This window comes from Tolypothrix campylonemoides VB511288_2 (genome assembly GCF_045999855.1).
Taxonomy (GTDB): Bacteria; Cyanobacteriota; Cyanobacteriia; order Cyanobacteriales; family Nostocaceae; genus Scytonema; species Scytonema bouteillei_A.
The window spans coordinates 57,672-115,342 of sequence record NZ_JBFPMW010000011.1 but is presented as its reverse complement, the minus strand read 5'-3'; the positions used below and the strand labels follow the sequence as shown (position 1 = coordinate 115,342).

At 42.1% G+C, this 57,671-nt stretch carries 46 protein-coding genes (1 of these 46 only partly in view); 30 read left to right on the top strand and 16 right to left on the bottom strand.

Annotated features, from left to right (window positions below; translation table 11 throughout):
- Positions 1-103: 103 nt before the first annotated feature.
- Complete coding sequence (locus AB0756_RS27985) at positions 104-301, top strand: hypothetical protein (protein ID WP_137986264.1); 198 nt, start codon at positions 104-106, stop codon at positions 299-301.
- A 136-nt stretch (positions 302-437) separates the two neighbouring features.
- Here AB0756_RS27985 and AB0756_RS27980 read toward each other — a convergent pair whose 3' ends face one another.
- Positions 438-2,363, bottom strand: coding sequence for an iron uptake porin (locus tag AB0756_RS27980; RefSeq protein WP_038072525.1), 1,926 nt, complete (start codon positions 2,361-2,363; stop codon positions 438-440).
- Positions 2,364-2,607: 244 nt separating this feature from the next.
- On the opposite strand from AB0756_RS27980, the gene AB0756_RS27975 reads away from it, so the two are divergent.
- Positions 2,608-2,739 (top strand): hypothetical protein, encoded by a 132-nt coding sequence (locus AB0756_RS27975; protein WP_272899735.1) that lies wholly within the window; start codon positions 2,608-2,610, stop codon positions 2,737-2,739.
- A gap of 136 nt (positions 2,740-2,875) precedes the next feature.
- Here the strand turns inward: AB0756_RS27975 and aspS are convergent, their stop codons facing one another.
- On the bottom strand, positions 2,876-4,174 hold the full coding sequence (aspS, locus tag AB0756_RS27970; protein ID WP_038072527.1) for an aspartate--tRNA(Asn) ligase: 1,299 nt from the start codon (positions 4,172-4,174) through the stop codon (positions 2,876-2,878).
- 378 nt (positions 4,175-4,552) lie between these two features.
- Between aspS and AB0756_RS27965 the strand changes: the two genes are divergently transcribed.
- The 6 genes from AB0756_RS27965 to AB0756_RS27940 all read left to right on the top strand — a co-directional run bounded on the left by AB0756_RS27965 (position 4,553) and on the right by AB0756_RS27940 (position 13,980).
- Positions 4,553-5,506, top strand: a complete 954-nt coding sequence (locus AB0756_RS27965) for an ABC transporter ATP-binding protein (RefSeq protein WP_038072529.1) — start codon at positions 4,553-4,555, stop codon at positions 5,504-5,506.
- Positions 5,507-5,544: 38 nt separating this feature from the next.
- Positions 5,545-6,342, top strand: a complete 798-nt coding sequence (locus tag AB0756_RS27960) for an ABC transporter permease (protein ID WP_038072531.1) — start codon at positions 5,545-5,547, stop codon at positions 6,340-6,342.
- Positions 6,343-6,348: 6 nt separating this feature from the next.
- Complete coding sequence (locus AB0756_RS27955; protein WP_050045676.1) at positions 6,349-7,146, top strand: ABC transporter permease; 798 nt, start codon at positions 6,349-6,351, stop codon at positions 7,144-7,146.
- Between the two features lie 619 nt (positions 7,147-7,765).
- On the top strand, positions 7,766-8,233 hold the full coding sequence (locus tag AB0756_RS27950) for a DUF3574 domain-containing protein (protein WP_038072532.1): 468 nt from the start codon (positions 7,766-7,768) through the stop codon (positions 8,231-8,233).
- Between the two features lie 223 nt (positions 8,234-8,456).
- A complete protein-coding gene (locus AB0756_RS27945) occupies positions 8,457-10,877 on the top strand; it encodes a glycoside hydrolase family 31 protein (protein ID WP_038072534.1) in 2,421 nt (806 codons plus the stop codon).
- 331 nt (positions 10,878-11,208) lie between these two features.
- A complete protein-coding gene (locus tag AB0756_RS27940; RefSeq protein WP_038072536.1) occupies positions 11,209-13,980 on the top strand; it encodes an MHYT domain-containing protein in 2,772 nt (923 codons plus the stop codon).
- 94 nt (positions 13,981-14,074) lie between these two features.
- Here AB0756_RS27940 and AB0756_RS27935 read toward each other — a convergent pair whose 3' ends face one another.
- Positions 14,075-14,719 (bottom strand): L,D-transpeptidase family protein, encoded by a 645-nt coding sequence (locus AB0756_RS27935; protein ID WP_038072538.1) that lies wholly within the window; start codon positions 14,717-14,719, stop codon positions 14,075-14,077.
- 299 nt (positions 14,720-15,018) lie between these two features.
- On the opposite strand from AB0756_RS27935, the gene AB0756_RS27930 reads away from it, so the two are divergent.
- From AB0756_RS27930 to AB0756_RS27905, 6 genes are all read left to right on the top strand, one after another.
- On the top strand, positions 15,019-15,870 hold the full coding sequence (locus AB0756_RS27930) for an AraC family transcriptional regulator (protein ID WP_038072540.1): 852 nt from the start codon (positions 15,019-15,021) through the stop codon (positions 15,868-15,870).
- A 104-nt stretch (positions 15,871-15,974) separates the two neighbouring features.
- Entirely contained in the window at positions 15,975-17,033 is a 1,059-nt protein-coding gene (locus AB0756_RS27925) for an alpha/beta hydrolase (protein WP_237265865.1), read from the top strand.
- A gap of 58 nt (positions 17,034-17,091) precedes the next feature.
- On the top strand, positions 17,092-17,637 hold the full coding sequence (locus AB0756_RS27920) for a nuclear transport factor 2 family protein (protein WP_050045677.1): 546 nt from the start codon (positions 17,092-17,094) through the stop codon (positions 17,635-17,637).
- A gap of 78 nt (positions 17,638-17,715) precedes the next feature.
- Entirely contained in the window at positions 17,716-18,828 is a 1,113-nt protein-coding gene (locus tag AB0756_RS27915) for an aldo/keto reductase (protein ID WP_038072542.1), read from the top strand.
- Positions 18,829-18,867: 39 nt separating this feature from the next.
- Complete coding sequence (locus tag AB0756_RS27910; protein ID WP_050045678.1) at positions 18,868-19,440, top strand: nuclear transport factor 2 family protein; 573 nt, start codon at positions 18,868-18,870, stop codon at positions 19,438-19,440.
- A 4-nt stretch (positions 19,441-19,444) separates the two neighbouring features.
- Positions 19,445-19,894: a hypothetical protein gene (locus AB0756_RS27905; protein WP_038072544.1), complete on the top strand. Its 450-nt coding sequence runs from the start codon at positions 19,445-19,447 to the stop codon at positions 19,892-19,894.
- A gap of 44 nt (positions 19,895-19,938) precedes the next feature.
- Here AB0756_RS27905 and AB0756_RS27900 read toward each other — a convergent pair whose 3' ends face one another.
- Positions 19,939-20,700 (bottom strand): hypothetical protein, encoded by a 762-nt coding sequence (locus AB0756_RS27900; protein ID WP_038072546.1) that lies wholly within the window; start codon positions 20,698-20,700, stop codon positions 19,939-19,941.
- A gap of 461 nt (positions 20,701-21,161) precedes the next feature.
- On the opposite strand from AB0756_RS27900, the gene AB0756_RS27895 reads away from it, so the two are divergent.
- Positions 21,162-22,955 (top strand): FAD-dependent oxidoreductase, encoded by a 1,794-nt coding sequence (locus tag AB0756_RS27895; protein ID WP_038072548.1) that lies wholly within the window; start codon positions 21,162-21,164, stop codon positions 22,953-22,955.
- 107 nt (positions 22,956-23,062) lie between these two features.
- Positions 23,063-23,287 carry a heterocyst-inhibiting protein PatX gene (gene patX / locus AB0756_RS27890; protein WP_408019873.1) on the top strand — a complete coding sequence of 75 codons (225 nt, stop codon included), beginning with the start codon at positions 23,063-23,065 and terminating at the stop codon, positions 23,285-23,287.
- A 531-nt stretch (positions 23,288-23,818) separates the two neighbouring features.
- Here patX and AB0756_RS27885 read toward each other — a convergent pair.
- The gene (locus tag AB0756_RS27885) at positions 23,819-24,877 is read right to left on the bottom strand and encodes a class I SAM-dependent methyltransferase (protein WP_038072550.1); all 1,059 of its coding nucleotides are present in this window, start codon (positions 24,875-24,877) and stop codon (positions 23,819-23,821) included.
- 278 nt (positions 24,878-25,155) lie between these two features.
- Here AB0756_RS27885 and AB0756_RS27880 point away from each other — a divergent pair, with 278 nt between their 5' ends.
- On the top strand, positions 25,156-25,356 hold the full coding sequence (locus AB0756_RS27880; protein ID WP_038072606.1) for a hypothetical protein: 201 nt from the start codon (positions 25,156-25,158) through the stop codon (positions 25,354-25,356).
- A 203-nt stretch (positions 25,357-25,559) separates the two neighbouring features.
- On the opposite strand, the gene glnA is transcribed toward AB0756_RS27880, so the two are convergent.
- Positions 25,560-26,975 (bottom strand): type I glutamate--ammonia ligase, encoded by a 1,416-nt coding sequence (gene glnA, locus AB0756_RS27875; RefSeq protein ID WP_038072552.1) that lies wholly within the window; start codon positions 26,973-26,975, stop codon positions 25,560-25,562.
- 461 nt (positions 26,976-27,436) lie between these two features.
- Between glnA and apcB the strand changes: the two genes are divergently transcribed.
- The 5 genes from apcB (at position 27,437) to AB0756_RS27850 (ending at position 33,334) form a co-directional block, all read left to right on the top strand.
- Positions 27,437-27,946 (top strand): allophycocyanin subunit beta, encoded by a 510-nt coding sequence (apcB, locus tag AB0756_RS27870; RefSeq protein WP_038072608.1) that lies wholly within the window; start codon positions 27,437-27,439, stop codon positions 27,944-27,946.
- Positions 27,947-28,042: 96 nt separating this feature from the next.
- Positions 28,043-28,876 (top strand): TlyA family RNA methyltransferase, encoded by an 834-nt coding sequence (locus AB0756_RS27865; RefSeq protein ID WP_038072610.1) that lies wholly within the window; start codon positions 28,043-28,045, stop codon positions 28,874-28,876.
- Between the two features lie 131 nt (positions 28,877-29,007).
- Positions 29,008-29,220, top strand: coding sequence for a hypothetical protein (locus tag AB0756_RS27860; protein ID WP_038072556.1), 213 nt, complete (start codon positions 29,008-29,010; stop codon positions 29,218-29,220).
- Positions 29,221-29,408: 188 nt separating this feature from the next.
- Complete coding sequence (locus AB0756_RS27855; protein ID WP_050045679.1) at positions 29,409-31,895, top strand: PAS domain-containing hybrid sensor histidine kinase/response regulator; 2,487 nt, start codon at positions 29,409-29,411, stop codon at positions 31,893-31,895.
- A gap of 92 nt (positions 31,896-31,987) precedes the next feature.
- Entirely contained in the window at positions 31,988-33,334 is a 1,347-nt protein-coding gene (locus AB0756_RS27850) for a cytochrome P450 (RefSeq protein WP_038072558.1), read from the top strand.
- Positions 33,335-33,371: 37 nt separating this feature from the next.
- Here the strand turns inward: AB0756_RS27850 and AB0756_RS27845 are convergent, their stop codons facing one another.
- Together AB0756_RS27845 and AB0756_RS27840 are read right to left on the bottom strand one after the other, a co-directional pair.
- A complete protein-coding gene (locus AB0756_RS27845; protein ID WP_038072560.1) occupies positions 33,372-34,730 on the bottom strand; it encodes a GTP-binding protein in 1,359 nt (452 codons plus the stop codon).
- 321 nt (positions 34,731-35,051) lie between these two features.
- Positions 35,052-35,414 carry a hypothetical protein gene (locus AB0756_RS27840; protein ID WP_038072613.1) on the bottom strand — a complete coding sequence of 121 codons (363 nt, stop codon included), beginning with the start codon at positions 35,412-35,414 and terminating at the stop codon, positions 35,052-35,054.
- 262 nt (positions 35,415-35,676) lie between these two features.
- Between AB0756_RS27840 and AB0756_RS27835 the strand changes: the two genes are divergently transcribed.
- Positions 35,677-36,051, top strand: coding sequence for a hypothetical protein (locus AB0756_RS27835; protein WP_038072562.1), 375 nt, complete (start codon positions 35,677-35,679; stop codon positions 36,049-36,051).
- Between the two features lie 289 nt (positions 36,052-36,340).
- Here AB0756_RS27835 and AB0756_RS27830 read toward each other — a convergent pair whose 3' ends face one another.
- From AB0756_RS27830 to AB0756_RS27820, 3 genes are all read right to left on the bottom strand, one after another.
- Entirely contained in the window at positions 36,341-36,532 is a 192-nt protein-coding gene (locus AB0756_RS27830; RefSeq protein ID WP_072040740.1) for a hypothetical protein, read from the bottom strand.
- 118 nt (positions 36,533-36,650) lie between these two features.
- Complete coding sequence (locus AB0756_RS27825; RefSeq protein WP_038072564.1) at positions 36,651-37,730, bottom strand: glycosyltransferase family 4 protein; 1,080 nt, start codon at positions 37,728-37,730, stop codon at positions 36,651-36,653.
- A 423-nt stretch (positions 37,731-38,153) separates the two neighbouring features.
- Complete coding sequence (locus AB0756_RS27820) at positions 38,154-39,149, bottom strand: metal ABC transporter substrate-binding protein (RefSeq protein ID WP_038072565.1); 996 nt, start codon at positions 39,147-39,149, stop codon at positions 38,154-38,156.
- Positions 39,150-39,238: 89 nt separating this feature from the next.
- On the opposite strand from AB0756_RS27820, the gene AB0756_RS27815 reads away from it, so the two are divergent.
- Together AB0756_RS27815 and AB0756_RS27810 are read left to right on the top strand one after the other, a co-directional pair.
- Entirely contained in the window at positions 39,239-40,099 is an 861-nt protein-coding gene (locus AB0756_RS27815; RefSeq protein WP_082051688.1) for a metal ABC transporter ATP-binding protein, read from the top strand.
- 81 nt (positions 40,100-40,180) lie between these two features.
- Positions 40,181-41,044 (top strand): metal ABC transporter permease, encoded by an 864-nt coding sequence (locus tag AB0756_RS27810; protein WP_038072567.1) that lies wholly within the window; start codon positions 40,181-40,183, stop codon positions 41,042-41,044.
- 106 nt (positions 41,045-41,150) lie between these two features.
- Here AB0756_RS27810 and AB0756_RS27805 read toward each other — a convergent pair whose 3' ends face one another.
- From AB0756_RS27805 to AB0756_RS27790, 4 genes are all read right to left on the bottom strand, one after another.
- Complete coding sequence (locus AB0756_RS27805; protein ID WP_050045680.1) at positions 41,151-41,885, bottom strand: choice-of-anchor E domain-containing protein; 735 nt, start codon at positions 41,883-41,885, stop codon at positions 41,151-41,153.
- A 161-nt stretch (positions 41,886-42,046) separates the two neighbouring features.
- Positions 42,047-46,843, bottom strand: a complete 4,797-nt coding sequence (locus tag AB0756_RS27800) for a WD40 domain-containing protein (protein WP_038075166.1) — start codon at positions 46,841-46,843, stop codon at positions 42,047-42,049.
- Positions 46,840-48,210, bottom strand: a complete 1,371-nt coding sequence (locus tag AB0756_RS27795) for an ATP-binding protein (protein WP_038075169.1) — start codon at positions 48,208-48,210, stop codon at positions 46,840-46,842. The genes AB0756_RS27800 and AB0756_RS27795 overlap by 4 nt, the downstream gene beginning before the upstream one ends.
- A gap of 182 nt (positions 48,211-48,392) precedes the next feature.
- Positions 48,393-49,286 (bottom strand): bile acid:sodium symporter family protein, encoded by an 894-nt coding sequence (locus AB0756_RS27790; RefSeq protein WP_038075172.1) that lies wholly within the window; start codon positions 49,284-49,286, stop codon positions 48,393-48,395.
- 133 nt (positions 49,287-49,419) lie between these two features.
- Here AB0756_RS27790 and AB0756_RS27785 point away from each other — a divergent pair, with 133 nt between their 5' ends.
- From AB0756_RS27785 to AB0756_RS27765, 5 genes are all read left to right on the top strand, one after another.
- Positions 49,420-50,214 (top strand): HAD family hydrolase, encoded by a 795-nt coding sequence (locus AB0756_RS27785; protein WP_038075175.1) that lies wholly within the window; start codon positions 49,420-49,422, stop codon positions 50,212-50,214.
- An 87-nt stretch (positions 50,215-50,301) separates the two neighbouring features.
- The gene (locus AB0756_RS27780) at positions 50,302-51,501 is read left to right on the top strand and encodes a DNA double-strand break repair nuclease NurA (protein ID WP_050045681.1); all 1,200 of its coding nucleotides are present in this window, start codon (positions 50,302-50,304) and stop codon (positions 51,499-51,501) included.
- 30 nt (positions 51,502-51,531) lie between these two features.
- Positions 51,532-52,143, top strand: coding sequence for a Uma2 family endonuclease (locus AB0756_RS27775; protein ID WP_038075177.1), 612 nt, complete (start codon positions 51,532-51,534; stop codon positions 52,141-52,143).
- 492 nt (positions 52,144-52,635) lie between these two features.
- The gene (locus AB0756_RS27770; protein WP_237265866.1) at positions 52,636-55,368 is read left to right on the top strand and encodes a PAS domain S-box protein; all 2,733 of its coding nucleotides are present in this window, start codon (positions 52,636-52,638) and stop codon (positions 55,366-55,368) included.
- 36 nt (positions 55,369-55,404) lie between these two features.
- Positions 55,405-56,193: an FHA domain-containing protein gene (locus tag AB0756_RS27765; protein ID WP_038075185.1), complete on the top strand. Its 789-nt coding sequence runs from the start codon at positions 55,405-55,407 to the stop codon at positions 56,191-56,193.
- A 111-nt stretch (positions 56,194-56,304) separates the two neighbouring features.
- Here AB0756_RS27765 and AB0756_RS27760 read toward each other — a convergent pair whose 3' ends face one another.
- On the bottom strand, positions 56,305-57,671 hold the 3' portion of the coding sequence (locus tag AB0756_RS27760; RefSeq protein ID WP_038075269.1) for an FAD/NAD(P)-binding protein. It continues 784 nt past the right edge of the window; the window shows 1,367 of its 2,151 coding nt (coding positions 785-2,151); the start codon falls outside the window, past its right edge; its stop codon occupies positions 56,305-56,307.

The following is a 57,671-nucleotide window of genomic DNA, read 5'->3' as shown; positions in this document are numbered from 1 at the left end:
ACTTAGACCTCTGGGTATTGTACCTAGGATTGATGCATGGTAAAACGAAATTTGACGATCCTATAAATAAGATTTGCATTAAATGCTTTTGAGTGAAACAAAAATGGTTAGACGGCACAGTCGGCAAGCATTGGCTCAACAAAACACTATCCTAGCTGCAAAAAACTTTTTGGTAGAAATGGAAAATGGTGCAACACTAGAGCAATTAGAGTTTATCGCTAGTGCTGCGGGTGACATTGCTCTTTTCTGGCATTTAATTGGCAATCCTGATGAAATTCCTTTATATGAAGTAGGGGGTTAGCCAGAGTATATTCTCATTATCGTGCTAAAAGTAGATATCTTATCCTCATTTTTTCTGTTGGACTTTAACATATAACTTTTTTTGTTTGTACGCTGTAAAGACGCGCTTTGGCGCGTCTTTACATATTGGCTTAAGGCTAAAATGTCAAAGTGGTACGAAGTACGCCGACTGTTGTTGTGTCGTTTCTGCTATCACCTTCTGGATTAAAGAGAACAAAAGCACCAGGGGTAATGCTGATATTGTTATTGACTTTGAGACGGTAATATGCCTCTAAATGGTAGGGAACGGCACGATCTACACCTGCATCGGCCAGTCGAGCATCACCATCGGCAGAGGTACGATAAAGTGGCTGTCCAAAAATAATGCCTGCATTATTCCCTTTTCCAAATAAATCGCTAAAGTGAAGCCCAGCCATCCAACTTGTGAAAGTGGTAGAAGCATCCACACGACCAGAAGAATCATCCACAAATATAGCTGCACCATATCCAGAAAAAGCAACTTTTGGGGAAACCCGCCACGTGACTGTACCACCAACAGAGTTCAATTGAACTGGTATTCCTAAAGGAACATTAGCTAAGGCACCAATATCACTACTCGTCAATCCCGTACCCAAGATATTGATTTCGTGATAACTGTGGGCATAGTTTAGAGCAAAATCGAGGGAATTGCTCGGTCTAAAGGTTAACTGTGTTGACACAACCGAACTACCACCAAATACACCTGCACCTAAAGGCGTGTTAGAAACCCCAGGCTGTATATCCGCACCTGAACTTACAATGTTGGCATTTGCACTACCATACAAAGCCCTTAAATCCAACTGCTTTGAGATATTAAAAATGAATCCTGCTGCTGATGCCAAACCCGAACCAGAAGTACCGCCGGAGACACGTACTACAGGGTTTAAACCTGCAAAGCGAGAAATAGACTCTTGCCCTTCACCGTAAAAAGGCGTAACTGCAGGAAAGGCATCGGATACTTCTGCTGCAGGACCAGCAAACAAAGTTAATTGATTGGCAACAGGAAAGATGTAAAGCAGTTTGTAAAGCTCAATATCGTTCGCACCGGTGGAGGTTAATGTCTTAACATCAAAACCGGGAAATTGGGGTTCAAAACTTACACGTGCGCTGCTAGCATTGAGTAGATTTGAAGCCAAACCTAAAGATTGTTGAAGGCTACCATTACCGGTTACACCACCTAAAAAGTTATGCGCTTGCAAACCAGTAATCAATAAGTCTTTGCCAGTGAAGCTGGTATTGAGGTTTAACCGCACTCTGTTCGTCAAAATAATATTGGGGTCATCTCGACCGGGAGCACCCCCTGTAGCACCAATCCCTGCAATAATAGCCTCTCCATTGAGTTTGGTTGTTATGGAAAACTGATTGGCTTCCAATTCAGCGGCACGAGCTTCTACAGCATCTACCCGACCTCGCAGTGTTGCTAATTCCGCAGTAAATTCTTCTTGCAATCTCTGCAAAGTCACTAAATCTTCTTTTCTTACCAAATCAGCAGTTGCTGTCGCAATCAGTTCATTGACTCGGTCCAAACAAGCATTTAAACCAGCCGCAAATTCATAACGAGTCAAAGCACGGTTACCCCGATAAGTGCCATTTGGATAACCGGCAATACAACCATAACGCTCTACGAGAGATTGTAATGCTTGAAAAGCCCAGTCTGTAGTCTTTACATCAGACAGTTGCGATACAGATGTAACTTGTGCCGAACTTTCTCCTTGTGAAGATTTTGAGACAGGTAAAACTGGAGATGTAGGAGCAATGGTCTGCCCTAAATCTCTATTTTCTGACTGTTGTTTGATAACGGGTAAGTCTTGTTGTTGGGATACAATAAATTCTGCTTGGGTTACATTGGGTACAATATTCCCATCAAAAAACTCGCTTGCGTTCTGAGTACTACTAATGTTAAAATTTGCTAAGTTCTCCGGATCTATTAACGCCTGTTCGTCGTCTGCTATTTTATAATTAACACTAGCTTGTACGGGCAATATTTTAGCAAACAGACACAAGAAAGTGGCTCCGCCACCGCAGGCTAGCAGATATTTCTTCATGGTAACTCCTCACAACATAGCGACAACTTAACTGTAATTATTACAAACTACAACTTAAGTAAACTCTTTGAAGATTTTACAACAGAAAGTTACTAAGGTTACTGCATTTTTCTGATGACTTGCACAAAATTTTGTTCAAAATACTTTATATTAAGAATATGTGTTGCTTGGGTAAGCCTTAATCAAGCTACTATTAAGACCGTTCCGTTTGGTTTTTTTCAAGTATTGCCTAAACCTCGAAAATATGCTTTCCAAAGAGAGCACTCTAATTTGGAAAAAACACCAAGAGATTGAGATCGGTTCTATACAAACGATCGCCCGCCTTTGCGGACTTCATATCAAGTTCATGCAGGCAGACGATCGCTTGTGTAGCTGAGGCAGCACGTTACCTAAAGCGCCTCTACAGTTTAATATGCAAATTAGATATGGAACGCAGCACCTTAGCAACATAATGTGTTCGCTGTAAGGCGAGATCGTTAAACAGTTTGGTTTTTCTTGCCCGCTTACTTATTTCAGGGTGAAATCCGATATCTATCTCTTGGATAAAGAGTTGCTTGTTTTACACTAGGAAGACTCAAGATTCGTGAAGTGAGTCTTTCTAAACCAATAGCCAATCCACCATGAGGCGGCATTCCCATATCAAACATCTGTAAATGATTTTCAAAAGATATGGGATCGATCGCACGCTGGCGAAGTGCTTGTTCTAAATCCTCACGTTTATGCAGTCTTTGCCCTCCAGTTGTAATTTCAATACCCTCAAAAAGAAGGTCAAAGCTTTGAGACGCTCCGTTGTTACCTCTAGGGTAAGTGTAAAATGGACGGGCTGATAGTGGAAAGCCAATCACAAAAAGAGCGTTTATACCAGTTTCAGCTTCTGCAAGCTGACAAAGTTGGCGTTCAGCCTCTGGATCTAGGTCGTCTGTTAAGTCAGTGCGATTGTAAAATTGATTGAGTCGCTCAAGACACTCTTGAAATTCCCAAATAGGGACTTTCGTCATTTTCGGCAAAAGCTGAGAGCGATATCTTTTGATGATATCCCCGTAATTCTCATTAAGCATTTCAAAAATGTAAGTCAAGAGTTCTTTCTCCAACTGAATAACCTCTTCGGGTTGCTCGATGAAGCCTAGTTCAAGGTCTAGAGAGTAATATTCTGTGAGATGACGGCTACTCGCGTGGGGTTCCGCACGGTAAACATGACCCGTTTCAAAAACTCTTTCCAATCCAGCTACCCCTTGCTCTTTATAAAACTGGGGACTTTGAGCAAGGTAAGCAGAACGTTCAAAATATTTAATTTCAAATAAATTCGTCCCTCCTTCTGTTCCACCAGACACTATTTTGGAGGTGACAATTTCAGTGAAGTGCTTTTCCCATAGAAATTGACGAAAATAATGCAGAATTGCTGCTTGTATCCTAAAAATATCGCCAACGCTGTGATTGCGAAGTGATAGAGGACGATAAGCCAAAATTGTGTCAATGCCAATTTCAGAAATGTCCTCCGAAGAATTAAAGGGAAGACAATGAGAGACTCGATTGAAAACAAAAACTTCAGTGACTTCTATCTCAAAACCCCTGGAAGAACGAGAATCGGGTTTGACCCAACCCTTAATTTCAACTGGTTGATCGAGTTTTAAAGAGAGCGATCGCGTATATGCTGAATCTGCAACACACTGAATCTCTCCGCTACAGTCTTTGAGAATAATAAAAGTTGTTTTCGCCAGTTCTCGAAGACGGTATATCCATCCCCGAATGAAAACCTGTTCTGAAACTGATGGGTTAAGAGAATCGATCGGTACCCGTTCCTTATTTACCATATGCTATAGTCCGCAAAAAACTACAAATGACCATCAAATGAGGTTTGTATTGTTTAATTGCTGGAACCATAACAACGGCGGTACCATCCAGCTTCCACAAACTTAACTTTTTTGCTTCTCAGCACAAGAATGTGGCACTTAATTGCTGCAGTGTCGTTGCAGTGACGTTTCGCGCTACTAATGCCTATCTCAACAGTTTTTCACTTCTATTGGATTTCCTGTTCGAGCGAACCTCTCAGACGGGTCTTTCGTCTTCTACGAGTTTAATGAATTTTAGCAAATTTTTTGCTAAGTGCTGCTATTCATAATTCCGAAATCACGTTAAATCTTGTTGTATTACAATTGTAGCACAAAGCCGCCGGAAGAGGTTTATCGTAGATGGCAGCCTTAGAATTAGAAAATTTACGCAAAACGTTTACCCTGACTCCCGGTTGGGGACTCAACAAAGTCCGTAAGGAAATTGTCGCAGTAGATAATATCAGTTTAAGCGTTCCTACAGGTCAAGCGATCGCTTTCATCGGTCCCAATGGTGCGGGAAAATCCACCACTATCAAAATGCTAACGGGTATTTTACACCCTACGTCTGGAACTGCAAGATTGTTAGGTCTCAATCCCTGGCGCAATCGTCGCGAACTTGCTTATCAGATAGGAGTTGTCTTTGGACAGCGATCGCAATTATGGTATCACCTTCCGCCCCGTGACACTCTCGAGTTATTAGCCCGGATCTATAATATAGACCGCCACGAGTACATAAAGCGCCGGGACATACTCGTTCAACGTTTTGACCTCTCACCATTTTGGAACATTCCAGTACGCAAACTATCATTAGGTCAGAGGATGCGAGCGGAAGTTGCAGCCAGCTTACTCCACTCACCGCGATTGTTGTTTCTTGACGAACCAACTATTGGTCTTGACGTTATTGCCCGCCAGGAATTGCGGGATTTGATCCGTGAGTGGAATCGCAATGAAGGTTTAACTGTATTCCTCACCAGTCACGATACGGGTGATATTGAACGAGTCGCGCAACGAGTTGTTGTAATCAATCACGGGCGAGTCGTACTCGATGATGAAGTGACAGCTATGCGCCGTCAGTATCTTGAATCGAAAATTCTCAGTGTAAGGTTTCATCACTCGATTCCCGATCTAACCATACCGGGTGTCTCCTTCATGCAAAAAAGTGAGTATGCTCTCAAGCTAGAGGTTAACACCCGCATCACTCCAATCGAAGCAGTGATGAGCCAAATTCTGCAAGCAGGTTCTGTAGCCGATATTGCTATTGAAGACCCTCCTTTAGAAGAAGCGATCGCGCACATTTACTCTCAAAAATTTTAGATCTGAATGGGTCTAATTGATACACGCAAACTTGTAAAATGAACAGCCTGAATAAATATATATGGATTGGCTTAACAGCCGCTCGTTCCAACCTTGCTTACATAGGAGAAGTAGCATCTAGAGGGCTTTTTCTCTTTGTAATACTCTATATTTTCCTGCAACTTTGGCGCGTTACTTATACAGAAACAAATGCCGAACAATTGGGAGGGTTAACGCTCTCTCAAATGATATGGTATTTGGGTATTACTGAGTCTATTGTGCTTTCAAATCCGCCAATTGCTCAAGAAGTAGACCACGATGTCAGAACAGGAGCGCTAGCAATACAACTGATACGTCCCGTATCTTACCCCTTATATAGATTGTGGACAACTTTAGGCGAGCGAATAGTCCGCTTCAGTTTGAATATGGCAGTAACAGTAGGGCTTGTGTTGTTATTTGTCGGATTCATCCCCATAAGTTTGACAGGTTTATTTTTGTTTCTACTAGCACTGCCACTAGCATTTGTGTTGGATTTCTTAGGAACCTTTTCAGTTGGCTTAGCAGCTTTTTGGCTGGAAAATACTTCAGGGTTAATGCTGATTTACAGCCGAATTATGATGATTTTAGGTGGAATGCTTCTTCCTCTAGATTTATTACCCGAGCAATGGCAACCTTTATTAAAAGCTCTGCCCTTTGCCAGTATTTTATACGGTCCGGCTCGTTTGTTTGTCAATCCCGACCTCACTTTTGCCAGTGAACTATTACTCAAACAAGGTATCGCAATAGGTGTGTTGGGTTTATTAGTGACTTGCGTGTATCGTACAGCAGTCAAACGCATTCATGCCAATGGAGGGTAAGGGAAAATGTTATCAAATTTACTTTCTTACTTACAATTAGCAGCAGCATATGTTCGCCTTAACTTAAATGCTCACTTGGAATATCGTGGGGCATTTATCACCCAAGTGGTAGCAATGATTTTAAATAACACCATATGGATAATATTTTGGTGCTTGTTCTTCACACGCTTTCCGGTGCTGCGAGGTTGGACAATACAGGATGTTATAACTCTTTGGGCAATGTCATCAGCAGGTTTTGGTTTAGCTCATGCTATCTACGGTAATGCTTGGTTACTCACCAATTTAATTGTCCAAGGGCAGTTAGATGTGTGGATGTCATATCCCCGTACTCTTTTGCCGCATTTGCTTTTGGGTCAGATGAATGCTACATCTTGGGGAGATTTGTTATTTGGGTATGGAATTTATGTATTCTTTGTCAAGCCAGATATCATACATTTTCTGATGTTTGCTGTCTTGACAGTTTCAGCAGCCGCATTGTTTGTAGGTTTTAGCGTTCTGACAGGAAGCTTGAGTTTTTACTTAGGTAATTCTGAAGGGCTGACCCAGCAATGGAGAAATTCTTTGATTACCTTCAGTACATACCCACCGACTCTATTCGAGGGTTGGGTTAAAGTACTACTATATACATTAATTCCTGCTGGTTTTGTTAGCTATTTACCTGTTACCGCTTTGCAGGAGGTATCTCTGGTACAGGCTTTGCTAGCAGTTGTTGGCTCTACTGTAGTCTTGTTAATAGGAATAGGTGTATTTTATTGCGGATTGCGTCGCTACTCTTCTGGAAATCTGTTGAATATGCGTGGTTAGAGATTGCCAAAAACTAAACTATCTATTTTGTGGGATGGGTGGAGTATCCATCCCTTGTTTTGAATCGTCGAGCTACCTTCGATATCTTATTTAGCGTTGCTCATACTACTTGTCGCAATTGATAATTTACTCGGCAAAATCAGTTCAAAACATTACGAAATTTACTATTTTTCTTTGTATATTAATATAGTTGGCCGAGATAGAATATTATTTTATATCTATAAAATATTGGTTTAATTGTTTGTGCCAATACTAATGTTAAAATTGAGAATTTAAAAAGTATGATTGCTAAAAAATGTAGACATAAGATCGCTAAAACTTAAGCATTAACTGCATATTCTATTTTATCTAAGTAGGTAGGCACAATTAAACCGAACTATATAAACTTATGTAAAGTGTCACAAATGCTTTAAAGATTAAGCTTTTAAATGATTTACATTTCTTAATGTAGTTGTGTTTTTTAGCGCCCACCTACTTAATTAGTCAATATAGAAATCTCAATTGTCAGAAAAAATCCTGAAAGAATACGTTATGTTTATTTCGCTTCTTGACTGGATATTGTTAATCAAGCGAGTCTCCTCCGGAGACTCTAAGCGGACGTTTATATATAGATAACGTTATGAAATTCAAAATATCCTACAACACATATGGATTTATTTTAGGCATTGGACTCATTTTTAACTGTGCATTAGCAATAAGTATATATCAGAAATCTTCTGACATAGAAACTTACATAAATAGCTTTTGTAAGAATCAGTTGAATGGAAAAAGTTTTACGAGAACCGAGCTATTGTTTGGTTTATCAAAATCAGACGGCTCAAGGGTGAACGAAAAAGAATTTCAGTTTTTCATAGACAATGAAGTTACACCTCTTTTTCCTGATGGGCTAACCTTGTTAACTGGTAAGGGTCAATTCAAGAATTCGCGTAAAATAGTTGTCAAAGAAGGGTCGAAGCTTTTAATATTACTTTATCCTTTTAACAGTGACAGTAACCGAAAAATTCAACAAATTCGACAGGCATATGTAAAAAATTTTCAACAAGAGTCTGTGTTGCGTGTTGATGAACTATCATGCGTATCTTTCTAATAAATCAATCGATCGCAAGATTTTGATATTGTTACCTTCGTTCACGTTGAAAATGATGGGTATGGCAAGCAAAAGTTAGCAGAGTTTATTGCTGAAGCTTGTACTAAATTTGTGGAGTTAACAGCAGCATTATAAAAATTCTGCCATCAGTAGGTTTATGCCCATAGGTTGAGTGTACTAAAGTGGCAATTGTTTTTAGATATACATCTACCTTGGAGGGTGCATGCCCCAGTACTTTGGAAAATTGCCGACAACTGACCAACCTTGGACTACTATTGGTAGGGTACAATCTGTCAACAAGAGCGATGCTGCAAAGCAGCCGCTTCGCGAACGCGTTATTCACCTAGAGTGTGGTGAAGCCCGTGTTAGTATTAGCGTACTCGCATCCAACTTGCTACGAGTGCGGATGTCCCCAACTGGTGAATTTCAACCCCGTCGTCCTTGGGCGGTAACACTGGACGACACAGAATGGACAAATGTACCTTTCGAGGTAAACGTAACAGATAGTGTTGTAGAAATTGAAACCGAGCAAATACGCGTGAGCGTACAGAGAGAAAAATGCCGTATAACCTGCTTTGATAAAGAAGGACGTCCCTTTGCTCAAGATACAGAGATGGCAATGGGTTGGCGATTGGGAGCAGTCGCCGCATGGAAACACATAGAAGCAGAAGAACACTTTTACGGATTTGGCGAACGCACTGGATTGCTGGATAAACTGAGCGAAGTCAAAACCAATTGGACGGTTGATGCTTTAGACTACAGTACCCAAACTGATGAAATGTATCAGGCAATACCGTTTTTTATAGCCTTGCGTCCCCAACTTGCATACGGTATTTTCTTCAACACCACTTTTTGGAGTCAGTTTGATATTGGTGCAGAAGCACCGGGTACCTTAAAAATGGAAACTCGTGGGAGCGAGTTAGATTACTACATTATTTACGGTCCTGAACCTGCAGACATTCTTCGCACTTACACCCAGTTAACAGGTAGAATGGCACTACCACCAAAATGGTCACTTGGGTATCACCAATGTCGTTGGAGTTACGAGTCAGAAACTATAGTACGGGAACTAGCGCAAGAATTTCGATCGCGTCAAATTCCCTGTGATGTCATCCATCTTGACATTGATTACATGCGGGGTTACCGCGTGTTTACCTGGAGTCCCAACCGCTTTTCCGATCCTGCAAAACTGATTGGTGACTTGGGACAAAACGGTTTTAAAACCGTGACCATTATAGATCCAGGAGTGAAATACGAGCCAGAAGCCAATTACCACGTGTTTGACCAAGGGATAAAACACGACTATTTTGTCAGAAAAGTGGATGGACAGTTGTTCCACGGCTATGTTTGGCCTGAAAAATCCGTGTTTCCTGACTTTTTGCGTTCTGATGTGCGTCATTGGTGGGGAGATTTGCAAAAAAGCCTGACTGATGCAGGCGTTGCGGGAATATGGAATGATATGAACGAACCAGCCATTGACGATCGCCCTTTTGGGGATGGTGGAAATAAAATTTGGTTTCCTCTAGATGCACCTCAAGGAGGGGATAAGGAAGACAAGGGAGACAAGGGGGAAGGTTCTACCGTGTCTCCCTTGTCTACTTTGCTCTCACATAGAGCTACTCACGCTGAAGTACATAATTTGTATGGTTTGTCAATGGCGAGAGCGAGTGCAGAAGGTTTGCAACGGTTGCGTCCCAATGAGCGTTCTTTTGTGCTGACTCGTTCTGGTTTTGCAGGAGTGCAGCGATGGTCATCGGTGTGGATGGGTGATAATCAGTCGTTGTGGGATCATTTAGAAATGTCCCTACCAATGCTGTGTAATATGGGGCTGTCTGGAGTAGCTTTTGTAGGATGCGATATTGGTGGATTTGCAGGTAATGCCACAGCAGAAATGTTTGCTCGGTGGATGCAGGTAGGAATGCTCTACCCCTTCATGCGAGGTCACTCAGCTATGAGTACAGCACGCCACGAGCCGTGGGTGTTTGGAGAACGTACCGAGAAAATTTGTAGAGAATACATCAATCTACGTTATCAACTGCTACCCTACCTTTATACCCTCTTTTGGGAAGCAGCAACCACAGGGACTCCTATTTTAAGACCGTTACTCTACCATTACCCCAACGATCCCAAAACTTATACCCTTTACGACCAGGTTTTACTCGGTTCTCATTTGATGGCTGCACCTGTTTACCGTCCTGGAGTAGAGCACCGTTCCGTATATTTGCCTGAAGGAACTTGGTATGATTGGTGGACGGGAGAGAGCTATCACGGTCCGGTTCACATCCTCGCTCATGCACCATTAGAAACAATGCCTCTTTATGTCCGCGCCGGGGCAATTATTCCCATGCAGCCCGTGATGCAGTATGTCGATGAGCGACCGCTAAACCAATTGCGATTGCGTATTTGGCATGGTGCTAGTGAGTTTACCCTTTATGAAGATGACGGACATACATTTGAGTTTCAAAAAGGAGCTTTTGCAACGACAAATTACCGTGTTTTTGCTAATGCAGAACACACAATTTTAGAAATTGAAGAACGACAAGGAGAATGGATACCACCATCCCGTGAAGTCATTGTTGAACTTGTTGGAGTGGGTAAACAACAATTTCAAGATGATGGAAAACCGCGTACTTTGAAATTTTAATAGTTAGTAAGGGCGCAAGGCTTTGCGCCCCTATACTGATAATTTCTCTGCCAGTTGCATAAGTTCTGTTTGACAAAAAAAGAATTTATGTAAAAATAACATATGTGATAATAATAATACATTGTATTAGAATCGATCTCAAATTTATTTCTAAGCTGCGTCTACTTTGAAATCCATAGTTTTTACCTTAGAGAAAAACTCAAGTTTTCGATCTGGGTTGGGTTTTTCTGTTTGCTATAGCCTCAAATCTTGCTCTACCTGAAGCAAACAGATTGAGAGTTTCATGCATCTATTTTTAAAAAACATTTAAAAACACCTAGGAGATGCAACGATGTTAAGTAGCACCTATGACCAAGGTTTAGTGGCGCTATCGATAGTGCTGGCAGTACTTTCATCCTATACAGCCTTAGACCTAGCCGGAAGAGTGAGTGCAGTGGAGAAAAGGGTAAGGCTGGCTTGGTTGATTGGTGGTGCAATTACGATGGGTATTGGGATCTGGTCAATGCACTTTGTTGCCATGCTAGCCTTTAGTTTACCAATACCTATCGTCTATGATGTGGGAATTGTTGTATTCTCAATAACGCCCGCGATCGCGACTTCAGCAGGTGCGCTTTTTCTTGCAAGTCGTCGGTTTATGAGTATGAAGCGATTGCTCACTGGCGGTGTATTAATGGGTTTAGGAATTGCATCTATGCATTATATTGGTATGGCAGCGATGCGGATGGATGCCTCTACTCACTACGATATCCTATTGTTTGTGCTGTCAGTTGCGATCGCGATCGGCGCGTCAATAGCAGCGTTGTATATTGCCTTTCAATTCCGCATACAAACGAGTAAAACAGGAAGATCGTCTCGGATTTTCAGTGCGATCGTTATGGGGGCTGCTATCTCCGGGATGCACTATACAGGAATGGCGGCAGTTTCTTTCACACCAACAAAAGTTGTGAGTTCAGTCTTAGCAAACCGGGTTGTGCAATCTTCTCTCACTTGGCTTGCGATCGGCATTGGCATGGCTACACTCGTTGTCTTAAGTGTTACACTGCTGACATCATTTGCGGATCGACGCATAACATCTCAAACAACTCTTCTGAAACAACAAGAAGTTGAAGCGCAACGATTGCAACAATTTACAGAAATGACTCTACGCATTCGGCGTTCTCTGAAGTTGGAAGATGTTCTCAATACTGCTGTGAGTGAAGTGCAGCAAGTATTAGGTGCCGATCGCGCTATTATCCGTCGGTTGAATCGTGATTGGAGCGGTACCATTATTGCTGAATCCGTTGCTCAAGGTTGGATTTCTACTTTGGGTCATACAATGGACGATTCTTTTTGGGAACGTTATCTCGAATCTTATAATAATGGTCGAGTTTGGGTTATTGATAATATTTACCAAGTGGGTTTTGCTGAGGAGCATCTGGCGATTTTAAAGCACTTTCAGATTAAAGCTTATATAGCTGCACCTATCCTACAAAACGATCGACTTCAGGGTTTACTTTTTGCTCATCAGTGTTCTAATGCTCGGATTTGGCAAAAGTGGGAAATTGAATTGTTTCGACAACTCGCAGTTCAAATTGGCATTGCTCTAGAACAAGCAAGTCTCCTCCATGAATTACAACAAGCGCAGGAAGTGCTGCGGTTACGCGAGCGTGCCATTGCTGCTGCTAGCAATGGTATTCTCATTACCGCTCCACTACAGGAAGATAACCCCATCGTCTTTTGCAATGCAGCATTTGAAACCATGACGGGTTACTCACTAGAAGAAGTATTGGGGCGTAACTGTCGCTTTTTACAGGGAGAAGGCACAAACCCTGCTACTGTAAGAGAAATCAACAATGCCGTGAAGCAAGAGCGGGATTGCCAAGTTGTTATTAAGAATTATCGCAAAGATGGTACCCCTTTCTGGAACCAATTGGCCATTTCACCAGTGCGAAATGCCTCCGGGCAAGTTATAAATTTTATTGGGGTACAAGCGGACATCACAGAACAAATGCAGGTACAAGAACAATTGCGGCTTAGTAAAGAAAATTTACAGAATCAAGTCGTAGAATTGTTAAGTGATGTTGAAGAAGCGTCTAGAGGTGACCTGACCGTGCATGCCCAGATGAGTAAGGGCGAGATTGGTATTGTAGCCAACTTTTTCAATGCTATTATTGAAAGCCTGCGCCACATTGTGATTCAAGTAAAACAAGCCGTTCAACAGGTGAATGTACTTGTAGGGGAAAACTCACAAGCGACGCGTCTGTTGGCAGATGATGCACTCAAACAAGCGGATGAGATTACTCGTACCCTAAAATCTTTAGATGAAATGGTACTTTCAATTCAAGCTGTAGCAGATAGCGCCCATAAAGCAGCAGTTATGGCACGTACTGCATCAACAACTGCAGAAGTTGGTAGAGATTCAATGGAGCGCACAGTTGATAGCATCACGAACCTACATTTGACTATGGCAGAAGCTGCTAAAAAGGTGAAACAGCTTGGTGAATCATCTCAAAAGATTTCCAAAGTTGTGTCTTTAATTAACCAAATTGCCTTGCAAACCAACGTAATATCAATCAATGCTAGTATTGAGGCAGCAAAAGCAGGTGAGGAAGGTCAGGCTTTTGCAGTTGTGGCAGAAGAAGTTGGGGATTTAGCTGCTCATTCAGCTCAAGCGACGGAAGAAATTCAACAGATTGTACGAAATATACAGATTGAAACTAGTGAAGTTGTGAAAGCTGTGGAACAAGGCATGACACAGGTTGTGGAAGGCACAGATTCAGTAAAAGATACCAAGCAACAGCTTGAGAAAATTTTAGAAGTGTCTCGTGAAATTGACTTGTTAGTACAGTCTATTTCCCATGCAACAGTATCTCAAGCGCAAACTTCGCAAGAGGTAGCGTCTTTGATGAAACAGATTGCTCAAGATTCACTTCATACGAGCGATTTCTCTCGCTTGATGTCTAGTTCCTTGGAAAAAACTGTAGACGTAGCACAACAGTTACAAGCTTCAGTCACTGTGTTCAAGACCGATCCTGAGGAAAGGCTGAGTGTTGAACCTTTGGAAGCAGCAGATATTGCTCAGTCTTCTGGTCGGGATTCTGTTGTGTTAAAGATGACACAATAATCAAGGCGAATGAAAAATTAAGGTAATAGAAAATTGAGGCGAATAGAATTCGCGGTCATGTAGAGACGTAGCACGTTACGTCTCTACATAACGACTAACCTTCGTACACAATCAAATGAGTTGGTTTGTGAGTGCGAATAAAGTTTGTCATAATGTCCCGTTCTTTAACAGTTGGTGTTGCAAAACAACCAGCAGTACCAGTGTTAGCATTTTGAGCCAAAGCAGAGGGATCGTAGTGAACGCCTATACCCGAACGTCCCGTACTAAATAGAGGTGTCACTGGAGACCAAACACCACCAAATTCTGGTTTATTTCCTGGTGGTGTACCCACCACTCCGGGGTTGTCAAACTTGTAAATTCCAAAAGGTACAGGTGTTTCAGAACCAGCAACATCGGAGGGAGTTTGCTTGCCAACTCGACCGGAAACAGCTTGTACTGTATTAATAACGTTACCATTGCTATCTATAAGCCGAGTTTCATAAACTCTTAAACCACCACCGATGGTTTTTGTCGTTCTTTTTGCAACAACTCGTGCTGTTTTGATACTTGTAAGAAACTCATTAGCGACCCAGCGATTTGTTCCAATTTGTACCCACTTCCTGTTTCCTGCTTGCACGGGTTCGCCAGTCACTTGAACTTCAGTACCATTGCTGAGAGAACCAACTGATTCCCCATTGGGTTTAGAACGCACTGTGAGAGGATCGCCTTCTTTTGTTGCAACGTAAAAAATACTAGCCATTAATATATGCCTGACAGATGTTAAAAGTAATGAAAACTTTTCCTGCTGGGAATTGTTTTTGCTGACATCAAAATACTTCAATCTCTGCTGACAAAATTACGGATAGCCTCTTAAGAGATTCGGAATTGCAACATCCCCAACTTCTTGATGGATACAGCCGATTGATGGGATAAGCTGTGCTGCCTTTTATTTTCTCATATTGACCTAGTTATAAAAAAGATAATCAGTTAAGATTTATATTCGTATTCCTCTACACTTAAGGTATACAAACAATAAGGGTTAAAATATTTAATTCTCTAATGCAGCAACCCAAGCCCCAACAAACGGCAGCGATTCTTAAAGCCGAATGGAATGACTTGATTGTCGAGTACGGTCGTTTGCAAGAGGTCGGAGATTTCGACTTCGCAATGCCCAAATATGCTATCAGTGTAGCGTTTCTTCCTCACGAACGTGTCACTTGGTCGGTGGATGGGAGTAAGCCGCAAACCTCGGCTTTGCCTGCAGGAAGCGTGTTTCTATATTCGGATCGGGAGTTTGTATGGCACAGGCGCGAAAAGGAGAGCGAATACGTAAATCTGAAGATCGAGCCAGTGTTACTTAACAGACTGGCAAATGAAAGCGGGCTCTCTACTCCCGTTAGGTTGGAACACAGAGTGCTTTTTCCCGATCCAACTATTCTACACGTGGCGCATTTGTTGAAGTCCGAACTAGTTAATAGTGGTTTTGCGGGAAATTTGTATGTTGAATCGTTGCGAAATTTGCTAGCAGTGCATCTCCTCAGAAATTACGGTGGAGTCTTAAGTCATTCTACTCCAGAGGAAATCGGTGTTCTAGATGTTTTAAAACTCAAGCACATTAAAGATTATATTGAAGACAATTTAGCCAGTGAATTAGCGATCGCAACTCTTGCGGCGTTAGTCCCCATGAGCCAGTTTCATTTTGCCCGTGCTTTCAAAACGCTTGTAGGAGAACCGCCACACCGCTACATTCTGCAACGACGAATCGAACGGGCAAAAGTCTTACTAAAAGTGACTCGGTTCTCGTCAGCAGAAATTGCTTACCAAGTGGGTTTTTCCAATCCGAGTCACTTTACCGCGCAATTTCGCAAGCTTACAGGGGTAACGCCAAAGCAATTTCGCGACAGTGCATAAATTGAACCGAGCATAATTTTGATATAACCGCGCAAGAATGGGGCGTGAATGCTTTGGGCAGATTCTTTAAATTGGATTTAACAAGAAACAACGGAGAACGAACAATGAAAACAATGCTTTCCGCTATTAAAGCTTCTGCCCTCTCACTAGTATTGTTAACTAGTAGCGCTTATGCCCATTCACAAAATCTGTCAGAAAGCAAGAATTCAACACAGCCGCAAGTGCAGCAACTTTCTGATACTGTCATCGCTGCTAACGCCTACAAACCCGGTGTAAATCGAGTTACATTTCAAAGTGAAGGCGAAACGCTAGTTGGGAACTTGTACTTACCTGCTAGCTACAAAGCTGGCGATAAGTTACCCGCAGCGATCGTCGCAGGTTCTTGGACAACAGTGAAAGAGCAAATGCCCAGTATATATGCTCGAAAGCTTGCAGAACAAGGCTTTGCAGCCTTAGCATTTGATTTTCGTACCTTTGGGGAAAGCGGCGGTAAGATTCGCAGTTTTGAATCTCCCACTGCCAAGATAGTAGATATCAAAAATGCTGTTAGCTTCCTGCAAACTGTCGATGCAGTCGATCGCAACCGGATTGCTGGGTTGGGTGTTTGCGCTTCAGCGGGTTATATGGCGGTAGCTACAGCAACTGATTCCCGTATCAAGTCATTTGTCGCTGTTGCGCCTTGGATTCATGATGCAGCAATTGTAAATACCATCTACGGTGGTGAAAAAGCTGTACGGGAAAAAATCAAAATTGCACAAGCAGCACGCACAAAACTACAGCAAACAGGTCAGGTGGACTATGTACCTGCAGCTAGCGCAACGAATGGTGCTGCAGCAATGTACGGTAATATCGACTACTATCTTAATCCCAAACGTGGTGCAATTCCCCAATGGGCAAACAAATTTGCAGTGATGTCTTGGGCGGAGTGGTTGACCTTTAGTGCCATGCCACAAGCCAAGCAAATCAAAGTCCCTACATTGTTTATCCATAGTGAGAAAGCCGCAATTCCTGATGGTGCGCGTCGATTCTTTGCAGCCATCCCTGGCAATAACAAAAACATGGTTTGGTTTCCCGAAACGCAACAATTTGATTTCTATGACCGAGAAGCCACTATTAACCAAGCCGTTGCTCTCACGGTTAAGCAATTAAGAACATCTCTATAAAGGCTTGAAACATTGGATCGTCATTTCTGTAAAACTTTAAAACCAGGATTTTGTCAAGATGTTAATGCAAAAAGCTTTAATTGGCGCAACCTTAATGCTGAGTTTGTTGACCATCGGACCTCAAACCCAAGCTGGTATCACAACACACATAGCAACTGCAAACACTAATGCCGAAGCAATCCGCCAAAACAACGAGCAAACAATCCGCACGTACTTCCAGTTGTTATCCCAAAAACGCATGGATGAATGGCTAAAACTATGGGCGGATGATGGGGTACAAGATATGCCCTACTCTCCTGCTGGATTTCCCAAACGCGTTGAAGGCAAAGCCGCCGTCGCCAAACATTATTCGGCACTACCAACTAGTGTTGGACGCATGGTGTTCCCTGACTTAAAAATTTACCCTACTACTGACCCCAATACTTTCTTTGTAGAATTTCGTGGCGAAATTGAAGTACTGGCAACGAAAAAGCCTTACAACAACACTTACGCCGGACTCTTTCAATTCCACAATGGTAAGGTTGTACTGTTTCGTGAATACTACAACCCTATCGTGTTCGTAGAAGCTTGGGGTAATCCCAGTGGCTTTACTCAGCAGAAGTAATTTAACAGTGCAGAACAAAAAGAGTTTCACTATCACTCCAAACACTTTTTAAATATACACGTTAAGGAGCTACGAATTATGTCTCTCAACACTTACTACACTCTAGGACGTTCTGGATTGCGCGTTACCCGTCTCGCCCTCGGAGCAATGACCTTTGGTACTGAATGGGGTTGGGGAAGTGATGAAGCCACCGCACGCCAAATGTTTAATACCTACGTTGATGCAGGTGGTAACTTTATCGATACGGCAGATTTATATACCAATGGGACTAGCGAAACGTGGTTGGGTAAATTTATTGCCGAGCGCAACTTGCGCGATCGCATTGTCGTTGCTACTAAGTTTAGCTACAATGCCGAACCGGGAAATCCAAATGCGGGTGGTAACGGGCGCAAAAATATTATGCGGGCGGTAGAAGGTTCGCTGCAACGGTTGGGAACTGATTATATCGACCTCTACATTCTCCATACATGGGATACAATCACCCCAGCCGAAGAAGTCATACGGACACTAGATGATTTAGTTCGTTCTGGTAAAGTGCGCCATATCGGGCTGAGCAATACCCCTAGTTGGTATGCAGCACGAGCGCAAACTATTGCCGAATGGCGTAATTACGAACCGCTTTCCGCTCTCCAGCTTGAATACTCCTTGATTGAGCGTAATATTGAGCGGGAATTTATTCCCCTCGGTCTGGAATTGGGCATGGGTACAATGGTGTGGAGCCCGTTGGCGAGCGGTCTTCTCAGTGGTAAGTACAGACCCAGCGAGGGTGGTTTTACAGGAGAAGGACGATTGGAAACAGTTCGCGGTATCTCAAATCCGGCGTTTCAGAAGTTTAGCGATCGCAACTGGAAAATTGTGGCAGAACTTGAAACTGTGGCAAAAGAACTTGGGCGGAGTATGGCTCAAGTTGCAGTCAACTGGACAGCAAATCGCCCTGGAATTGCATCGGTCATTATTGGAGCTACGAAGCAATCGCAACTTGAGGACAATCTAAAAGCTCTCTCGTTTGAGATTCCCACCGAACTTGCCAATCGTCTCGAAGCTATCAGTCGCCCCGAACCGCAATTTCCTTACATTTTCTTTGGTTCAGAAATTCAAGGCATGATTCATGGTGGTGCAACAGTTGGATATAAACCTGCTGGATACCAACCTAATGTATTGATTCAGTCACAGGGTGCTGGTGTATCTTAAGGGCTGTATAAAACTTAACTCCAAGTCTAGCAACAGACTATGAATCACCAACGCCGGAACGTGCTTTTGACTTTTAGTGCGAGCTTAATAGGATTTTTATCTACCACAGAGATTGCTAAGGCTCGCACTACATCTCCCACTCAAGTCAATTCTCAAGTCCCCATGAATACCATCATTCTACAGAAATTAGTAGATCGTGCTGAAATTATTGATGCCATAAACATTATCGGTATGGGTGCAGATCTACGAGACTGGAAAGCTTGTCGCGGAGCCTTCGCCGATCGGGTTCTGACTGACTACACCTCCCTCAACGGTGGCACTCCTAATACTGTAGCAGCAGATACTTTAGTAGCTGGCTGGGCAGACTTTTTCAGCAAAACCTTCAAAGCCACCCAGCACATGATTACCAATCATGCTGTGATAGTGAATGGCGAGCGAGCAAACTGTACCTCCCACTTTCGGGCGCATCACGTTTATCTTGAGGGAAAACCTGGTAAAACTTGGACGCTTGGGGGGTTCTACAATCACGAACTAAGCCATATCAACGGACGTTGGAAAGTTACACAAATGAAGATGACTTGGACTTACGAAGAAGGTACTCGTCCCGGTTAAGTTTATGATGCAGTCCGATATTCTCGTCCTCCAAGCCTCTTGGGATGAGCTTGCCATCAAGTACGCGTATTTAGTTAAACCACCTGTTTCCTCAAGCAATACTTTAATAGTTAGTATTGTGACATATCAGATAGAAGTTACTGCTGCGATACCAACGGGAGGCTTTGTTAACGCAGAGGAAATTGAATCCGATTGGTTGAACGATGTCCAAAAAAAAACCCTGCTAGATTACCTGCAAATCACACTCAGCCTATTAAGATTTGAGGAAATTGTTGACCAAAAAATGCTTTGTGCCGATCGGCAACCCATTTTAAAGAGGCAGATTACTAACCCATCCATTCTTCATTTAGCACATCTGCTACGAGCTGAAATGGAAGCTCCAAAATTCTTCAGTCAACAGTTTGTTTCTTCAATTATCAAGGCTCTGATAATTCATTGCTGGTACCAATTGTGACTCATCTTGTCCTCAATCCCTGACCCCTAACCCCCCCTTTCCTTTTACGCAGCCACTACCTCAGAATGAGTTTCTGAGGTAGTGGCTGCATCTTGCACCATAGAGCGAGAATTATTCTTACGCTGCAACATATTTCCGGCAAATGCTAGCATGGCGTTTGTCTTACGAGTACGCCACTCATCTACAAGTCTTTCTACATTAGCAGAAGGCATTCGCCGCATCATGGCTTCGTAAATGTAAGCAGCATGACCGGTTTCATCTTTGGCAATGCTCAAAATTCCCAATTTTAAGTTGCGAGTCACTGGATCGTTCTCGGGTAAGACGTTTGCCATTCGGGTAAAGTCTTTACTTGCATCTAACTCTAAAATATAAGTGCTACCCATGAACACATCCCAATCAATGACTTCCGGTTTGAGTTGTTCTTGAGAATAACCCTCGAAGAAAGCTGCAAAAAACGGGCTGCGGCGTTCTTGCGATTTATTTTCCGATTTATTTTCCTGAGTGTTTTTTGGCAAATTTTTAAAATCTATAACTTCTTTGTTAAGTTGTTTTAAGGCATGAGCAAAAATTTGACCGTGTTTGGTTTCATCTGATGCGTGTTGCGCCAGTTTTTCTGCAAGCCATGTATCACCTTCTGCTGTAGCGCGATCGCTAAGTGCGGTCAGGAAAGGAACAGAACCAGATTCTGCCAATTGGAACCCTGCTAGAACATTGGGGCGAGTTTTAGGGTCACGGATTTGAGCAGCAAAGTAGTAGGCGCTGATACCAGAACCAACCAAGTGCATGAAGTAAGTCGAGAGGTTCATGAGAAATCCAATCCGATCGATGGAAAGTTACATTTCTTATACTAGTACAGTTCGGCGTAAATAAAGCAACCATTAGTGACAGAGAAAAAGCTTACAGTTAAAGCTTTTGCGCCTTCTGCCCTCTGCCATCGTACTTCTGCCTTCGTGTACTAGTCCTCATTTTTTGATTGAGGTAATAAATTTTTCTTGAGCGGTTGCAAAGTACTTGCCAACTTTTACCGATGCTGTTAGCAACTCGGAGATGGTATCTCTCATTGAGACTCTCTAAGTGAGGGGTAAAACCGCTCTAATTCCCTAGCTTGTATCTGTTAACAGAGGGAGGAAATGTGTGTGAGATCCGTCAAATTTACTTTAATACAAGACAAACTACATTATGTATTTATAAAAAATATCTAAAGACGATGAAAGCTGGAAGTTTTATCCTCCATACTTTATCCTTCATGCTTTCTTGAGGTTCAGTCATGACAGATCGGGTGTACGCAGCTGACGTCTTAGTGGTGGGAGGCGGAACAGGAGGAACTGCAGCTGCTCTCCAAGCAGCGCGGCGGGGGGTAAAAACTATTTTGGTTAGTGAATTTCCTTGGTTGGGGGGAATGCTGACTTCTGCGGGAGTATCTGCACCGGATGGCAATGAGTTGGAAGCTTTCCAAACAGGATTGTGGGGTGCATTTATAAAACAATTGCAACGCCGTCAACCAATGGGGTTAGACAACAGTTGGGTCAGCTTCTTTAGTTACGACCCTCGCATTGGAGCAGAGATTTTCGCAGATTGGGTTCAAGAGTTACCAAACTTACTTTGGCTTCCAGGTAGAAGACCTTTAGAGGTCATTCAACAAAATGACTGCGTTTTTGGTGTTCGGTTTGCAGATTTTACTGTTACTGCCAAAGTAACCCTTGATGCCACAGAGTTGGGGGATTTGTTAGATTTAGCTGAAGTACCTTACCGTTGGGGTTGGGAGTTGAGGTCTGAATGGGGAGAAATTAGCGCTCCAGCATCATTTAATTATCTCACAGAAAAATATCCAGTGCAAGCCCCCACTTGGGTAGTGGTTATGCAAGATTTTGGTGAATCTATGGCTCCTGAAATCCCAAGTGCGCCAAATGACAACCCCTCACAATTTACTGGTGCTTGGGATAATTGTGGTGCAGAACAATTTTTAAATTACGGACGCTTGCCTGGGGGTCTGTTTATGATTAATTGGCCCATTCATGGTAATGATTACGGTCATGGAGTCGGGCGAGTCATAGCATCTTCAGAGAAGCGGCGCGAGTTTCTGCAAGAATGCCTTTGGCACAGCCAAAATTTTGCCCGTTTTATCCAACATCAAATCGGTTATCGCTACGGTTTAGCCCATCATATTTTTCCCCCATTCCCCCGTTCCCCCATTCCCTCTATCTCTCCCTCATCTTTTGCCCTTCACCCCTATTATCGGGAGAGCAGACGCCTCGTAGGACTGACGACCATACGAGAACAGGATATTTTACCAATTGCGGGAGGTAGCGTTGCACCGTTACATGAAGATGCTATTGCGATTGGTAACTATGCTAACGACCATCATTATCCGGAGATAAAATTTGAATTGCTTCCTAAATCTATTCGTTGGGGAGGACGTTGGACGGGAACTCCTTTTACAATTCCCTATCGCTGTCTTATTCCTATAAAAACAGATGGCTTATTAGTTTGCGAGAAAAATATTTCGGTTTCTCATATTGCTAACGGCGCGACTCGATTGCAACCAGTAGTTATGAATATTGGTCAAGCAGCTGGTATGGCAGCTGCTTTGTGTATTGAGTTAAATTTAAGCCCTCGCGATTTGCCTGTAAGAACTTTGCAAGAGGCTTTGTTGCGCGATCGCCATCATGCAGCTGCTATCGTTCCCATCTTTAATTTACCACCTGATTCTCCGGATTGGTTACATATGCAACTGTATTATTTAGATAATCCTGAAACATACCCTCATAGCGGCAATTGCCCCCATTTCTCGCCAACTGTGGGCTTCTACTCTTATGGCGATGCTGTTAATTTAAGAAACATTGATTGTTTCATGGGGTTTTTCCAGTGCCAAACTCAGCAGGATTATAAATTTATTATTACTTCACCAAGCGATTATCAGGGTCAAACTTGGCAAATTGTCACGTTGCGATCGGACATTGACGAGCAGTTGCAAACATATCTTCACGGACAATTCATCAAAATTTTGGGTCGTTTTAACAGTGCAGGAAATTGGTTACTAGCGGAACATATTGAGTGCTAACAAGGATTTTTTTGTGGTAAAAAACAATACTCTTGAATAAATTATCCGGATGCACAAAAGAAAACTCAGTATCAGTGAAATGGATAGTTCAAAAATAAACATTCATTATGCGTGCAGCTGTTTCACTTTTAATCGTGGGTTTCCTGTGTAGCTCCTTTGCTATTAACAACCAAGTCCCTAACACTTTCTCGTCCAAATATGAATCGCCACAATTGATTTTGGCGAGAGCGACAAAAAAAAGCTCAACCTCACGGTCTGGACGTTCTGGTTATAGAGGTAGTGGACGTAGAGAATTGATTGAATATATCAGTGCTCCGCAATCTGAAGTCTAACAACTGCAAGTTCGTGCCAGTTCCTGGGGTGGCAAAGACCTTGTAGCAAGGGAATAAAAGTACGGTAATCCAGGGTGTTACGCTTCCTATCCGTTACGTACCCTATAAAGCAAAAAAAGTAACTTTTCAATTGTTGGATTTCTCAGTAATATTGTGGTGTTTTACCAGTTATTTCCTATACTAGTTAAGTAGTGAATTCTTGCATTAATGTCAAGTAAAGTTGCTACTTTGTATTGCAAGTATTGAAAGATCTTCAAATACGCACAAAACTCCTATTGCAACTTTTTAGTTGTACGGAGATAGTTCATTAGGCTAAGTAAGTCGGTGTTCGTAATTATCATGAGTTTGTAGTTGCGTGTCTAGCCTTCAGCACGCAAGAGTGGCGAACGCAAGAAGCGCAACTACGAGCCAATATAGAGATTTGACGTTTCGTAACAGAGTTTGTTTTTTCTAGCGACTTACTTAAAATTTGCAAAAAAGAGGGTGGCTCAATCTACCACCCCATGTCAACAGAAAAGTATAGGAATATAGTTAAGCAGCTTTACGAGCAATCAAATACTTGCTCATAAAGTGAACTTGCATTTCAATATTCACAAAACCTGCCTTTTCCAATCGCTCTACCAGATCGTCAGTAATATAATGCTTGTAGTAAGGTTCATGGAAAGTTTCATGGAAGTATTCCATAAATGGTTCCATTTCTGGGGAATCGCTCAATTGAATTGAGTCACAAATTATAAATACGCCGCCTGGTTTTGTGACCCTAAAGCATTCTTCAATAACCCGTTGGCGAGCTGTTGCAGGTAATTCATGAAAGAGAAAAACAGAGGTGACAGCATGGAAATAGTTATCTACGTATGGCAACTCTTCTGCATTTGCCTGCAAAAGTTGGGGTAATTCCCCTGGTATTTCAGACAAAAGCTCGTTAGCCTTACGCAGATATGCTGGTGACAAATCTGTTCCAAACAAAGATGCTTGATGCAAAGCCGCTCGAATCATTTTTAAAGTGCGACCGGTTCCGCAAGCTACGTCCAGAACACGGGTTTGACGGGGGGCTAAGTCTCTGAAAACTTCCAACCCTTTCTTTAGGGGAGCAAGAATGCGCCGTCGCATAGCATCTGCTGAACCTTGAAAGAGAATTTCCACCTGCAAGTCATACAGATTTGCGGATAGATCGCTCAAGTAGCCATTGGTTTGGTGGTGGAAGTTTTGGATGTAGTAGCTCGGATAACCTTTAATGTCTACGTCAGCGGCAAAATCCTGGTATTTCCTTTGGTTTGCCCTATCCCAAATTTGGGGTAAATCAACCCATATTAGAGGGTAGTAGCGGAAAAAATCTTCCCAAGGGTTATCAAACAACAAGCTTTTAGGATACACACCCCGTTCGGCATCTTCCCAATCAACTTCCTGCAAATTATTTTGCCTTTGTTGAAGCGTCAATATAGCTTCCCTAGGAATACCTTGAGATGTTGCCTCCTTCTTAGGAAAGAGCAACTCTTTGAGGCGAATACTTAAAATTTTATGGGTTAGACCAAAATAACTTTTGCCTTGCTGAAAAGTTTGATAAGTCAGCTTGGTTAAAGTGTCAGACATGAGAATTTCCTTTAATTAAGTTTTTAGAATATATCTTTACATATTTTAAGTATTTGTAACTGAGTGCTCATAAATCTGAAGAAAGGTTTACAGCTTGAAAAAATAAGTCTTGGGAGAGATGCAAAATCCTATAGATATTTATTCTGCTACAAATATTAAATTTTATTAAGATATTATTTTTCGTAACTTTAGATACAGAATAGGTGTTATATTAAAACTAAAGAAATATGTCAGGTAATATTGACATTTATAAAAAAACCACTAAGGAGGATTTCAGTATGTCTACACAAGAAAAAGCACGTGCTCTTATGATGCGTCACTATCAGTTGATCAAGAATCGTCAACAATCCATGCTGGGTCGTGCGGGTGAGGAGCTAGGTCTTCCTGGAGAAGTTTCTCATTATTGGAATCCAACTCAAGGCAAAATAGACCCCTCGGCTCGCATGACTTACGATCGCAGTAATGCAGCAATGAGTTAGCACAAGGGGCTAGGGACTAGGGCTTGGGGACAAGGAAGACGAGGAGAATGCAGTATAAAGTTCTTCCTTGTTTCCCCCTTCCCCCCAATTCCCAATCCCCAATCAAAAAAAAACCACCACTAGCGGGTGGTTTTATGTTGATTAGTTCCCCGACTTTTTTAAGGAAGCCGGGGTTCGACGTACTGTGCAAGAGTCCCTAAAAATTAAACATCGTAATAGAGAGAAAATTCGTAGGGGTGAGGACGCAAGCGCATTGGGTTCACCTCATTATCCAACTTGTAGGAAATCCAAGTTTGGATAAAGTCTTCAGTGAATACACCAGGTTCGGTTAAGAAAGCATGGTCATTCTCCAGGGCTTCCAAAGCGAGTTCAAGAGAACCCGGAGTTGAAGGAACTTGAGCCAATTCTTCCGGAGAAAGTTCGTAAATATTCTTATCCAAAGGTTGACCGGGATCGATTTTATTCTTGATACCATCTATCCCAGCACATAACATAGCAGCAAATGCCAGATATGGGTTAGAAGTCGCATCGGGACAGCGGAACTCCAAACGCTTGGCTTTGGGGTTGCTACCAGATAATGGAATCCGAATAGAAGCAGAACGGTTACCTTGAGAGTAAGCCAAATTTACAGGTGCTTCATAACCAGGTACTAAGCGCTTGTAGGAGTTGGTAGTAGGGTTAGTGATTGCGAGCAATGCAGGTGCGTGTTTGAGAATACCGCCAATGTAGTGCAGCGCCATCTCACTCAAGCCAGCATACTGGTCTCCAGCAAACAGAGGTTGACCATCTTTCCAAATAGATTGGTGGGTGTGCATCCCAGATCCGTTGTCTTGGAAGACGGGCTTGGGCATGAAGGTAACTGTTTTACCGTATTTCCTGGCAACGTTCTTGATAACGTACTTATAAGTCAACAACCAGTCAGCCGCTTCAATCAACTTTCCAAAGCGGAAACCCAGTTCACACTGACCGCCAGTAGCAACTTCATGGTGGTGCTTTTCAATTGGTACTCCGCACTTTGCCATTGTCAGCAGCATTTCTGTCCGCATATCTTGCGAAGTGTCCGTTGGAGCAACTGGGAAGTAACCCTCTTTGTAGCGGGGTTTGTAACCCAAGTTGGGTCCTTCATCTTTACCGGAATTCCAACGACCTTCAACCGAGTCTACGTAGTAGTAGCCCGAGTGTTGGTTTTGGTCAAAGCGGACATCATCAAAAATGAAAAATTCAGCTTCAGGACCAAAGAACGCTGTATCGCCAAGACCGGTTTTCACCAGATAGTCAACAGCTTTCTGAGCGATAACGCGAGGACAACGGCTGTACCACTCACCCGTGCGAGGTTCCTTGATGCTACAGATAACACTGAGCGTTGGTTCTTGCATGAAAGGGTCGATCCACGCCGTGTTGGCATCGAGTACCATTGCCATGTCCGATTCATTGATGGCTTTCCAACCCCGGATACTAGAACCGTCGAAAGGTACGCCGTCCGTAAAGGAAGTTTCATCGATTTGGTTTTGGTAAAGCGTCAAATGCTGCCAAATCCCTGGCATATCGATGAATTTCAGATCGATCATCTGAATGTTGTTATCCTGAATCATCTTCAGGACTTCTTGTGGGGTTGTCATGGTTACTCCTTAGGCTGCCGATTTATCAATAGTAAAACCAGAGTGTTCAATGTTTGCTGAAGAAAGCTCGCTAACTGCAAATCCATCAGACCCCTGGAATATCCTAGAAACAGGACATTAGTGGATTTTGTATTTTTTACTACAAAATGCCATTAAGAAGCATGACATTTAACTTTTATTTAAATAATGGGAATTGAGGATTGGGGATTGGGTAGACAAGGAAGATTTCTATTCTCTCTCCCCTGTCCGCCTTGTCCGCCTTATCCGCCTTATCCCTCCACTCCCCATCCCCTCTATTAAAAAAGTTCACCCCGCAGGGGGCAACTTTGACATAGAATCCATAAATAGCGCACAGATTTTGTGCAGGGGCTTCTTTTAATAAGTGGCGCAAAAAGATACCGATTGCGAACAGCAATCAGATAAATATCAAACCATAATAGGATTGATTGGGAGAAAAAGGAATGCGGGATGCAGTAACTAGCTTAATTAAAAATTATGACGTTGCTGGACGGTATTTTGACCGGAATGCCATAGACAACCTCAAGTCGTATTTTGAAAGTGGAACAGCACGGGTTCAAGCTGCTGCGTCTATCAACTCAAATGCGGCGTCCATTGTCAAGCAGGCTGGTTCTAAATTATTTGAAGAACAACCTGAGTTGATTCGTCCGGGTGGAAACGCTTACACAACTCGGCGTTATGCGGCTTGTCTTCGTGACATGGATTACTACCTGCGCTATGCTACCTATGCTCTCGTTGCTGGTAGTATGGATGTACTAGATGAGCGCGTTTTACAAGGATTGCGGGAAACTTACAATTCCTTGGGCGTTCCCATCGGTCCTACTGTTCGCGGTATCCAGATTATGAAGGATATTGTGAAGGAGCAAGTGGCTGCAACAGGTGTGAGTGATACTACCTTTTTAGATGAGCCATTTGACTACATGACTCGAGAGTTGAGCGAAAAAGATATCTAAATGTTAGTGGTTAGTCGTTAGTAGTTAGTCGTTAGTAGCTGTAACATCAACCACTAACACCTAACCACTAACACCTAACCACTTATTATGACCAAATTGGTTAAGCAAAGACTTGATGTTTTATTGGTAGAACGTTCTTTGTGTTCGTCTCGTGCTTTAGCTCAACGCCTCATTCAAGCAGGGGAAGTTTTGGTCAATAGTGTTGTTGTTGACAAAGCTGGTACGGAAGTTGATGTTTCTGCTCAAATTCAGATAAAAGAGCGATCGCGTTTTGTTTCTCGAGGCGGAGAAAAGTTAGCTAAGGCAATAGAATTATTTGCCATTCCTGTAGAAGGACGGATTTGTTTGGATGGTGGCATTTCTACAGGGGGTTTTACTGATTGTTTGCTGCAAGCAGGCGCAAAACGAGTTTATGGGGTTGATGTTGGCTACGGACAAGTTGATTGGCGCTTGCGAAATGATTCCCGAGTGATTTTGAAGGAACGTACAAATTTACGGTATTTGACAAAAGATGAGTTATATGGTGATGAGTCGGTTGCTGATTTGGCAGTTTTGGATGTGTCGTTTATTTCGTTAACCAAAATTTTGGCTGCTCTGTGGCACTTACTGCAAGACCCCCGTGAAATCGTTTTGTTGGTCAAGCCTCAGTTTGAGGTGGGAAAAGACCGTGTTGGGAAAAAGGGTGTTGTGCGCGACCCTAAAGACCAAGCAAACGCTATATTTCAAGTGCTGCAAACAGCGCAGGAGTTGGGATGGCAATACAAAGGTTTAACTTGGTCGCCAATTACCGGTCCTGCAGGAAATATTGAGTACTTGTTGTGGTTGGGAATGGAAAGTGAAGCACAACCACTAGATCTAAATGCGATCGCCCAAATGACTTGCTTGGCACAAAAAGCAGTCACCATTCAGAAGGCAGAAGGCAGAGGGTAGAGGGCAGAAGGAAGTGACTCTCTATAATTTTCTTTTTGTAAATTTTATTTTTCTCTACTGAGAAAAAGCTTTACACTAATTTTGTAAACTTGGAAACAAATTTACAATTCTCTAGTATTAGAAAAAACATTATGAATACCGAAGATAGAGCACGGGAATTAATGGCACAGCAACGCCATCATGAAGAAAATTTACAAGATGCCATGCGAAATCGTACTGAAGCAGAAGTTCACGATTTTCCGGCGGAAACTGCTACCCAAGAAGAGGCGAGAGAATTACTAGCACAGCAACGCCATTATGAGGAACACTTGCAGGAGACTATGCGAAATCGGGCAGAATCTTAAGTAAAACTTGCGTCTAACTCAGAAAAAATTTGCCTCAGGTTATGGGTATCGTTTCTAACTGTGTTACAAAAGGATAAGCGAGCAAGCAACTTTTTCACCTTTGACAATGGCAAAACTGAGTAGCATATTGCACCACAGGAAAGATTGTATCAAGAGCCTTGTATGCTTCTCCATGAGGAGTGCTTGAGATGGGGCAAAAGCAAATCAAGTTTCTTGGCAGTCCATTCACTGGTGACGGACAGATGGGTGTTTTGATGCGTCAGTTTGACTGGGCAAACACTGTGCTTGGTCCTGTCAAACATTGGTCTCAAAGCTTACGTACAGCTGTTAGTATTTTGCTCAACTGTCCGCATCCCATGTTTGTTTGTTGGGGACGTGAGTTTATTATTCTTTACAATGATGCGTATGTTCCATTAATTGCAAATAAGCATCCTCACGCACTCGGTCAAAAAATTCCTCACGTTCTACCAGAACTTTGGTCTGTCATGAGACCGATAGTTCAAGAAATCACGAACACCAGAGAGCCCGTGTCTTCTCAAGAAATACAATTGTTTGCAGACCTCAAGGGCTATTTAGAGGAGATTTACGTGACTTTCTCCTGCAATCCTATCTGTCATGAAAGCGGTGATATAGAAGGTATTTTTGTTAATTGTACGGCAATAACCCCAACAGCGATCGCTCAAAATGGTACCGGCTTTCTTCTAAAAGAAATCAGAGAATGCGCTCCCTTGACGCTATGCGATCGCAAGCCAATCGAAACATTGTCGCTTGACAGTGAAGAGCGATTGCGATTGGCGCTCGAAGGAGCAGATTTGGGAATGTGGGATTATGACTTGATAACAGGACAATTGCTCTGGTCAAATCGCTGTAAAGCCATGTTTGGGTTAAATCTTGACACCAAGATGAGCTATGAGGTGTTCATTAATACCATACATCCACAGGATCGCCTACGGGTGGAGCAAGCTATACAGCAAGCTATTACAGGACAAAGCAAATACAACGTTGAGTGTCGTGTTCTTTGGGCAGATGGAAACGCTCATTGGCTTGCATTTCGGGGACATGCTTACCAAGATGAGAATGGCACTCCGGTTCGCATGGCTGGCGTGGTGTTAAATATTACTGCACGAAAATCTGTAGAGCAACAACTATACCAAAGTCAAGCGCATTTAGCAATGGCTCAACGGGTCGCCCAAGTAGGGAGTTGGGAGTTTGATATAGAGACACAGAAAGTAAGTTGGTCAGAAATTACGTTTCTCCATTGGGGAATTGACCCAGAGCGAGGCGAACCAACTTACCTCGAACTACTCGAAAGAGTTTATCCTGAAGATCGCGAAATTTTGCAAAAATCAGTTGAACGAGCCATTGTTGAAGGTGTTGCTTATGCTTTTGATATGAGGATTTTCCTAAATGATGGTTCGATTCGATATCTCGATTCCCGTGGAGAACCGATATTTAACGAGAAAGGACAAGCAATCAAACTGATTGGAACATCACTCGATATTACCGAGCGCAAACAGACTGAGTTAGCTTTGCAACAGGCAAAAGAAGCAGCAGAAACAGCGAGTCAGCTTAAGGATGAATTCCTAACTATACTCTCTCACGAACTCCGTTCTCCACTCAATCCAATACTAGCTTGGTCCCAGGTTTTGCGATCGCGGAAGTTGAATGAAGCAACCACGGAGCGAGCCTTGGAGACAATTGAACGGAATGCCAAATTACAGACTCAACTTATTGACGATTTACTAGATATGTCTCGTATTCTTCAAGGTAAGTTGAACTTAAATATTAAACCAGTAAACTTAGTTTTTATTATTAAAAACACGGTTGAATTGATTCGTCAGCTTGCTGAAGCTAAAGGCATTCAAATTCAAACTGTATTGGACTTGAAAACTTGTCAAATTGAGGGAGACTCAACCCGGTTACAACAAATTATTTGGAATTTGCTTTCAAATGCCATCAAATTCACACCTGAAGGAGGACAGGTTACGGTTAACTTAGAATATTTAGACTCTTATGCCCAAATTCAAGTCCGCGATACAGGACAAGGTATCAGCCCCGAATTTCTCCCTCACGTTTTTGAACGCTTCCGTCAAGAAAGTACCTCTACAACCAGAAAATATAGTGGATTGGGACTTGGATTGTCCATTGTTCGCCATTTAACAAAACTACACGGCGGTTCCGTACAAGCAGAAAGCCCAGGACTCGGTTTGGGAGCAACATTTACAGTCGAGTTACCCTTGATAGTGACCGATTCCAAAGAAACTGCCAAGGAAGAACAAATTAAGACACAAATGAATTTTAACGGTCTGCGTGTTTTGATTGTTGATGATGAAGTCGATTTACGGGAACTGATAGCCGAGTTATTGGAGGATTTAGGAGCTACTGTCACTGTCGCATCATCAGCACCCGAAGCGCTGAGAGTGTTCGAGCAACAAACACCAGATCTCCTGCTTTCTGATATTGGTATGCCTGAGATGGATGGGTATATGCTAATACGTCAGATCAGACTTTTGCCATCAGAACGGGGAGGAAAAATACCAGCCATTGCTCTGACTGCTTACGCTGAAGATTGCAACCGGGAGAAAGCGATCGCAGCAGGATTTCAAATGCATATTGCCAAGCCAGTAGAATTACGCGTATTGCTTGAAGCAATTGCAACTTTAGTAGGGCGATAGTTGTCAGGAAATGAAAAATGGCTCAAGTGCCTTCTTCAAAACTCAAAAAAATTTGTTTTACTACAGTTAAGTGATAGCAATAATGAAGTGCCATGTTGAGTCAATTACCAAACCGCATCACCAGTTCCTCTTGGTGGCAACTTATGAATTGGATTGCCGATCCACTCGGATTTCAGGACAGATACAGCCAGAAATATGGAGATATTTTTACCATGGAGCTCGGTGGGCTCGGAAGCTATGTCCTCGTTGGTAATCCCCAAGTAATTCAAGAGATTTTTAATCAAGATAGCAAAAATTTTGATGTGGGACGTGGAAACGCACTCGCAAAACCTATTATCGGGAAAAACTCTTTGATGTTGTTCGACGGCGATCGCCATCGACGAGAACGAAAATTATTAATGCCTCCCTTTCATGGGGAACGCTTACCAATTTACGCCAAGCAAATTTGCCACTTGACAGAACAGGTTGCGAGCCAGTGGCTTGTCGGTCAGGCTTTTGTCGCTCGGACTGCCATGCAAAAGATTAGTCTGGAGGTGATATTGCAAATCGTCTTTGGTTTGAGCGAAGGGGAACGCTATCAACAACTTAAACCCCTACTGACTGATTGGCTCAATATGACCGATTCTCCGCTCCGCTCCAGCATGCTATTTTTACGGTTCTTACAACAAGATTGGGGAACTTGGACTCCTTGGGGACGCATGAAATTGCGACAGCGCCAAGTTCACGACCTACTGATTGCAGAAATTGAGGAAAGAAGAACGCAGGGAAATTCAGGGCGTGGCGATATTCTCAGCCTGATGATGGCAGCACGGGACGACCAAGGTCAACCAATGAGCAATGAAGAATTGCAAGATGAACTGCTAACAATTTTATTTGCCGGACACGAAACAACTGCCACAACACTTGCTTGGGCTTTCTATCAAATTCACCAACATCCAAACGTTCTGGAAAAATTGCTACAGGAACTAGACAGTTTGGGAGAAAGTTCAAACCCCATGGAAATCGCTCAGCTTCCCTATTTAACTGCGGTGTGTCAGGAAATACTGCGAATGTATCCTGTCCTTCCCGTACTTTTTCCACGCATTGCCAAATCACCTATAAAAATTGGGGGATATCATTTTGATGCTGAGACAACCCTAATGCCAAGTATTTACCTCGTCCATTATCGAGAAGATTTATATCCTAATGCCCGACAGTTTAAACCAGAACGCTTTCTTGAGCGCCAGTATTCTAGGAGTGAATATTTTCCTTTTGGCGGTGGAAGTCGGCACTGTTTGGGATATGCTTTAGCTCAGTTAGAAATGAAACTTGTTATCGCAACGATTTTATCAAAGTATCAACTTGCCAATGCGGACGATAAACCAGTTAAAGTTCAACGTCGCGGATTTACCCTTGCTCCTATAGGTGGGGTTCGGATGGTGATGACTGGAAAACGGTAACCGGGCGAAGAGAGCAGACTTTTTGATTTGGAAGCCGTCATAACTCGCGATTGAGCAAACCTAGCTCCTGTTGCAATCGATACAAGATTGTATTCTGTTCCACTTCCGAGAGAATTTCTTGAATCACCGTACTTGCTCCCAACTGTCCCCAAGAACAGCCTCTTTCCAAGTACACTTGTGCTGCTTTCCCCACAGCGTATGCTCCATAACCGGCAATACCTGCTTGAGCGATCGCCGATCCAGCGTAAGCAGTTACATTTATGGGATTGTCTCCTGAAGCAATAGCAGTTGCACTTTTGCCCAAACCCAAAAGCACGCTACTGCCTATTTCACCTAGCAACAAACCACCAGAACTGAATAAAATTGTTTTTAAAACTTTCCCGGCTTCATAACCCGTCATGGGCAAACCATAAAGGCGTGCGAGCGAGCGAATTAAAGCCAAATCCGCAATAGTTCCACCAAGAATATCTAAAAAGGCAATAGGATTGAGACCAACAGTTAAAGCTTTGTATTTGGTATACCGCCAAATCAGATCTTCTGCTTCTTCCTGACGTAATTTGATGGTTTTTTCTGCGATCGCTTCTTCTGCATCCCGTGCTTGAATCAGTGCATTTAGAGCCAGAAGAGAACGCCCTTCACGGTTGAGGATTTTCAAAATTGTTTCTTTAAGTTCTTCTATTTGTGGTGGTGGAGTTTCCCATTCTTGCGTGACTCTACCATCTGTCCACTCCACGCGAACTTCCATTGGTGCGGGTTCTGCAGCCACCATAACAATTTCATCAGGTTGCAAAGGAGCGTTCTGAAAGCTTCCGCTACCCAACTGTTGCAAATTCTTATAAATCGTTTGTTTGTCTGTATCCGGGTACAAATCTATCTTATTGAAGACCAAAATTAAAGGTTTTTGTGATTGTCTTAATTTGCACAATGCTTGATATTCAGTACGAGTAATATCACCTGAGACAACAAACAAAATCAAATCGGCTTGCTGAGACACTTCCCGTGCCATTTGTGCCCGTAATTCCCCCTCTATTTCATCCAATCCTGGTGTATCAATTAACTCTACTTGTACTTTCCCCCCTGGATTCCAATGTACGGAACGGGGGTATTGTGTTACCCCATTCAAGGGACCTGTTTGCAAAATCTTTTGTCCTAGCAAAGCATTTAGGACTGCTGACTTACCGCGACTAACCAAACCAAAAGCAGCGATGCGAATCACATTGTTGTCCAATTTGTTGAGAGTTGAGGTCAAGATTTCTAACTCTGGTTTTACCAACCCTGCTAATTGCGACTTTGATTGTGACTGTCCGGCTTTACGAAGATGTCCATACCAAGAGAGTGCTTGTCTGAGACTAGCACGAGCGCGATTTAAGTGAGTTTCCTGTTGATTCTTTGACACTGCAATTGGGATTGGCGATTGGGGATTGGCGATTGGGGATTGGCAATGAATTTTTCAGTTCCCACTTTTTACGCACTATTTTTAAGATAGTAGGTAATTAGGTAAGAGAGCAACTCATGGCAGTGAAAGACATATAGGATAGGCAATGACCCAACCCTCTGTTTTCACGACAGTCGCAATGAAAGAATTTCATCACCAATCATGCAAATCCCTCTTTCTCACTCCCTTTTTCAATACAGAGCCTCAATACTTTCATTTACAGGCTCCGCCTGAGGACGAGAAATGCTTGGAAAAGCCTACATTTCTTGACAGAATTTAACTTTATCCTTCTGTAGAAAGTTCTTCTACTTCAAATCTCCACACTATTCCTCTATCTGTAGGACGTTGAATGCAGATTTTGGAATTGTTTGACAGTAGCTTTAAGCGTTCGAGAAATTGGGGAAGAGTTTCGACAATCTGCGGATAACTATCCATGTCATGACAAAGAATTACCAATGTCATAGTTCCGGAGATCGTTTCAACGTACCACTGAGTAAGTGATAGCAAAGCCTGCTGTGTGGAGTCGCAGAGTTCGTAGAAGCGGTTCCTAGAAACTTGTTCTAGGTGCCTGTGCAATAATTCATCAAATAATGTAACCTCGACAGGAGGCATATCATCTGGAGGAAGAAAGGGTAGATCCATCATGAAATCCTTCCAGTATTCATTGAAGTGCAAGATTGAGCTTTTTATCACCTTCGAGTTTTTATCAAATTTAAAACTCCTTGAAGAGGAATGATTGAAAGTTGCTTAGCCCCTAAATGGCACAGTAGCCGTATACTAACTATCAAATCTAAAATTTTCAACTTAATCTGTACGAACGCTTACATTTCACAAATTTAGTTGGTACGCTAGCATAACATAATGAACTATAATATTCTCTATTTTCATAGTTTGAATTGAGAAACCCTTGCTTAAAAGTATTATTTCTATCTCCTTATTTTACTTACTTGTAGCTTGCAATACTAGTACAAATGAGCAACGTTTTCAAAATTGTTCCTATCTTAAAGAAAAGCTAGGCAAAATTGTACTCGATTTTCAGAAGAAGCACGATCGCATCCCCTCTTCGTTTGAAGAAGCACATAAAGATACCCAAGTCATTCTTCCCAATCGCGGGGATGCATTTGGTAATCCCCTAATTTATCGCAAGACGGGAGAAAAATCTTTCTACTTTCTCTCTTATGGAGTCAACGGGAAGTTAGAAAATGGTCAAGGGGATGATTTAAAAGTTACTTATGATAAGCATTGGCAAACTTCATGCGTTGAATTGCGATCGCAATTCTGAGTCGAGCCGCTTTCAATAATTTTGTTTTATAAAAATCGCTTAGTTTATTTAAAAAAAATATTAATGTATTGGAAACAAACAACTATCTCTTACGTCTAACATAAAAAATCCACCATTATTCCCAGATAAAGGAATGATGGAGGATATGCTAGATTCTGCAAAGAAAAAAAGAAATAGAGAATTGGTAGCTGCACTATTGGCGGTAAAATCTTGAGTTTAAAGCATCATTAAAACTAGTTTGGAGGCAAAAAGGTAAAAGACAACTATGTTTTGCTGCACTTTAGTTGTTTTACGTCAAAATCAATTGGGGTGACATTGAGTGCGTTGTATTCCTTCCTTGGCTTAAGAAGTGTGATTGACTAACAGATAGTAAAGGCACTTCTTGCCGACAGGATTGACAAAACCAGTAAACTCCTTGATGACGCACGTGTCGTAACAAAGAATTACCGCAGCAAAGACAACTATGAGTCGTCGTTCTCATCTTGATTCTCCTTGTCACAAAAAGCTTGTAAAGTCTGAAGAAAGAATAGAGTGTAAAGGATAAAGGATGAAATAATTGATTTTTCATGCCAAGCTTCATCCTTTAAATGACAGCTTTATCAAGCAATTGACGTTAATGAAGTTCTAAGAGTTGGAACTCGTCCGTTTCTCTCATTGCGATCCCTGAGGATTTTTTCATAGACCGCTACATAACCGTCCACCATTTGAGTTACGGTAAAGTTATTTTCCACGTGTTCTCGGCAGGTATGGCGATTTAATTCCAAAGCCGCCGGAATCATTGTCGCCATTTCTTCGTAGCTTTGGCAAACAAAACCTGTTTTGCCATGAGCAATAACTTCTGGTACGGAACCCATATCGATCCCAATCACTGGCGTACCAGCTGCCATTGATTCAATCATCACTAAGCCAAAGGGTTCTCGCCAAGTGATAGGAAAGAGAGTAATAGATGCATTGCCCAGAAGCTCTACTTTCGCAGCATGGTTTACCTCACCGAGAAATTCAATCTGCTTACCATCGATCTGCGGGGCAATCTCTTTCTCAAAAAACTCTTTATCTACAACATCAACTTTTCCTGCCATTTTCAAGCGCCAACCAGTTTTCTTTGCTATGGCGATCGCGTGCTGAGGTCCTTTTTCTGGAGAAAAGCGCCCTAAAAAGGCAAGATAGGGTGGCTGCGCTGGTTGAGCTACAAATTGGTAGTCACCTAAATCAATTCCGTTGTATACGGTACTTGCATAGTTTAGGTCTATTTGGCGTTGGGCGTTGCTAATACTAATGTATGGTTGCGTTCTATGAAGAGTATATACTTTGCTGCTGTCACGGGTAAAATTGCCATGCAAGGTATGTACTGTGGGGGTTGACACCATGCTTGCCAAAGGCAAAGCCCAAATTCCTACATGGGAATGGATAATGTCGAATTCCGCCGCTTGTTGGTAAACGTGGCTAGCTTCTAGCATCTCGTACATCATACCCTCTCTGATGTCCGGGTCCAGGCGCAAGGCGCGAGGACAAATTGCGTCTAACTTAGCCAGTGTTTGCGAATCGCCTGAGGCAAACAGAGTCACATCGTGACCCCGACGCACGAGTTCATCGGTTAGACGACTCACTACGAGCTCTATTCCTCCATAAGTAGAAGGTGGAACCCGTTCCCACAAGGGGGCTACTTGAGCGATTTTCATAAATTTCCTTGGTTCAGCTGGTAAAGTGGTCGTTGGACAAGGGTTGAGATACTTTTGCTTTAGGTATTCATTCCTCCTCTTCCTAAGGTTGGAATTAACCGCATACGCCATATACGACGCTTCTTGGTTAATTTAGCACCCTTTATGAGCCACCTCCAAATTGATGCTGACCAGCTAAAGTGCAGCTTCGTGTACTGTATTCTTAAAATTTCACAATCCACATCTATCTTAAGACATATATAATTATATCTTATATATTTCTGGGGATCAACCTATCTTATGAAAAAAACTTTGGGGATCGATTGTGGAGGGTAAGTGTTTGGTGGGTAGTTATTAGTAGCAACCATCACAACCAATTATCAATCCTTCGGTTGCGCCAGTCGCCAGGGCGTGGAAAACTAGCCTGCAGCGCTGGTCTCACTACTAACGACTAACATTTGGTACGCGTTTCCCTCCCAATGCATCCACAACAGTCTCAGTATTTGACTGCATCATTTTGATGTAGGTATCGCCCGGACTTCCTGGCGCACCAATAGAATCGGAATAGAGTTCGCGAGGTGCTAATTTGACCCCTGCTTCTTGAGCAACAGTTTTTATCAAAGCAGGGTTGATTGTTGTTTCTGCAAAGATTGCAGGAACTCCTATCTTTTTCACTTCTTCTACTAGCCGCTTGACTGTTTGTGCGCTGGGTTGTTCCTCAGTACTTATACCAATTAAAGTCCCCGCAATAGGTATTCCATAAGCAGACCCGTAGTATTGAAAAGCATCGTGCGTTGTAACTAGCTTGCGTTTATTTGCTGGGATCGTCTGAATTTGGGCTTTTATCCAACCGTCCAACTGTTTTAACTCCTCCGTCAGTTTTTGCGCGTTCTTGGTAAATTCTTCTTTGTCTTCAAGTGATAGCTCAATCAATGCATCCCGAATGGCATTAGTCATTGCGATCGCATTTTTTACATCACCCCATACATGTGGGTCTGGAACTGTCCCTTTAGATTTTTCTGTTAACTGTAAAGGTTTGACCACCTCACCCACTGCGAACTGACGGGTTTTTCCCGCAGCAGATTTCATAAGTTTGATCAATCCCGGTTCTAAATTGTAGCCGTTATACAAAACCAAATCTGCTTCTTCCATCACCCTGGTATCTTGTGGAACAGGCTCGTATACGTGAGGATCGGTACCCGGTTTGAGGATTCCTATCACCTGAATTTCATCTCCTCCCACTTCCCCCGCAAGATTGGCAATGATGGTACTAGTCGCTACGACCTGAGGCTTATCCTTTTTGGAAGTGTTAGAGGTTGAATTCTGTTGGCTACAACTAAATAAGATACAAGAGAACAGCACACTTAAGCCAATTTTAGGTAAAAAATGTAACTTAGTTCTAACCGGAAGGCTGACCTCTCTCTGAAGTATTAGTTTCATTTATGTCAATTATTATTTCTCTTTATAGAGGTTTTCATTTTTCTTTCATTTTTATAGTAATCTCAAGTAAGCAAGTATTTAAACACAAGATGAAAACTGCCTCTTTTCAACCAGAATTCCCATTATTTAGGAAAAATACGGGTGAAAGGCCCAATCTAGAAACGCACTACGACCCAACTATAGACACAGTGGATAGCGTGTCTTCACAAGGGAGTGATGTAACCGCAGCAATCCATATTTCCCGATTGGGGGTGTACTATCGTGCAACAGAAGCCCTGAGAGATATTAACTGTGTTGTAAAACCGGGGCGACTGACAGGAATTTTTGGTCCTAACGGTGCAGGTAAAAGTACGCTGTTAAAAGCCATGTTGGGGTTGGTTCCGTCCCACGGAAGCGTGCGGTATCAAGAAAAACCTCTCACACAGCAATTGGAGAAAATTGCTTACGTACCCCAACGAAGCCAAATAGATTGGGCGTATCCCGCTACTGTTTGGGATGTCGTAATGATGGGAAGAGTCAAAAAAACAGGATGGTTTCGCCAGTTTTCAACAGTCAGCCGCCAAGTCGCAAAAAGTGCGTTGCAACGTGTGGGTATGAGTGAATATCGCAACCGCCCCATTGGAGAACTTTCTGGAGGACAACAACAGCGAGTCTTTTTAGCCCGTGCTTTAGCGCAAGAAGCAGAAATTTTTTGTTTTGATGAACCTTTTGTAGGTATCGATCAAAAAACTCAGAGAGTGATTTTTGAAGTTTTCCAAGAACTTGCTGCAGCACAAAAAATTATCCTTGTTGTTAACCACGACTTAGGGGAATCTATCACCCATTTTGATGACTTAATTTTATTAAATCAGATATTAATAGCTACAGGTTCCCGACAGCAAGTGTTGACTGAAGAAAATTTGTCCCGCGCCTATAGCGGTCAAGTCATGTTTTGGAAAGATGCAGCGTAATTAAGAAATGTGATAGTGGTTAATGGTTGGTGGTATTTAACCAACAACTAACAACCAACAAATAACAACCAAAGATTAATTATGATTCAAGCCTTAATTGAGCCTTTACAGTATAGTTTTATGCAAAGGTCGCTGATTGTTGCCATTATAGTCGGTTTGTTGTGTGCTATTGTTGGCAGCTACTTAATGGTACAACGATTGGCTTTATTGGGTGATGCTATCAGTCATTCGGTATTACCGGGACTGGCGATTGCTTTTTTGTTGGGAGGTAATATTTTTGTTGGGGCGTTTGTTGCTGGTGTCCTCAGTACTATGGCTATTGCTTTTATTAAAACGCGATCGCCTATCAAAGAAGATGCTGCCATGGGGATAGTTTTTTCGGCGTTTTTTGCCCTAGGAATTACCCTGATTACTGTCATTCAAAAAGATAATAAAATTGACTTGAACCATTTCCTTTTTGGAAATATTCTTGGTGTAACTGTTGAGGAAGTGCGCGATACTTCTATTATTGCAGCTTTAGTTTTACTCGTTATTGTTTTAGTATACAAAGAACTTTTGTTTTATACCTTTGACCCCTTGGGTGCAAAAGCAGCAGGATTACCAGTAAATCGCCTGAATTTTGGACTTATGGTAGTTATTGCTTTAACAATTGTTGCTAGCATGAAAGCTGTAGGTGTCATTCTAGTATTATCGCTTCTGATTACACCAGGAGCTACGGCTTATTTATTAGTAAAACGCTTGCATCAAGTGATGATTTTGGGAGCAGTTATAGGGGTATTTTCTAGTATTACTGGAATGTATCTGAGCTATTTTTATAATTTTCCTTCGGGACCGGCAATTGTGTTGGTTGTATCGGGATTATTTATGTTGGCGTTACTTTTTAGTCCCAGACACGGCATTTTTACTAACATTGGTAAAAGACACCTTTTAGGTGCGGAGAGATAAAACTTAATAATTAAGAAACTGAACTCTACTGTACGCTCATGCGAGTAAAGTTCAGTTGTTTGCCATATTTATGAAAAATCCACGGTAAACCTTGGACTTCAGACAGTTAAGCTTTGCTGAAATTTCTGTTTCTCTTTGACCATAAACCAGCCCCACCAACTAAACCTACACCAAGTAGGAGAGAGGGTTCTGGTACCCTCTTACGGTAGTCATATGTTACTTTGACACTCGCTTTGGCATAGGTATTAACGTAGGATGTGATGTTACCAGATCCCTGGACTGTTGATTTTGCATTAGCTGTGAACAAAAAATCTAAATTGTTATTACCGATAAATGACTGCAAAAAGCTGCTATCTGTGTACGTTTTGGTACCAGAAGCGCTGGTAGTTAGACCCTCTAGTGTCCTTCCAGAAGTGCCAGCAAAATCAAGTATGCCATCAAATTTGGTAACATCATATTTGTAAGATTGTTTCGGATCTAACTCAAAGATGCTCGTACCACCAGTTGTCTGTAACTGAAGCAAACCGGAAAGGTCTACTGTTATTGTACGCGGTTTTGCGTCTCTGCTTTCAAAACCTGCATCTCCTGTAAGGTCACCAACAAAATCAATCTTGACACTATTGAGTATGCCCCAAGATGGTTTAAACTTTTGGATACTCAAAGGAGCCTTGAAGATGTCTGTAACACCGTATCCAGCATAAGGTGCAGCATCATCTACAGATGGTTTGTATTCTGTAGTGAACTCCAGAATATCTGCACGAGCAACTCCGGTAGTTGCTACAATGCTTGTTATTGTGATTGCGAGAGCAGGGGTTAATACAGCTAAAAACTTAGTTTTCATACGTTACAACTTGGAAAAACTGTGTTGCCAATACCTCCTATCTCGTTGTAACTTCGTATTTTTATGTAGTGTATTGATAATGATACGTAATTTGTTGTAAATTTTTCTTCATATTAATTGCTGTAGGTATCTCAGTTTTGATTGCACAAAAGTTGATTCTGTTATTTATTGATACTTTGGTTAGCGATCGAATAGTCGCGCAACCAATCAGAACCTCTTGCTAGTAATTGCTCTAAATTTTCTACCCGCCACAGCTTAGCAGTCCCATCATCTGAAGCAGTCGCAAGATACTGCCCATTGGGGCTAAAACTCACGCAAGTCACTCGGCGCTGGTGCCCTTTAAATTCCGCGAGTTGGTTACCCTGTAAATCCCATATGCGGGCGGTACCATCGCTTGAGCCAGTGGCAAGGGTTTGCCCATCCGGGCTGAAGCAAACGCTGCTGACCCAACCTTGATGTCCTTTGAATTCTGCTAGTTGATTTCCTTGCAAGTCCCACAATCTGGCATTACCATCGCTAGAAGCAGTGGCTAGTTGCTGCCCATTAAGGCTGAAGTTGACGCAGTTGATGCGGCGATGATGTGCTTGAAATTCTCCTAGTTGCTTGCCCTGTAAATTCCATAGTCTAACGATACCATTTTCTGAGGCAGTGGCTAAGTGCTGCCCGTTTGGGCTACAACTTACGCTCCAAACTATACCTCGATTTTCTAATTCTACTAGTTGCTTGCCTAGTAAATTCCATACTCTAGCCGTGCCATCAACAGAAGCAGTGACCAAATATTGACCGTTGGGACTAAAACTCACGCTGTTGACTCGGTGCTGATGTCCTTTGAATTCTACTAACTGGAGTCTTTGTAAGTCCCATAATTTGGCAGTACCGTCAAATGAGCTAGTGGCAAGGTATTGTCCATCCGGGCTAAAACTGACACCTCTGACTCGATCTTTATGTCCCCTAAATTCCTTTAGCTGCTTGCCTTGCAAATTCCACAGTTTAGCCGTACCGTCACCCGAACCCGTGGCAAGATATTGTCCGTTAATATGAAAACTTATACTGTTCACATCCCCTCGATGCCCTCGAAATTCTACTTGTTGTTTGCCCTGCACGTTCCACAGTCTAACGTCAGCTGAAGCGGTGGCAAGGGTTTGTCCATCCGGGCTGAAACTCACACTCCAAACCCAACCATCATTTCCTCGGAATTTCTGCACTTGATAGCCGTGCAAGTTCCAAAGTCTGGCAGTACCATCGCTTGAGCCAGTGGCAAGTGTTTGCCCATCCGGACTGAAACTTACACTTCTGACCTTGCCTTGATGCCCCTTAAATTCTACCAAGCAGTTACCTTGTAAGTCCCAAAGTCGTGCAGTGCGATCGTCTGAGGCAGTAGCAAGGGTTTGTCCATCTCGGCTGAAACAGATGCTGTTGATATGTCTCTGATGTCCCTCCAGTTTTAGCAGTGGCTTACCTTGCAAGTTCCAAAGTAGCGCAGTGCAATCGTTTGAAGCAGTGGCAAGGATTTGCCCATCCGGGCTGAAACAGACGCTATTGACCTTGTGCTGATGCCCCTTAAATTTCACCAATTGGTTGCCCTGTAGGTCCCAAAGTCGGGCAGTATTGTCATCTGAGGCAGTGGCAAGGGTTTGCCCATCCGGGCTGAAACAAACGCTGTTAACACATCTCTCATGCCCTTTGAACTCTGCCAGTTGGCTACCCTGTAAATTCCACAATCTGGCAGTGCGATCGTTTGATGCTGTGGCAAGGTATTGTCCATCCGGGCTGAAACAGACGGTGTTGATATGTCCTTCGTGCCCTTGAAATTCTATTAGTTGGCTACCCTGTAAGTTCCACAGTCGGGCGGTGCGATCGCTTGAGGCACTAGCAAGAGTTTGCCCATCCGGGCTGAAACTCACACTTCTTACCTCGTCCTGATGCCCTTGCAACCGATTCTTTTCTTGGATGTTGTCAAGAATCTGCTGTAAAGCCAGTAGTGGACTCAGTGCGGGATATTTTTCAAAAGATCGACCATCTTGAACTCGTGCTTTCAACTGTTTTCCAGCTTCCATTGCCGTCAGTAAGGCGTCTATCTGAGAAAACTCGAACTTTCGTAAAGCTCTTAATCCTGCTAACTCCAATTCTGTACCGATAAGCGCTTCTTCTCGCGCTGCTTCTGCTTCCTTGAGCTTAATCTGAGCTTCTTGAACTTCTTGCTTGACCTTATCTCGTTCTGCTTCTGAATCAGCTAAATCTTTCCTGACTTGTTGAACTTTTGCTTCCAAACTCTGACGGTGCTGCTCAACCCGTGCTAGCGCCACCTCCGCTTGCTTTCGTTGATCTTCTGCTTTGTGCCGCTGTTTTCTTTCTTTTTCAAGTTCTGCTATTAACTCTTTTAACCTTGGTTCTTGCTGTTGGCGAATCAACGCAGCTAAATAATCATGTACTAACTGATAGCGATCGTCTGGAAGTTCGGGCAACAAAACCACCAAACCGGAATCCACAAAAATCTTTAGCACTAAATCTAATTTGCTTGCTTCTGCAGTAAAATCTGTTACTAATACCTGCAAATCCCGTTCTACTTCAGCACGAGTTTTCAAGGGGCGAGTCCCTTTTTCATCTGTCATCAAGTACAGGACTAACTCAGCAGTTTCCTTATTTTCAGCACCGCAGTCTGACACGACTTGTGCTAAGTAGCGCTTCACTAATTCATTTTTAGGACCGCGATCTCTATACTGAACTAATGTTGTAATGTTCTCCGTTTGCAACTGCGCTCCCACAACTTGTAACTCAATCGGGCGCACTTCTCCTAACTTATCTGCTAAATCCTTTACTAGCTCCTCAATCAAAGCGGGCTCTAAGTGAAAATTAGAGCGATCTGTTAACTGTTCAATAATTGCTGTAGCATCAGCAGGCAAGAAATTTCCTAATGGGTAGAGGACATTTTTGCTAAGAATATCATTGCCGATAATTGCCATGCAAGGCAAACGATTGCACTCCAACAAATAATGCAGGTAATCCTCTCGTAACGAGAGAATAACTTTTACTGGCAGAATTTGAAAACACTCTCCCAAAAACTCAAAAAATTGCCGCCTTTCAGCCACACCATGATAGACGAAGAAGAATTCTTCAAACTGATCGAAAATGAGTACTGTCCGCAGATTGCATGACTCCAGTCTCCGTATTTGTGCCAGGATAGCGGCTGTGGAATCTAAAGAAGTTGTTAGCTGTATCCCTTTTTTTTCCAAAGCTTCTGTTAACAACCGTCCCAACTCTGCAACCCAACTCGTGTAAACGCGCATCAATACAGGTAAAGTATCTTGAATTCCAATAGCTTTTTGTTTGAGTGCTGGTAACAATCCCCCATTCACCAACGAACTTTTCCCTACCCCAGATTCTCCATGAATCGCAATTAGCTTGCAATCATTGCGACCAATTCGCTCGGTTAAACGCCGTACATCTAGCAACCGACCGGACGCTACAATCTCCAGAGCGACAGTCTCTTGAGTTTCTACTTGTCTTAGTGCTAATTCTGCCTGTCTTTGTGGCTGTATTCGACCTGCACCAATAAAGGAGCGGAATCCATATTGCTGCTCAATTGATTGCCTTTCTAGCTTAATTTCAAAGGCTTTAAGATATTCTTGTTGCTTAAAGTATACCTGCTGCAAATGACTGAGAATGTCAAGATACAAACAAGGGTTTTCTTCAGGATCTCCTATCTTTCTTGCTTCTTCTAAATTGCCGATCGCTTTTTCTGTTCGCTCTAAATGTTGTTGCGCTTTTGCTAAAATCAACAAATATCGACTCTTGTCTAATTTATAGACAACACCAGAAATTTCCTGCGATCGCTTCTTAAATGTCAATAAAGCTTCTAGGGCTTTCTTCGCTAACTCACGGGCATCTTCCCAGGCTTCTTGCGCTAGAGCTACTTCAGCTAAAAAACCGTAATCCCTTGCTAATTCAATTGGTTTGTCTTGAGCTTGGTGATGCTGCAAAGCTTTTTGAGCCAGAGTTTGCAACTGGTGCCAATTCTGCAAATCTCGAAGCATATCTCCGAATTTTAGAATTGAACTTGCACTTAAATCTATATTATCAATTTGTTCAAATATTTTAAAGCATTGCTGAATATAATGCCTAGTTGCTTGCAGATCGGGATGATTTTTTTCGCGATACCGAGGAGTTTTTACAAAATAGCAGAAGGCAATATCAATCAGCAGTTTTACTTGTTTGTTCAATTGGTGATTTTGCTGCCAAAGTTCTAATCCTTTTTGATAATGCTTGAGGGCTAGAGCGATTTTGCCATCAGTATATTCGGCTTCACCAAGTAAAGATTCTAAACTTGCTCTCAGTTCTAGGTCTAAGACTTGTTGGCGATTTTGTAAAATATGACAAGCTAGTTTTATTTCCCGACGAGCTTCTAAATTTAGGGTTAAATTACCCTCAAAGAATTGCTCGGAGGTTTTCTTTAAAAAGTCAACCAATTCCTCAGTAGCGATCGCAAACTCTGTACTTATTGCCCAACTCTCAAAATCAGGTGCTACCCGTATCAGTTTATTAAAGACCTCATCATCGATCCAAAGAACCAGTGGAAAATGAAAACTCTTCCGAAACTCCTCCCGCACTTGATTGGTTGCACTCAACAGATCTTCGAGATCGGTCACTGATTCCAAGCCTAATACCATTAAGACATCTGGCTGTTCTTGACCAAATTCCTTGTGAATCCTCGCGTAGAGGGTTTTTTCAGATTCCTGCAGTTCCAAGATACGGATTTCCACGTTCGTAAGTTCTTGCAACCGCTCGATCAAACGCACGCGCAAGCGAGCATAATTACACCTAGCTAAAAACAGCTTGAACCGACCCACAGAAGCGTCAATTCCCCATGCTAATTCTTCTAACGCACTCTCGTTGTCAGCAGAAACATCAATGGCATTTTCTTCCCATGCATTGCTATCAAGTCGGTGCAGGTCACTCATAGGCGCAGCTCTTTCGCCTCTGCTAAAATCGGGTTGACATCAAACCAAGACTCTCCGCGATCGCGATATTCAAACACCAACCGACTCCGGATTAGCGTTTGATATCCCCGGTCACCACTGACTTTTTTCCGTTGCTGGACTTGACGCAGTAATTGCCACTCTACGTCAGAGATGGGCATTGTCATTTCATTCCGACGGGCACGAATCACCTCTTCTAAAACTTCACCAGATAGAGGGAGTTTTCGTTCCTTTTTGATCCAAGTATTGAGCAATCTGAGCAAATCGCGGACGTGTCCTCCACTAACATAGCACAGGCGGTCTAAGGTTTCGGCACTCTCGAAAATTTCAGTAATCTTGTTTAGGCGTTGGTTCTCATCCAAATTGGGAAAGGCTCTAGCAAGCACCATTTGTCGCAGCAGTACCATTCCCACTTCATATTTAAGACCATCCGGTAACTGTACGGGGACCATGGGTAGCACTTTGGGTTCTTCTAAAAAGCGCTGAGTCAGATTGCCATAGTCGCTAGAAAATTTTAGTGCTAGTGGCATTGTATAAACTAGATGACAATTCAATTTGGTCAGACACTCAGCTTGATCGACAAAGAGGTATTCCTGTTGAGGACGCCCCCAAGATTTCTGGCGACTATCAATGCGATCGAGATTATCAACAATCACTACCAGCCCTTTTTTACCCTGCTGCTTCAGCATGGCGATCGCGGGTTCTAGGAGTTCTTGATTAATTGCTTCCAACAGCTGAGTTTTCTGGGGTCCGAGATACTGGTTAAGCCGTTCTCGCAATGTCGCATCATTTTTGACTCGGGTCGTAATTTCACCAATGCCAAAAGCAATAGAAACCTTTTGGTTTTCTGAGGTGTAACCAATATCGCCAATTTTGGGAAGCCCTGAAATTTCTGGAGGCTTCAATTTAAAGCCCGTTACTTCAACATTTAAAATTTTCCACGCTCCTTGTAGCAAATCCTTGAGCCTGTTGGGTTCTTTCTGCAAGAGATTTTCCAAGCTTTGACTGACGCGATGCGCGATCGCTAGCAAAACATCTCCAATATCTACATCTGCCATTTCCAAGTCTTCACTGGACTCAAAATAAACTACATGAAAGCTTTCCTGTTCTAGTTCTGTCTTGAGTCGTAATAACTCTGTAGATTTGCCACAACCAATATGCCCGGTAAATAGGACACAGGTAGGGTCATTGGGTGAGAAAAATGTAATATTATCTTTCAGTTCTTCTATAATCTGACCGCCTCGAACTGAGGAAAAATCAATATAATACTTTCTGTCTTCAGGATTTTCGACAAATAAGGTTTTTCCAGGGTCAGTTGCCTGAAAAAATTTTCGTAAATCTACTGTCATGCTAGTTCACTATCAGTTAATCTTCTCAAGCCATCTTAATAAAGATACGCTTAGACAAGTAGATTTTACGGAAATTATTTTAACTCTACATAGCAATCCTATCTAATTTGTAAAAATTTGAGTGTCCGGATCCCCGGCTTCTCACAGAAATCGGAGATATAACCGTTGTTAAATTTACGAACTTAAGCGCTCTCTAGAGATTTCTTTTTATGATGAGCTGCAGCTAATTGTCTGCCGTAGCTAATAGCAATTAATCCTGTTATATTCATAAATAAGCTGTAAATTACAGCTGGTACTGCCATATCAGGATTGTTGAGGATTCCGGCAGTAATTGCGATCGCGAGTGTAGCATTTTGAATCCCCACTTCAATTGCGATGCAGATTTGCTGAGGAAGATTGAGTTGGAACAATTTACTGAAATAAAATCCTACAAACATTGAGAGAACATTTAACAGTAAGACGCCAACTCCAACTTGAAGAATAAAACCAGGAAGACGGTTCCATTCGCGAACAATTAGCAAGAGAATAATTACAGCAAGTAATGCAACTGCAAAGCGACTAGTCACTTTTTCCAAGCGATGAGCAAGTTCTGGAAATATCTGCCGCACACCCATTCCCAAACCGATAGGAAGGAGCGTAATTAGAAAAATTTGTAGTATTGTTGAACCAATGGGTAAGGAGATTGCTGCCGTTTGTCCAAGGAAATGCTGAAGTGCAAAGTTTGCCAACACCGGAATTGTGAATACTGCGATCAGACTGCTAAAAGCCGTCAGAGTGACTGAGAGTGCAACATCACCTAAAGCGAGGAATGTTATTAAATTTGAGGACGGTCCACCAGGACAAATTGCCACTATCATTAATCCCACTGCAATTATAGGTTGCATGGGTACAATTTTAGCAACGATAAAACCAATAACAGGTAAAAAAACTAACTGACTTATTAAGCCAATTAAGACTGCTTTGGGATACTTCCTAACACGTTGAAAATCTTTTGGTACGAGAGATAAACCCATCCCCAACATCATGATAGCTAAGGCTAGGGGTAAAATAACAGCAGTAAACAAGTTTGCTTCCATAGTCTTCCTTGTATGAATGACAAGCTGATTTTACGGAGATCATCTTACTATCTCATGGGCTATATCTCTATAACTCCCAATATTTTTGAGAAGTCGAGTAAGCTAACAGTAGCAGTCTAATCCTCAAAAAATCATGGCAAATAGTCCGACAATTCTAGCTCTAGACTTTGATGGTGTCATTTGCGACGGACTGATTGAGTACTTTGAGGTATCTTGGCATACCTATTGTCAAGTTTGGTTACCTGACGATCGAACTCCACCTGGTGATTTGGCTTCCAAGTTTTACCGCCTCAGACCGGTGATTGAAACGGGTTGGGAAATGCCTGTACTCGTCAAAGCGCTCGTTGAAGGAATCGCCGAAGAAAAGATTCTTCAGGATTGGAGCGCGATCGCAAAACAAATTTTACAAGCAGGTAATTTCCAACCATCTGATATTGGTAGTAAACTAGACAAATATCGTGATGAATGGATTGCTACCGATTTAGATGGTTGGTTAAGTCGGCACAAGTTTTATCCAGGAGTCATTGAAAAACTGGAAGCGACAATCTCAAGCTCGATTAAATTATATATCGTCACTACGAAAGAAGGTCGTTTCGCACAACAACTGCTAGCGCAGCAAGGGGTTGAACTACCAAAAGAAGTTATTTTTGGTAAAGAAGTGAAGCGTCCTAAGTATGAAATTTTGCGAGAATTAATTCAAGCAGAAAAGATTGCGCCAGAAAGTTTGTGGTTCGTAGAAGATCGATTGAAAACTTTACAATTAGTCAAACAGCAAGCAGATTTGGAGGCAGTTAAACTCTTTTTTGCAGACTGGGGCTACAATACGGCTGTAGAAAAAGTAACTGCTAAAAACGATCCTCGAATTCATTTGCTGTCACTCGCTCAGTTTGCTCGAGATTTTTCTGATTGGTTGGTGGTTAATGCTTAATAGTTAGTGGTACTTTTTTACTACTAACCCTAATCGTGTAAGGGCGCAAGGCTGTGCGCCCCTACTAACAACTAACAACTAATCACCATGCTAGATCTCACCAAACTGACATTACAAATGCAAGGTTTGAGCCAGCACTTAACTCAAGAAGCGGCTGCAAGTCGTTATCGTTTGGAACTGGCTCAAAAACACCTTCAAGATGCACTGACCTCTCAGTTAGAGTTAGTACAGCAACAAGAAAAGTGGCGCGATCGCATTTTGTTTGCCAATGCGACTCCCGTAGAACCACTGAATACCTGTATTGAGATCCAAACTCCCCCTAAAATTCACACGGTTATTGCCACTGATGGTTCCCAAATAGCACCCAGCCATCATGAAATAGCGTATTGCTATCTCCTCAATATAGGAAGAGTTGTTTTGCATTACGGACAAAACCGTCATCCACTTTTAGATAGCTTACCTGAGATCTTCTATAGACCGGAGGATTTATACACCTCCCGTCAATGGGGTATTCGTACTGAAGAGTGGATGAGTTTCCGACGGACTGCTAGCGAAACTACTGTACTAGCAGAACTAGCTTGCAGTTCCACAGGAGGACACCGAGATAAGGAAATAGAAGAAATCCCAACACTGGCGATGGTGGATGGGTCTTTAATTTACTGGTTTTTGGAACAGTTGCCTTTTGATGCACGCAATCAAATATTACCTCCCATCTTAGAAGCTTGGCAAAAACTGCGTGAGGCAAAAATTCCCTTAATGGGCTATCTCAGCGCCTCCCGAAATGTGGAAGGGATAAATTTTTTACGTCTTTTAGCTTGTCCCCACCCAGTACCCGATTGTGCTAGTTTTTGCCCCAATCAACTCGATAAAGTTCCGTGTAAAATTTTTGAGCCCCTGCGAGACACAGCTCTTTGGTCAACTCAACTCAAACCCGGACAGCGAGGACCTTTATGGCGCAGCAATGCTCGTATTCTTGACTTATATGAAGACCAACAAATTTACTTTTGTTATATCCATGTAGGTGCTGAAATTGCTCGGATAGAAGTACCATCATGGGTGGCTCAAGACAAAAATATGTTCGATCGCTCCTTGGGGCTAATGCTCGGACAAGTACAGAAAGGGTATGGTTATCCTGTGGCGATAGCTGAAGCGCACAATCAAGCTGTGGTGAAAGGTGGGGATAAAGCAAGGTTCTTTTCCCTTCTAGAACGACAAATGATTAGGGCGGGTTTAAAAAATGTAGGAACTTCTTACAAAGAAGCAAGAAAGCGGGGAAGTATAGCATAATTAGCAAGAGCATCAGGAGGAAAAGAGTGCATGCCACAGGAAAAACGCTATTATACCCGTGATGAGTATTTAGCCATTGACCAAACAACCGGCTACAAAAGTGAGTATCTAGATGGAGAAATAGTGCCGATGATGGGAATTACAACCGAACACAATCAGATTACCGGAAATATTTATGCTTACCTAAAATTTGGTCTTAAAGGAAAAAATTACCGCGTGTATTTCAGTAATGTCCGCTTGTGGATACCGCGTTACAATCAATATACGTATCCAGATGTCATGGTCATTGATGGAGAACCGTTTTATGAGGGTACAGATAATACAACAGTGACCAATCCCTTATTAATTGTTCAAGTTTCATCAAGAGCCACAACCAATCATACTGACTCAGATAGATTTCGCTTTTATCGGTCAATTCCTGAATTCCGAGAATATGTCTCAATTGACCAAAATAGTTGTTATGCAGAACAATATACTAAAAACTCAAAAGGAAATTGGATACTCACTGAATACGATACTGTTAATTCTTTGTTAACATTTGATTCCATTGATTTTCAACTTTCTTTTACTGATATTTATGAGTTGGTGAATCTCCCTAATATGACTTTAAGTGAAGGTGCAAGGATTGACTATGGCTTTTAGAGGATGTTTGAAAACTATCAGCCTTATAGAAGGATCTACTATATAAACAAAGTCCGCACAGGCGGACTTCATTCAAAGAATCAACCTTGAGTGTTTCCACAAATAAAGAAGAGTATTTTTATATGAAGAAATAAAATTACTATTTGTCAGTATGTTCTCGATCGTAAATTTTTTGTAAAATTTCGTATTTAAATTTAATATTTTAAACGATCGTTTTTCAATCTATTTGGGGAAACCTGTATTTAGCGAGGATGGAATACAATACTTTTCGGTTATAATTCGATCCCCCCCCAACCCCTACAAAAGGGGTGGTAGGGGGATATTCTCAGCTTTGTATATATTCGACCGAGCAGTATTGAGATGAAATACACTTTTTACATAAGTTTGGTTGTGTTTAAGAGCTTTTAGTTTCTGAAACATTAAAATGCCCAAACAAGATAACTAAAGTCCGCTATATGCGGGCTTTTTGATTACTAGAAATGGATTTATAAAATGCAAAAAACTAGTATGAGTGATGGTAAAGATACAAAGAAGAACTACTTGCAATTCTTCTTACAATCTAACGAGTTACTATGTATTGCTAGTTTTAATGGGTATTTCCAGTCCTTAAATCCAGTTTGGACAAAAACTTTTGGTTGGTCAGAACAGGAATTCAAAAATCAACCGTTTATTGATTTTGCTCATCCAGAAGACTTTGATACTTGTCTTAATGCTTATTCTAAACTTGTGTCGGGAGCGGAAGTCATTGGTTTAGAAAGTCGTTTTTTGTGTCGGAATGGCTCTTATAAATGGCTGTCATGGAATGCGACTGTATCTGGTGATGAACGATTGATTTATGCAGTTGCTCGGGACATTACTGCTTGCAAAGAAAGTGAAATATTACAACAACAGTATATTAAGGAGTTAGAAGCTTTAAAATTCGCTTTAAATATTCATTCGTTGGTAGCTATTACGGATAACCAGGGCAAAATAACTTACGCAAATGAAAAATTTTGCGAAGTCTCTCAATATTCAAAGGAAGAATTAATAGGACAAGATCACCGTATTGTTAATTCTGGCTATCACTCTCAAGAATTTTTTGAAAATTTATGGAGAACAATTTCTCAGGGAAATATTTGGAAAGGAGAAATTAAAAACAAAGCCAAGAATGGCACTTATTACTGGGTAGATACTCTGATTGTGCCATTTTTAAATAAAATGGGAAAACCCTATCAATATGTGGCAATTCGTACAGATATTACACAGCGGAAACTTTCAGAACTAGCTTTGCTAGAGCGATCGCGTTTATCATTGCTAAGTGCGGAAATTAGCTTAGCCCTCTCACAAAGCAGTTCCCTTCCTGAAATCCTTCAAAGTTGTACAAAAACTTTGTCTCAGTATTTAGATATTGCTTTTGTTTGTATCTGGACTTTTGAGAATCAGACACATCAGATCCAATTACAAGCAGGTGTCCGATGTACGGATAGGATTTGTCAAACGTTAACCAACAGTCAAGATTTTCCAGAGCATGCGGTTTTAGCAAACAGCATCATTGGTTTAATGACAAAAAACAATCAAGCTCTTTTTAATGAAGAAGTTACGATAAAAAATGAAGAAAGTTTTATAGAGCCTTTTTTATCCAGTTTTCTTTTGGCTGCCTATCCGTTAATTATAGAGCAGCAAACTATTGGAATTATTGCTTTGTTTAACCAAGAGTTATTTACAAACTCAACTCATAATTTATTAAATTGGATTGCCAATAATATTGCAGTAGCCATCGATCGCATATGGGCGCGAGAAGAACTTTTGAGCCGCCGGGAAGCTTTATTGCTAAGGCTCGCCAATCAAATACGAAATTCACTAGATCTCGATACAATTATGGCAACAGCTGTTTGTGAAATTCGCAGCTTATTGCAAATCGATCGTTGCTGTTTTCTCCGATATTTGCCAAACTTACCTCAGCCAACATTGACTATTACCCATGAAGCTCGAAATCCCGAATTAATCACTATGTTGGGTGATATTCCACCACAAAAAAATTCTTTTTTAGTCAATATATTGCTGAATGAGGAATTACTTTGTATTGATTCTACCAACAAAATATGCTTGCTAGATTGCAATACCCAAGAATTTTTCGCCAAATTTAACATAAAGTCTCAACTTTTACTACCAGTTAAGTGTAAGTCAGGTGACTTTGGAGCCATTGTTTGCAGTCATAGTTGCGAGAAACGGACTTGGAGTCATAGCGAAATTAGTTTGTTACAAGCTGTGACGGATCAATTAGCAATTGCGATCGATCATGCCCAACTCTACAGGGAAAGCCGTGCAGCTACTTTAGCTGCCCAAACTCATGCAGAAAAACTTGCGGAAACTTTGCAAAAGTTACAGGAAACTCAAGCGCAACTGATTCAACATGAAAAGATGTCTAGCTTGGGACAACTTGTAGCGGGAGTTGCACATGAAATTAATAATCCAGTGAGTTTTATTCACGGCAATATTACCCATGCAAGTGAATATATACAGGATTTGTTAGAGCTATTAAAACTTTATCACCAACATTATCCTTATCCCGCGCCTGAGATTCAATCTTTTTGTAAAGAAATCGAAATAGAATTTCTTGCTGATGACTTAGGCAAAATCCTATCTTCTATGAAAATAGGGACTAATCGTATCCGCGAGATTGTTCTTAGTTTGAGAAATTTTTCCCGTCTTGATGAAGCGGCAAAAAAGCCAGTCGATATTCACGAAGGTATAGAAAATACACTGTTGATTTTACAACACCGATTGCAATCTAGTAAATGCTGTATTTCTATTGTTAAACAATACGGTGATTTACCTTTAGTGGACTGTTATCCAGGTCAATTGAATCAAGTTTTTATGAATATTTTGACTAATGCAATTGATGCTTTAGAAGAGGGATTGGGGAGAGCAGAATTTCCTCTGGAGAGCGGGGATAACCGCGACTCGGAACTTCGAGTCCCCACAATTTACATTAGCACCGCAGTTGGAAGTAACAATTTTGCCCTGATTCAGATTGTTGATAATGGCTTTGGAATGACGGAAGATACCAGAAAACGATTGTTCGATCCCTTTTTTACAACAAAACCTGTAGGTAAGGGAACGGGGCTGGGGTTATCAATCAGTTACCAAATTATTGTAGAAAAGCATGGCGGAAGTTTGAAATGTATATCAGAACCTGGTAAAGGTACAGAGTTTTTGATTCAGATTCCCATTAGCTCGAATTAGAATGGCAGAAGAAGAAATATTTTTAAACAAGAAGGTATGCAAAATTTAAGCACATCCCAAACAACAGCGCTAGGTTTCGAGCTTTTTCACGTTCAAACGGATACACCTTTTGAGTTACCCCCAAATCTTGCTGTCATTCGTGTTGGCAAGCAAAATGAGCAAATTGCACCGGATATTAATGTTACATTCTTACCTGATGCCGATATTGTTTCTCGGTTGCATTTAGAAATTCAAGTAGAAGAAAATACTTATTATATTACCGATATCGGTAGTTCTAACGGTACATTTCTTAATGGAGTGAAGTTAGAACCAAGAAAGCGTTACCTCCTTCAAGTGGGAGACAAAATCAACCTCGGACAGGAAGAAAAAGTTACATTTATATTTCAGTATAAACAAAATCTGATTGTTCCCTCTAATGCTCCCATTAGTAAACCTACAGTGCTCCAACCCGAAATCGTACATAATTCTCAACTCCCTCAAGTCGATCGCAACAGCAAACTTGCAGGTGCGGGTTTGATGCTTATCGGTATTTTATTATTTGCAGCTAACACGCAAATTGGTATTTTCATACGTATTCCATCCGTTTTGCTGCTAGTAGTAGGAGCAGCGCTTGTGTTATGGCGTCGCGATTACCGCACTATAGGATGGGTTTTGATAGGGCTTGGAGTTGCAGTTATGATTTTCACAGGGAATTTATTTGCATCTTTCAATCTTTTAGCTATCCTTTTCGCCTCTGCTTTGTTTGCTGCAGGGTATCAGTTATTTAAAACTGGTAAAGTTTTGAATTATAGTTTGCAGTCTGTTAGGGAATTAGTCAAACGCTAAAAGGATAAAAAACTTCTCCATATAAATTCCCTCTTTTTCTGGTTCTTTCAGTTTCTTGTTCCCAGGTAGAACCTGGGAACGAGAGTCAAGCCTGAGTACAGGAGTGTCTGTTTAAATTTGGTAGTCCCACATTGAAATTTTGCCACAAAATTGATTTGCAGGTACAGCAGCCAACATTTTCTTAGGATAGGGAAGATTCAGGTTATTCATGAGTTCAATAAACTGCTTGCGGCTGCGTCCGGCAAAACGCGGGTTCCAAGATTTTTCTTCTCCGATGGTAGATACTGTTCGTCCTTGATAGTCATGACCGGGATACACGAAAGTCTCTTCCGGTAAGGCAAACAGCTTTTGAGTTACAACATCATACAACAATCCCGCATCACCGTTTTGAAAGTCGGTACGACCGCAACCTCGGATAAACAAAGCATCTCCACTTAACAAATGAGTTCCATTCACGAGATATGCCATATGACTATCTGTGTGTCCCGGTGTTGCGATCGCTTGAATTCTCACACTCCCCAATTCCAGTATCGCCCTATCTGCAATATAGCTGTCTGCACCGATGGTCGCAGCTTTTTCAGGGACAATACTCAAACAACCCGTCAATTCTCTCAATTTATCTGACCCGGTTATGTGGTCTGCATGAATGTGGGTCTCCAGACAGTAACGTAAAGTCAATCCCAATTCTCGCAAGATTTGAAGGTCGCGTTCGACTTGTTCCAACACGGAATCTATCAGGATAGCTTCTTTCGTTTCTGGGTCGGCAATGAGGTAAGTATAAGTACTTGACTCTTTATCAAACAATTGGCGAAATAGCATAACAGGTTTCGGCAACTTGCTTACTTCAATAGCAGGATAAAGTTTGGAATCGAGAGATTTCAGTAACTCCTGAGCTAAAGAAACTGCCTGAACTCGAATTTCTGGAACAGCAGTTGTTTCCCAAAGATTTCCCTTACGGGGTGTTCCTAACGTATACAAAAGTTCGGAAACATTGCCATCAGCATCAATGAGAGCACCGTTAGCAGCAGTATCAATACCGATAGACAGGGTGCTCGAACGGAATAGCCTTTGTTCTTGAAGGCTCGAAAGCAACGGATGCTGCAATCTGCGGTAGTTGCAGTTTGAACCGGTACAGTTCACTATTCTGCTTACCTGTAGAACAATATCTGCACTTGTTCCCCGTTCGCGAATGGTTACATTCACTCCCTTCTCAAACTCTTGGCAAGTTTGAATCCGACCTCCGTAGTGGCGTAATTGACCGGACTGAACGGCTGTATCTAAAACTTCTGCAATTTCTTCAGCAATCCGATGGCGGTGAACTTCCCAGTAAGCTTTCACGTGGCGGAGAAACCTTTTCTGTTCTTTAAATGGAAGTGCTTGCCAGAGTTCTTGAGTGACCGGACGGAGAGCATCAATGACTCCACGCCAGTCTTGTCCTCGATCGCTCGCGACTTTTACTTCCTGACGTACCAAGTGGA

Excerpts from the sequence above, each read along its gene's own strand:
- AB0756_RS27985 (WP_137986264.1), top strand. The coding sequence starts at position 104 with ATGGTTAGACGGCACAGTCGGCAAGCATTGGCTCAACAAAACACTATC.
- AB0756_RS27950 (WP_038072532.1), top strand. The coding sequence starts at position 7,766 with ATGAAATTCAAAATATCCTACAACACATATGGATTTATTTTAGGCATT.
- AB0756_RS27815 (WP_082051688.1), top strand. The coding sequence starts at position 39,239 with ATGAAAACTGCCTCTTTTCAACCAGAATTCCCATTATTTAGGAAAAAT.
- AB0756_RS27980 (WP_038072525.1), bottom strand. The coding sequence starts at position 2,363 with ATGAAGAAATATCTGCTAGCCTGCGGTGGCGGAGCCACTTTCTTGTGT.
- AB0756_RS27895 (WP_038072548.1), top strand. The coding sequence starts at position 21,162 with ATGACAGATCGGGTGTACGCAGCTGACGTCTTAGTGGTGGGAGGCGGA.
- AB0756_RS27915 (WP_038072542.1), top strand. The coding sequence starts at position 17,716 with ATGTCTCTCAACACTTACTACACTCTAGGACGTTCTGGATTGCGCGTT.
- AB0756_RS27920 (WP_050045677.1), top strand. The coding sequence starts at position 17,092 with ATGTTAATGCAAAAAGCTTTAATTGGCGCAACCTTAATGCTGAGTTTG.
- AB0756_RS27780 (WP_050045681.1), top strand. The coding sequence starts at position 50,302 with ATGCTAGATCTCACCAAACTGACATTACAAATGCAAGGTTTGAGCCAG.
- AB0756_RS27945 (WP_038072534.1), top strand. The coding sequence starts at position 8,457 with ATGCCCCAGTACTTTGGAAAATTGCCGACAACTGACCAACCTTGGACT.
- AB0756_RS27910 (WP_050045678.1), top strand. The coding sequence starts at position 18,868 with ATGAATCACCAACGCCGGAACGTGCTTTTGACTTTTAGTGCGAGCTTA.
- AB0756_RS27930 (WP_038072540.1), top strand. The coding sequence starts at position 15,019 with ATGCAGCAACCCAAGCCCCAACAAACGGCAGCGATTCTTAAAGCCGAA.
- AB0756_RS27800 (WP_038075166.1), bottom strand. The coding sequence starts at position 46,843 with ATGAGTGACCTGCACCGACTTGATAGCAATGCATGGGAAGAAAATGCC.
- AB0756_RS27775 (WP_038075177.1), top strand. The coding sequence starts at position 51,532 with ATGCCACAGGAAAAACGCTATTATACCCGTGATGAGTATTTAGCCATT.
- AB0756_RS27955 (WP_050045676.1), top strand. The coding sequence starts at position 6,349 with ATGTTATCAAATTTACTTTCTTACTTACAATTAGCAGCAGCATATGTT.
- patX (WP_408019873.1), top strand. The coding sequence starts at position 23,063 with ATGCGTGCAGCTGTTTCACTTTTAATCGTGGGTTTCCTGTGTAGCTCC.
- AB0756_RS27975 (WP_272899735.1), top strand. The coding sequence starts at position 2,608 with ATGCTTTCCAAAGAGAGCACTCTAATTTGGAAAAAACACCAAGAGATT.
- AB0756_RS27905 (WP_038072544.1), top strand. The coding sequence starts at position 19,445 with ATGATGCAGTCCGATATTCTCGTCCTCCAAGCCTCTTGGGATGAGCTT.
- AB0756_RS27965 (WP_038072529.1), top strand. The coding sequence starts at position 4,553 with ATGGCAGCCTTAGAATTAGAAAATTTACGCAAAACGTTTACCCTGACT.
- AB0756_RS27850 (WP_038072558.1), top strand. The coding sequence starts at position 31,988 with ATGTTGAGTCAATTACCAAACCGCATCACCAGTTCCTCTTGGTGGCAA.
- AB0756_RS27860 (WP_038072556.1), top strand. The coding sequence starts at position 29,008 with ATGAATACCGAAGATAGAGCACGGGAATTAATGGCACAGCAACGCCAT.
- AB0756_RS27925 (WP_237265865.1), top strand. The coding sequence starts at position 15,975 with ATGAAAACAATGCTTTCCGCTATTAAAGCTTCTGCCCTCTCACTAGTA.
- apcB (WP_038072608.1), top strand. The coding sequence starts at position 27,437 with ATGCGGGATGCAGTAACTAGCTTAATTAAAAATTATGACGTTGCTGGA.
- AB0756_RS27770 (WP_237265866.1), top strand. The coding sequence starts at position 52,636 with ATGCAAAAAACTAGTATGAGTGATGGTAAAGATACAAAGAAGAACTAC.
- AB0756_RS27880 (WP_038072606.1), top strand. The coding sequence starts at position 25,156 with ATGTCTACACAAGAAAAAGCACGTGCTCTTATGATGCGTCACTATCAG.
- AB0756_RS27830 (WP_072040740.1), bottom strand. The coding sequence starts at position 36,532 with ATGAGAACGACGACTCATAGTTGTCTTTGCTGCGGTAATTCTTTGTTA.
- AB0756_RS27935 (WP_038072538.1), bottom strand. The coding sequence starts at position 14,719 with ATGGCTAGTATTTTTTACGTTGCAACAAAAGAAGGCGATCCTCTCACA.
- AB0756_RS27810 (WP_038072567.1), top strand. The coding sequence starts at position 40,181 with ATGATTCAAGCCTTAATTGAGCCTTTACAGTATAGTTTTATGCAAAGG.
- AB0756_RS27940 (WP_038072536.1), top strand. The coding sequence starts at position 11,209 with ATGTTAAGTAGCACCTATGACCAAGGTTTAGTGGCGCTATCGATAGTG.
- AB0756_RS27960 (WP_038072531.1), top strand. The coding sequence starts at position 5,545 with ATGAACAGCCTGAATAAATATATATGGATTGGCTTAACAGCCGCTCGT.
- AB0756_RS27820 (WP_038072565.1), bottom strand. The coding sequence starts at position 39,149 with ATGAAACTAATACTTCAGAGAGAGGTCAGCCTTCCGGTTAGAACTAAG.
- AB0756_RS27855 (WP_050045679.1), top strand. The coding sequence starts at position 29,409 with ATGGGGCAAAAGCAAATCAAGTTTCTTGGCAGTCCATTCACTGGTGAC.
- AB0756_RS27840 (WP_038072613.1), bottom strand. The coding sequence starts at position 35,414 with ATGATGGATCTACCCTTTCTTCCTCCAGATGATATGCCTCCTGTCGAG.
- aspS (WP_038072527.1), bottom strand. The coding sequence starts at position 4,174 with ATGGTAAATAAGGAACGGGTACCGATCGATTCTCTTAACCCATCAGTT.
- AB0756_RS27805 (WP_050045680.1), bottom strand. The coding sequence starts at position 41,885 with ATGAAAACTAAGTTTTTAGCTGTATTAACCCCTGCTCTCGCAATCACA.
- AB0756_RS27785 (WP_038075175.1), top strand. The coding sequence starts at position 49,420 with ATGGCAAATAGTCCGACAATTCTAGCTCTAGACTTTGATGGTGTCATT.
- glnA (WP_038072552.1), bottom strand. The coding sequence starts at position 26,975 with ATGACAACCCCACAAGAAGTCCTGAAGATGATTCAGGATAACAACATT.
- AB0756_RS27900 (WP_038072546.1), bottom strand. The coding sequence starts at position 20,700 with ATGAACCTCTCGACTTACTTCATGCACTTGGTTGGTTCTGGTATCAGC.
- AB0756_RS27825 (WP_038072564.1), bottom strand. The coding sequence starts at position 37,730 with ATGAAAATCGCTCAAGTAGCCCCCTTGTGGGAACGGGTTCCACCTTCT.
- AB0756_RS27765 (WP_038075185.1), top strand. The coding sequence starts at position 55,405 with ATGCAAAATTTAAGCACATCCCAAACAACAGCGCTAGGTTTCGAGCTT.
- AB0756_RS27885 (WP_038072550.1), bottom strand. The coding sequence starts at position 24,877 with ATGTCTGACACTTTAACCAAGCTGACTTATCAAACTTTTCAGCAAGGC.
- AB0756_RS27795 (WP_038075169.1), bottom strand. The coding sequence starts at position 48,210 with ATGACAGTAGATTTACGAAAATTTTTTCAGGCAACTGACCCTGGAAAA.
- AB0756_RS27790 (WP_038075172.1), bottom strand. The coding sequence starts at position 49,286 with ATGGAAGCAAACTTGTTTACTGCTGTTATTTTACCCCTAGCCTTAGCT.